53 protein-coding genes (1 of these 53 cut by a window edge) are annotated in these 55,540 nt (G+C 62.9%); 31 read left to right on the forward strand and 22 right to left on the reverse strand.

Annotation, left to right across the window (positions count from 1 at the left end):
* Positions 1-318: 318 nt before the first annotated feature.
* From pfkA to I6L48_RS13470, 3 genes are all read right to left on the reverse strand, one after another.
* Positions 319-1,290 carry a 6-phosphofructokinase gene (pfkA, locus tag I6L48_RS13460; protein WP_010674852.1) on the reverse strand — a complete coding sequence of 324 codons (972 nt, stop codon included), beginning with the start codon at positions 1,288-1,290 and terminating at the stop codon, positions 319-321.
* Positions 1,291-1,433: 143 nt separating this feature from the next.
* Entirely contained in the window at positions 1,434-2,189 is a 756-nt protein-coding gene (gene tpiA, locus I6L48_RS13465; protein WP_029314576.1) for a triose-phosphate isomerase, read from the reverse strand.
* Between the two features lie 135 nt (positions 2,190-2,324).
* Positions 2,325-3,059 (reverse strand): ElyC/SanA/YdcF family protein, encoded by a 735-nt coding sequence (locus I6L48_RS13470; RefSeq protein ID WP_042017174.1) that lies wholly within the window; start codon positions 3,057-3,059, stop codon positions 2,325-2,327.
* A 179-nt stretch (positions 3,060-3,238) separates the two neighbouring features.
* Between I6L48_RS13470 and cmoM the strand changes: the two genes are divergently transcribed.
* The 8 genes from cmoM (at position 3,239) to I6L48_RS13510 (ending at position 13,016) form a co-directional block, all read left to right on the forward strand.
* On the forward strand, positions 3,239-4,015 hold the full coding sequence (cmoM, locus tag I6L48_RS13475) for a tRNA uridine 5-oxyacetic acid(34) methyltransferase CmoM (RefSeq protein WP_113070210.1): 777 nt from the start codon (positions 3,239-3,241) through the stop codon (positions 4,013-4,015).
* Positions 4,016-4,129: 114 nt separating this feature from the next.
* Positions 4,130-5,449: a chromosome partition protein MukF gene (mukF, locus tag I6L48_RS13480; RefSeq protein ID WP_042863922.1), complete on the forward strand. Its 1,320-nt coding sequence runs from the start codon at positions 4,130-4,132 to the stop codon at positions 5,447-5,449.
* Positions 5,430-6,167, forward strand: coding sequence for a chromosome partition protein MukE (mukE, locus tag I6L48_RS13485; RefSeq protein WP_029314572.1), 738 nt, complete (start codon positions 5,430-5,432; stop codon positions 6,165-6,167). Before mukF ends, mukE begins: the two co-directional genes overlap by 20 nt.
* A 45-nt stretch (positions 6,168-6,212) precedes the next feature.
* Positions 6,213-10,640, forward strand: coding sequence for a chromosome partition protein MukB (gene mukB / locus I6L48_RS13490; protein ID WP_216987331.1), 4,428 nt, complete (start codon positions 6,213-6,215; stop codon positions 10,638-10,640).
* Positions 10,641-10,789: 149 nt separating this feature from the next.
* Positions 10,790-11,176 carry a septal ring lytic transglycosylase RlpA family protein gene (locus tag I6L48_RS13495; RefSeq protein WP_042017161.1) on the forward strand — a complete coding sequence of 129 codons (387 nt, stop codon included), beginning with the start codon at positions 10,790-10,792 and terminating at the stop codon, positions 11,174-11,176.
* 287 nt (positions 11,177-11,463) lie between these two features.
* A complete protein-coding gene (locus I6L48_RS13500) occupies positions 11,464-11,937 on the forward strand; it encodes a cupin domain-containing protein (protein ID WP_113070212.1) in 474 nt (157 codons plus the stop codon).
* Positions 11,938-11,955: 18 nt separating this feature from the next.
* On the forward strand, positions 11,956-12,441 hold the full coding sequence (locus I6L48_RS13505) for a GNAT family N-acetyltransferase (protein ID WP_113070213.1): 486 nt from the start codon (positions 11,956-11,958) through the stop codon (positions 12,439-12,441).
* 266 nt (positions 12,442-12,707) lie between these two features.
* Positions 12,708-13,016, forward strand: a complete 309-nt coding sequence (locus I6L48_RS13510) for a putative quinol monooxygenase (protein ID WP_103857923.1) — start codon at positions 12,708-12,710, stop codon at positions 13,014-13,016.
* Positions 13,017-13,061: 45 nt separating this feature from the next.
* Here I6L48_RS13510 and I6L48_RS13515 read toward each other — a convergent pair whose 3' ends face one another.
* On the reverse strand, positions 13,062-14,000 hold the full coding sequence (locus I6L48_RS13515; RefSeq protein ID WP_113070214.1) for a LysR family transcriptional regulator: 939 nt from the start codon (positions 13,998-14,000) through the stop codon (positions 13,062-13,064).
* Between the two features lie 308 nt (positions 14,001-14,308).
* Between I6L48_RS13515 and xapA the strand changes: the two genes are divergently transcribed.
* The 5 genes from xapA to I6L48_RS13540 all read left to right on the forward strand — a co-directional run bounded on the left by xapA (position 14,309) and on the right by I6L48_RS13540 (position 18,782).
* Positions 14,309-15,136, forward strand: coding sequence for a xanthosine phosphorylase (gene xapA, locus I6L48_RS13520; protein WP_113070215.1), 828 nt, complete (start codon positions 14,309-14,311; stop codon positions 15,134-15,136).
* A gap of 25 nt (positions 15,137-15,161) precedes the next feature.
* Complete coding sequence (locus tag I6L48_RS13525) at positions 15,162-16,421, forward strand: NupC/NupG family nucleoside CNT transporter (protein ID WP_113070216.1); 1,260 nt, start codon at positions 15,162-15,164, stop codon at positions 16,419-16,421.
* 62 nt (positions 16,422-16,483) lie between these two features.
* The gene (gene deoC, locus I6L48_RS13530) at positions 16,484-17,290 is read left to right on the forward strand and encodes a deoxyribose-phosphate aldolase (protein ID WP_113070217.1); all 807 of its coding nucleotides are present in this window, start codon (positions 16,484-16,486) and stop codon (positions 17,288-17,290) included.
* A 47-nt stretch (positions 17,291-17,337) separates the two neighbouring features.
* Complete coding sequence (locus tag I6L48_RS13535) at positions 17,338-18,252, forward strand: DMT family transporter (protein ID WP_048207779.1); 915 nt, start codon at positions 17,338-17,340, stop codon at positions 18,250-18,252.
* A 38-nt stretch (positions 18,253-18,290) separates the two neighbouring features.
* Complete coding sequence (locus tag I6L48_RS13540) at positions 18,291-18,782, forward strand: histidine phosphatase family protein (protein ID WP_216987332.1); 492 nt, start codon at positions 18,291-18,293, stop codon at positions 18,780-18,782.
* A 73-nt stretch (positions 18,783-18,855) separates the two neighbouring features.
* Here I6L48_RS13540 and I6L48_RS13545 read toward each other — a convergent pair whose 3' ends face one another.
* From I6L48_RS13545 to I6L48_RS13555, 3 genes are all read right to left on the reverse strand, one after another.
* Positions 18,856-19,446, reverse strand: a complete 591-nt coding sequence (locus tag I6L48_RS13545; protein WP_042879276.1) for a hypothetical protein — start codon at positions 19,444-19,446, stop codon at positions 18,856-18,858.
* Positions 19,447-19,567: 121 nt separating this feature from the next.
* Entirely contained in the window at positions 19,568-19,771 is a 204-nt protein-coding gene (locus I6L48_RS13550) for a hypothetical protein (RefSeq protein WP_039040737.1), read from the reverse strand.
* Positions 19,772-19,894: 123 nt separating this feature from the next.
* The gene (locus I6L48_RS13555; protein WP_113070219.1) at positions 19,895-20,530 is read right to left on the reverse strand and encodes a LysE family translocator; all 636 of its coding nucleotides are present in this window, start codon (positions 20,528-20,530) and stop codon (positions 19,895-19,897) included.
* A 421-nt stretch (positions 20,531-20,951) separates the two neighbouring features.
* On the opposite strand from I6L48_RS13555, the gene I6L48_RS13560 reads away from it, so the two are divergent.
* Positions 20,952-21,977 (forward strand): Wadjet anti-phage system protein JetD domain-containing protein, encoded by a 1,026-nt coding sequence (locus tag I6L48_RS13560; protein ID WP_113070220.1) that lies wholly within the window; start codon positions 20,952-20,954, stop codon positions 21,975-21,977.
* Positions 21,978-22,321: 344 nt separating this feature from the next.
* Here the strand turns inward: I6L48_RS13560 and I6L48_RS13565 are convergent, their stop codons facing one another.
* Entirely contained in the window at positions 22,322-22,900 is a 579-nt protein-coding gene (locus tag I6L48_RS13565) for an alkylphosphonate utilization protein (RefSeq protein WP_113070221.1), read from the reverse strand.
* Positions 22,901-23,079: 179 nt separating this feature from the next.
* Between I6L48_RS13565 and I6L48_RS13570 the strand changes: the two genes are divergently transcribed.
* From I6L48_RS13570 to I6L48_RS13595, 6 genes are all read left to right on the forward strand, one after another.
* On the forward strand, positions 23,080-24,273 hold the full coding sequence (locus tag I6L48_RS13570; protein ID WP_113070222.1) for a methyltransferase: 1,194 nt from the start codon (positions 23,080-23,082) through the stop codon (positions 24,271-24,273).
* Between the two features lie 188 nt (positions 24,274-24,461).
* The gene (locus I6L48_RS13575; RefSeq protein ID WP_113070223.1) at positions 24,462-25,907 is read left to right on the forward strand and encodes a chitinase; all 1,446 of its coding nucleotides are present in this window, start codon (positions 24,462-24,464) and stop codon (positions 25,905-25,907) included.
* Between the two features lie 122 nt (positions 25,908-26,029).
* Positions 26,030-26,395, forward strand: a complete 366-nt coding sequence (locus I6L48_RS13580) for a VOC family protein (RefSeq protein WP_113070224.1) — start codon at positions 26,030-26,032, stop codon at positions 26,393-26,395.
* A 207-nt stretch (positions 26,396-26,602) separates the two neighbouring features.
* Positions 26,603-27,001, forward strand: a complete 399-nt coding sequence (locus I6L48_RS13585; RefSeq protein WP_113070225.1) for a GFA family protein — start codon at positions 26,603-26,605, stop codon at positions 26,999-27,001.
* Between the two features lie 29 nt (positions 27,002-27,030).
* Positions 27,031-27,258 carry a DUF4287 domain-containing protein gene (locus I6L48_RS13590; protein ID WP_042863908.1) on the forward strand — a complete coding sequence of 76 codons (228 nt, stop codon included), beginning with the start codon at positions 27,031-27,033 and terminating at the stop codon, positions 27,256-27,258.
* Positions 27,259-27,304: 46 nt separating this feature from the next.
* A complete protein-coding gene (locus tag I6L48_RS13595) occupies positions 27,305-27,715 on the forward strand; it encodes an SRPBCC domain-containing protein (protein WP_042017133.1) in 411 nt (136 codons plus the stop codon).
* Positions 27,716-27,804: 89 nt separating this feature from the next.
* On the opposite strand, the gene smrB is transcribed toward I6L48_RS13595, so the two are convergent.
* The gene (smrB, locus tag I6L48_RS13600) at positions 27,805-28,329 is read right to left on the reverse strand and encodes an endonuclease SmrB (RefSeq protein ID WP_113070226.1); all 525 of its coding nucleotides are present in this window, start codon (positions 28,327-28,329) and stop codon (positions 27,805-27,807) included.
* A gap of 65 nt (positions 28,330-28,394) precedes the next feature.
* Between smrB and prmB the strand changes: the two genes are divergently transcribed.
* Together prmB and aroC are read left to right on the forward strand one after the other, a co-directional pair.
* Positions 28,395-29,330 carry a 50S ribosomal protein L3 N(5)-glutamine methyltransferase gene (prmB, locus tag I6L48_RS13605; protein WP_039040745.1) on the forward strand — a complete coding sequence of 312 codons (936 nt, stop codon included), beginning with the start codon at positions 28,395-28,397 and terminating at the stop codon, positions 29,328-29,330.
* 16 nt (positions 29,331-29,346) lie between these two features.
* Positions 29,347-30,435, forward strand: coding sequence for a chorismate synthase (gene aroC, locus I6L48_RS13610; RefSeq protein WP_113070227.1), 1,089 nt, complete (start codon positions 29,347-29,349; stop codon positions 30,433-30,435).
* 87 nt (positions 30,436-30,522) lie between these two features.
* Here aroC and I6L48_RS13615 read toward each other — a convergent pair whose 3' ends face one another.
* Entirely contained in the window at positions 30,523-31,308 is a 786-nt protein-coding gene (locus tag I6L48_RS13615) for an ABC transporter substrate-binding protein (protein WP_180321027.1), read from the reverse strand.
* A 338-nt stretch (positions 31,309-31,646) separates the two neighbouring features.
* Here I6L48_RS13615 and I6L48_RS13620 point away from each other — a divergent pair, with 338 nt between their 5' ends.
* Positions 31,647-33,047, forward strand: coding sequence for a DEAD/DEAH box helicase (locus tag I6L48_RS13620; RefSeq protein ID WP_113070229.1), 1,401 nt, complete (start codon positions 31,647-31,649; stop codon positions 33,045-33,047).
* Between the two features lie 106 nt (positions 33,048-33,153).
* Here the strand turns inward: I6L48_RS13620 and I6L48_RS13625 are convergent, their stop codons facing one another.
* The 4 genes from I6L48_RS13625 to cra form a co-directional block, all read right to left on the reverse strand.
* Positions 33,154-33,843 (reverse strand): RES family NAD+ phosphorylase, encoded by a 690-nt coding sequence (locus I6L48_RS13625; RefSeq protein WP_113070230.1) that lies wholly within the window; start codon positions 33,841-33,843, stop codon positions 33,154-33,156.
* Entirely contained in the window at positions 33,843-34,247 is a 405-nt protein-coding gene (locus I6L48_RS13630) for an antitoxin Xre-like helix-turn-helix domain-containing protein (RefSeq protein WP_113070231.1), read from the reverse strand. Before I6L48_RS13630 ends, I6L48_RS13625 begins: the two co-directional genes overlap by 1 nt.
* A gap of 259 nt (positions 34,248-34,506) precedes the next feature.
* A complete protein-coding gene (locus I6L48_RS13635; RefSeq protein ID WP_216987333.1) occupies positions 34,507-35,700 on the reverse strand; it encodes an aromatic amino acid transport family protein in 1,194 nt (397 codons plus the stop codon).
* Between the two features lie 602 nt (positions 35,701-36,302).
* Positions 36,303-37,289 (reverse strand): catabolite repressor/activator, encoded by a 987-nt coding sequence (gene cra / locus I6L48_RS13640; protein ID WP_216987334.1) that lies wholly within the window; start codon positions 37,287-37,289, stop codon positions 36,303-36,305.
* Between the two features lie 307 nt (positions 37,290-37,596).
* On the opposite strand from cra, the gene fruB reads away from it, so the two are divergent.
* Genes fruB through fruA form a run of 3 tightly spaced genes read left to right on the forward strand, consistent with a single transcriptional unit; the run spans position 37,597 to position 41,407 of the window.
* On the forward strand, positions 37,597-38,697 hold the full coding sequence (gene fruB / locus I6L48_RS13645; protein WP_010674822.1) for a fused PTS fructose transporter subunit IIA/HPr protein: 1,101 nt from the start codon (positions 37,597-37,599) through the stop codon (positions 38,695-38,697).
* Positions 38,697-39,686, forward strand: a complete 990-nt coding sequence (pfkB, locus tag I6L48_RS13650) for a 1-phosphofructokinase (protein WP_216987335.1) — start codon at positions 38,697-38,699, stop codon at positions 39,684-39,686. Before fruB ends, pfkB begins: the two co-directional genes overlap by 1 nt.
* Entirely contained in the window at positions 39,683-41,407 is a 1,725-nt protein-coding gene (gene fruA, locus I6L48_RS13655) for a PTS fructose transporter subunit IIBC (protein WP_048207769.1), read from the forward strand. Before pfkB ends, fruA begins: the two co-directional genes overlap by 4 nt.
* Positions 41,408-41,489: 82 nt before the next feature.
* On the opposite strand, the gene I6L48_RS13660 is transcribed toward fruA, so the two are convergent.
* Positions 41,490-41,741 carry a DUF1289 domain-containing protein gene (locus tag I6L48_RS13660; protein ID WP_104454219.1) on the reverse strand — a complete coding sequence of 84 codons (252 nt, stop codon included), beginning with the start codon at positions 41,739-41,741 and terminating at the stop codon, positions 41,490-41,492.
* Between the two features lie 150 nt (positions 41,742-41,891).
* Here I6L48_RS13660 and mltA point away from each other — a divergent pair, with 150 nt between their 5' ends.
* Positions 41,892-43,043, forward strand: a complete 1,152-nt coding sequence (gene mltA, locus I6L48_RS13665; RefSeq protein ID WP_216987336.1) for a murein transglycosylase A — start codon at positions 41,892-41,894, stop codon at positions 43,041-43,043.
* Between the two features lie 133 nt (positions 43,044-43,176).
* Here mltA and yfaE read toward each other — a convergent pair whose 3' ends face one another.
* The 5 genes from yfaE to ubiG all read right to left on the reverse strand — a co-directional run bounded on the left by yfaE (position 43,177) and on the right by ubiG (position 49,016).
* Entirely contained in the window at positions 43,177-43,476 is a 300-nt protein-coding gene (yfaE, locus tag I6L48_RS13670; protein ID WP_272867141.1) for a class I ribonucleotide reductase maintenance protein YfaE, read from the reverse strand.
* 69 nt (positions 43,477-43,545) lie between these two features.
* The gene (gene nrdB, locus I6L48_RS13675) at positions 43,546-44,679 is read right to left on the reverse strand and encodes a class Ia ribonucleoside-diphosphate reductase subunit beta (RefSeq protein WP_010674816.1); all 1,134 of its coding nucleotides are present in this window, start codon (positions 44,677-44,679) and stop codon (positions 43,546-43,548) included.
* A 79-nt stretch (positions 44,680-44,758) separates the two neighbouring features.
* Positions 44,759-47,026 (reverse strand): class 1a ribonucleoside-diphosphate reductase subunit alpha, encoded by a 2,268-nt coding sequence (gene nrdA, locus I6L48_RS13680; RefSeq protein WP_010674815.1) that lies wholly within the window; start codon positions 47,024-47,026, stop codon positions 44,759-44,761.
* 587 nt (positions 47,027-47,613) lie between these two features.
* Positions 47,614-48,300: an HAD family hydrolase gene (locus I6L48_RS13685; protein ID WP_029314563.1), complete on the reverse strand. Its 687-nt coding sequence runs from the start codon at positions 48,298-48,300 to the stop codon at positions 47,614-47,616.
* Positions 48,300-49,016: a bifunctional 2-polyprenyl-6-hydroxyphenol methylase/3-demethylubiquinol 3-O-methyltransferase UbiG gene (ubiG, locus tag I6L48_RS13690; protein ID WP_216987337.1), complete on the reverse strand. Its 717-nt coding sequence runs from the start codon at positions 49,014-49,016 to the stop codon at positions 48,300-48,302. The genes I6L48_RS13685 and ubiG overlap by 1 nt, the downstream gene beginning before the upstream one ends.
* A gap of 199 nt (positions 49,017-49,215) precedes the next feature.
* On the opposite strand from ubiG, the gene gyrA reads away from it, so the two are divergent.
* Positions 49,216-51,963, forward strand: a complete 2,748-nt coding sequence (gene gyrA / locus I6L48_RS13695; RefSeq protein WP_039040760.1) for a DNA topoisomerase (ATP-hydrolyzing) subunit A — start codon at positions 49,216-49,218, stop codon at positions 51,961-51,963.
* Between the two features lie 305 nt (positions 51,964-52,268).
* Entirely contained in the window at positions 52,269-52,442 is a 174-nt protein-coding gene (locus I6L48_RS13700; protein WP_164882096.1) for a hypothetical protein, read from the forward strand.
* Positions 52,443-52,448: 6 nt separating this feature from the next.
* On the opposite strand, the gene I6L48_RS13705 is transcribed toward I6L48_RS13700, so the two are convergent.
* Entirely contained in the window at positions 52,449-53,504 is a 1,056-nt protein-coding gene (locus I6L48_RS13705; protein ID WP_113070233.1) for a PA0069 family radical SAM protein, read from the reverse strand.
* 174 nt (positions 53,505-53,678) lie between these two features.
* Here I6L48_RS13705 and I6L48_RS13710 point away from each other — a divergent pair, with 174 nt between their 5' ends.
* Positions 53,679-54,269: a tetratricopeptide repeat protein gene (locus I6L48_RS13710; protein ID WP_162726196.1), complete on the forward strand. Its 591-nt coding sequence runs from the start codon at positions 53,679-53,681 to the stop codon at positions 54,267-54,269.
* Between the two features lie 3 nt (positions 54,270-54,272).
* Here the strand turns inward: I6L48_RS13710 and I6L48_RS13715 are convergent, their stop codons facing one another.
* Entirely contained in the window at positions 54,273-54,485 is a 213-nt protein-coding gene (locus I6L48_RS13715) for a hypothetical protein (protein ID WP_010674802.1), read from the reverse strand.
* A 325-nt stretch (positions 54,486-54,810) separates the two neighbouring features.
* Here I6L48_RS13715 and thrS point away from each other — a divergent pair, with 325 nt between their 5' ends.
* Positions 54,811-55,540: the beginning of a threonine--tRNA ligase gene (thrS, locus tag I6L48_RS13720; RefSeq protein ID WP_010674801.1), read on the forward strand. The gene runs 1,199 nt beyond the window's last position; only the first 730 of its 1,929 coding nucleotides appear in the window; its start codon is at positions 54,811-54,813; its stop codon lies beyond the right edge, outside the window.

Genomic DNA, 55,540 nt, shown 5'->3' on the forward strand with positions numbered 1-55,540 from the left:
GATATCGTCGGCCCACCCGGGTGGCTATATGGCGCCAGTGTGATGGGATGAAGGGCGGGGGAGGCCTGGCGCAGGGCCGTGGCTCTGCGGTACCAAGGCCTTTATCCAGACCCGTCGCGAACAAGGTGAGCAAGCAGAAAAGCGGGGGAAAGAAGTAAAGGAGAAGGTCGTGGGGTCAGAGGCTCAGGGCCGCCGGGCAAGGGGTAAGACATGGCGACAGTGGCCGGTGGATAGTCGGGCCCCCGCAGGGGGAGGAGGGGGTGAGGAGCCCGCATAAAAAAACCCTCCAGAGGAGGGTTTTTTGTCAGACCACAGCCCTTAGAACAGGGTGGTGGAGAGATCGTACAGCTCCTGGTTGAACGGGCGCTTCAGGTTCTCGATGCAGTCGATGATGTCGTGGTGCACCATCTCGTTGCCCTGAATGCCGACGCAGCGGCCACCCTGGCCCGCCAGCAGTTGCTCGACGGCGAAGGCACCCATGCGGCTGGACATGATACGGTCACGGGCAGTGGGAGAACCGCCACGCTGGATGTGACCCAGGATGGTGGCGCGGGTTTCGCGGCCGGTCATGGCCTCGATGTCTTTCGCCAGGGCGTTGACGTCGGTGACGTGCTCGCAGATGGTGATGATGGCGTGCTTCTTGCCCTTGGCTTCCCCTTCCTTGATCTGTTGCAGCAGCTTCTCCTTGTCGAAGGCCACTTCCGGCACGATCACGTACTCGGCACCACCGGCAACGGCGGCAGACATGGCCAGATCGCCGCAGTGGCGGCCCATGATCTCGACCACGGAGATGCGGTGGTGGGAGCTGCAGGTATCGCGCAGGCGGTCGATGGCGTCCACGACCACGTTCAGGGCGGTGTCAAAGCCGATGGTGAAGTCGGTACCGGCGATGTCGTTGTCGATGGTGCCCGGCAGGCCGATGCAGGGGAAGCCCTCTTCGGTCAGCTTCTTGGCACCCATGTAGGAGCCGTCACCGCCGATGACCACCAGGGCGTCGATGCCGTGTTTCTTCAGGTTTTCGACCGCTTCGGCACGGACTTTCGGATCCTTGAAGGCGGGGAAACGGGCGGAGCCCAGGAAAGTACCGCCACGGTTCACGACGTCGGAGACGCTGTGACGCTCGAGCTTGACGATACGGTCCTGGTGCAGACCGAGGTAGCCATCATAGATGCCGTAAACTTCCAGGCCATGATGCAGACCGGCGCGCACCACGGCGCGGATGGCTGCGTTCATACCCGGTGCGTCACCACCACTGGTCAAAACACCAATACGTTTGATTTGTTTGGTCATGAGTGCCTCTGGATCTGAGTTGTCGAAAATCAAGATTCTGAAAAATTCGGCTGGCCGCTTTTACTATATCGGCTTTCCTATGGCGAGAGGGTCCATAGGAAAGCGATATGCAAAGAGGGGCGGGGCCCCTCTTTGCTTGGCGCTTACTTGGCGGCGCCAGCGATGATCTGGGAGAAGTCGTCCACTTTCAGGGACGCGCCACCCACCAGGCCACCGTCGATGTCCGGCTGGCCGAACAGGTCGGCAGCGGTGGCGCCAGTCACGGAGCCGCCGTACAGGATCTGTACCTTGGCAGCCACGGCTGCATCAAAACCGGCCAGGTATTGACGGATGTGAGCATGCACGGATTGTGCGATCTCCGGGGTGGCGGTCTTGCCGGTACCGATGGCCCATACCGGCTCGTAAGCGATGACGGCGTTCTCGAAGGAGGCGATGCCGCAGCGATCGATCACGGCCTTGAGCTGGGTCTCGACCACCTGGTTGGTGGTACCGGCTTCGAACTGGGCCAGGGTTTCACCGATGCACAGCACGGGGATCAGGCCGCCCTTCTGGATGGCTTCGTACTTGGCAGCCACCACGTCGTCGGTCTCTGCGTGCAGGGTACGACGCTCGCTGTGGCCGACCAGGGAGTAGGTGCAGCCGAAGGCTTTGAGCATGGAGGGGGCGTTTTCGCCGGTGAAGGCGCCGGACTCGTGAACGTCGGCGTTCTGGGCACCGTAGGCGATCTTGCTGCCAGCGGTCAGCTGTTCAACCAGACCCAAAAAGATAACCGGCGGGCAGACGGCCACTTGCACGGAAGGATGAGCGGCAGCGGCCGGGGTCAGTCCTTTGATCAGGGCTTCTACAGAAGCCTTGGTGCCGTTCAGTTTCCAGTTACCCATTACCAGGTGCTGTCTCATCTTCTATATCTCCTAGGCATTTGATTGCGCAACATTATATGAATTGAACCGAGCCCAAGATAGCTGACCCGGCGGCAAATGACGTAATTTTTTTTCGCTTTCCTGATCCAAATCAGGAATGCAAGGCGCGATTGCTCACTCGGTGACCTGCCCACGCAAACGGGCCCACCATACCCCAATCCACTCGTGAATGGCAGCCTCGGAATACATCAGATAACGCCCTTTGGGGAGGTAGCTGTAGAGGGGTTGCGGCTCCTGACTCTGCTTGGCGGTGTAATCGGTGGGAGCCGGCACCGCATCGAGTCCCTGACTGCGATAGAGGGCCATGGCCCGGGGCAGGTGGGTGGCCGAACTCACCAGCGCCACCCGCTTGCCGTTGAGGTGGGCGGCGATGCTGACCGCCTCGTCATGGGTGTCTTTGTTGTTTTCAAACAACGTCATGCGCGCACGCGGGATGCCAAGGCTTGCCGCCATGCGGGCGTTGACCTCGGCGTTCGACAGGGGATCCCCGGCCACGGCACCGGAGAAGACCAGCTCGGCCTCTGGATAGGCCAGGGCCAGGCGAACCCCTTCCAGGGTGCGCGCCAGGGAGATGTTGTTTTGCCAGGCGCGCTCTGGGATGGCCGGATCGCTCACATGACCGTTGCCCAGCACGACGATGGCCTGGATGTCAGGATGCTGGCTCACCTCGAAGGGGGGATAGGTCTGCTCCAGGCTGCGGGCCAGCTCGTAGCTCACCGGCCGCGTCCCCATCAGGGCAATGATCACCAAGGAGAGGGTCGCCAGCAGCCTGCCGCTTTTTTGAAAGCGGGTGAACCAGAGCAGCACGAGCGCCAGCACCAACAAGGAGAGAGAGAAGGGGAGCGGCATCAGCAGATGGCCCAGCCATTTCTTGATGACAAAGAAGTTGAGCTCGAACACGACAGACACGTCCTTGAGTTTTCAGCAAATTCGGGATGTGACAGAATACCCCTCTTTTTTCCTGTGGCCCAATCCTGTGTGGTTCCTCCTGCGGCCCTCATGGCGGGGCGGTCGAAGATGAGTGTGTCTTGAAGCAAGATCAGAGTTTTGACGGGCGCGCGGACAAGTTCGCTCGCAACATTTACGACTCCACCAAGGGGCGCATTCGCACCACCATTGTCTGGAGTGACATCGAAGCCTGCCTGGCGCGTCTGGGCAACCGGCCGCTGCGCATCCTGGATGCCGGCGGCGGCTTTGGCTACTTCGCCCAGAAACTGGCGGCCATGGGCCATCAGGTGGAGCTGTGTGATTTGTCGGCAGAAATGCTGGATCTGGCCCGGGAGCAGATCGCCCAGAAGGGGTTGGAAGACAGAATTCGTCTCATCCATTGCCCCATTCAGGATCTCAAGCACCAGGTGACCGGCACCTTCGATCTGGTGCTCTGTCACGCGGTACTGGAGTGGCTCGCCGAGCCGCGCCAGACCTTGCTGGGTCTGTTCCCTTTCGTCAAGGCTGGGGGCATACTGTCGCTGCTTTTTTACAATCGTCACGGCCTCCTGTTCCAGAGCCTGGTGGTGGGTAATTTCGACTATGTGCGCCTGGGCCTTCGCAAGAAACGCCAGACAGCCCTGACTCCCACCAACCCTCAGTTGCCGGAGCAGGTCTATGACTGGATAGGCCGGGGGGGATTGCGGATCATCGGCAAGACCGGGGTGCGCGTCATCCACGACTACATGCGCCACAAGCAGGATCAGGTCGAGAAGTTCGAGGACCTGCTGGCCATGGAGCAGCAATATTGCCGCCTGGAGCCCTTTGTTTCCCTGGGGCGCTACATCCATGTGATGGCCCAGAAACCGGCCGGTTGAGACACACCGGCGTGAATACGATGCGGGATCCAGCCGCCGGGGCGCCACCGACCCCGGCCTATATCACCACGGCGGGCGAAGACCTGCCGACTATAACAACGAGATGATAACGTCATGATGAGTACATCCCGTACCCTGCCAGAGACGGTGGGATGGGTCAGACAGGAGGGGTTGGCGCTGAACCTCCCCACCGACAGGCTGGCCTTTCTGATAGCGATCAAGACGCTCTCCGAGGACGAGTCTGATCTCTCGGAGGCCGCGCTGCACGATGCCTTTGGCTATGTCAGCAGTGCCTTCGGCCAGATGGACGAGACCCTCACCGGTCGCGCCAACAACGCCATCAACGATCTCATTCGCCAGCAACTGCTGTCGCGTTTCACCACCGACATGGTGGCGGGGGAGAGCCTCTACCGCCTGTCGCGCCTTGGCATGAGCATCGTCGATTTCTTCATGGATCAGCGCCAGGTGGACTCCATCAAGCTCTCCATCCTGCTCGAGCACCTGGCGGCCGAGCTCGACACCGCCCGCAAGGCGGCGCTCGAGACCAACACCCGGGAGCAGTGGGACGCCGAGGTGCTGCCGCGCCTCTCCTTCTCCCTGGAAGAGACGCTCGGGCGCATCGATCTCACCCAGCGCGCCATGGACGAGCAGCAAAACCAGGTCAAGAGCGAGATCGCGGCCCTGCTGACCCAGAACTGGGTCGATGCCATCCACAGCTGCGAGAAGCTCCTGCACGAGACCGGCCAGACCCTGCGCGAGTTGCAGGACACCCTGGACGCCGCCGGCCACCGCCTGCAGGCGGGGCTGCTCAACATTCAGGAAGCGGCCCAGGGGCGTGAGGATCTGTTCCACGTCGAGGAGCTGACCCACGCCCTGCAAGGGCGTCTGGACGTCATCACCGCCTGGGGCCAGCAGTGCATCGAGCTCTGGTCCCGTTATGACAGGCACGTCCACAAGTTCATCCGCAACGCCATCGACATGGACAAGAACCGCGCCTTCAGCCAGCGGCTGCGGGAATCCATCCGCAACTTCGAGCAGCACAGCTGGTTGTTGCGGGTGGCCGAAGAGCCCCGTTTGCTGGAGCTGCGGGATGAAACCATCGCCATCCACGACGAGGAGGTGACCGGCGAGGTGCCCCTCGAGATGGAGTATGTGGAGATGGTGGACATCAACCAGGAGCTGGCGGAGCGCATCGAGCGCTACCTGGCCCGCTACCCGGAGCAGGGAGATCGGCTGGATCTTGCCGACGTGCTGCGGGAATACCTGCTGGACTACCCGGCCCATGCCCACTTCGACGTGGCGCGCCTCCTGATCGATCAGGCCGTGCGTCTCGGCCATGCCAGCGGTGAGCGCGAGCACCACCGCCAACCCGCATGGAAACCCATCAACCAAGCTGGATCCAAGGTTCAGGCCTATGTCATCGATCAATACTGAATTCCCCTTGCCCCTGCGTCTCGCAGAGGCCATCGCCAACCCCTTGTTTCCGCGCATCGACACCGCCCTGCGCTCCGGTCGCCACATCAGTGCCGACGAATTCGAGCAGCACTCGGCCCTGGTGGAGTACCACCAGGAGCTGGAGATCTTCTACGGTCGCTATCAGGTGGAACTCATCAAGGCGCCGGAAGGCTTCTTCTACCTGCGTCCGCGCCCGAGCGCCGACATCGGTACAACAGTGTTATCTGAGCTCGACATGCTGGTGGGCAAGGTGCTCTGCTACCTGTTCCTGAGCCCGGACAGGCTCGCCTCTGAAGGGGTGTTCGCCATGGGCGAGCTGCAAGAAGAGGTGCTGAGTCTGGCGGACGAGAAGCAACTGCTGCGCATGGTCAATAGCCGCTCCGGCGGCACGGATCTGGACAAGAAGAAACTCCTCGAGAAGATCCGCACCTCCATGCGTCGCCTCAAGCGCCTCGGGATGATCACCCCCCTTGGCAACAGCGACAAATTCCGGGTCAACGAATCCGTGTTCCGTTTCGCCGCCGATGTGCGCTCCGACGAAGATCCCCGCGCGGTGCAACTGCGGATGATCCAGGAAGGGGAGGCCATTTTCCACGACGACGAGATGCCGAGCAGCGATTCCCTGTTCGAGGATATCGAAGAGGATCTGGACGAGGAGCAGCTGGAGCTGGAGGTGGAAGATGATCTGCAACGTTAATGTGCCGGCACTGATGGTGTCTGCCGGTTTGATGGAGAGTGTGGCGTGAGAGGCAAATTCAAATCCCTGACCATGGTCAACTGGAACGGCTTCTTCGCCCGCACCTTCGATCTCGACCAGCTGGTCACGACCCTGTCCGGCGGCAACGGCGCGGGCAAGTCCACCACCATGGCGGCCTTTATCGCGGCCCTCATTCCCGACCAGTCACTGCTTCACTTCCGTAATACCACGGAAGCGGGTTCCTCCAGCGCGTCCCGCGACAAGGGGCTCTACGGCAAGCTGCAGCGCGGCCACTGCTATTCGCTGCTGGAAGTGATGAACAGCCGCGAGCAGCGGATCTGGGTTGGCGTCCACCTCGAACAGGTGGCCAACCGTGACAACAAGGTCAACATCACCCCGTTCGCCCTGGTGGATGTGCCCGAGCACCTGGCGCCCACGGATCTGCTGCTGGAGAAGCTCGACGACGGCAAGGGCCGGGTACGTGCCTTCGCCGATCTGAAGGGGGCGGCCGCGGAGCTGGGGGCGCTCAAGGTCGTCAAGTTCAATACGGTGACCGATTATCACAACTTCATGTTCGAGTTCGGCATCACCCCTAAGAAGCTGCGTGATCAAAAGGATCGCGGCAAATTCTATCGCCTGATCGAAGCCTCCCTCTACGGCGGTATCTCGTCTTCCATCAGCCGCTCCTTGCGTGAATACCTGCTGCCGGAGAACTCCGGGGTACGCAAGGCGTTCCAGGACATGGAGGCGGCCATCTACGAGAACCGCCGCACCCTGGAAGCCATCAAGGAGACCCAGGGTCAGCGGGATCTCTTCAAGAACCTCATCACCGAGACCACCCACTATGTGGCCGCGGAGTATGTGCGGGGCGCCGCCGAGAAGAGCCGCCTCTCCGAGCTGGCCCTCAAGGCACGCTCTGAGCTCGCCGGCAAACGCCGCCTGCTGGCCGAGGAGAAGCAGCGCGCCATCTATCTGGCGGATGAGGTGGATCAGCTCACCAACCGCGAGAAGCTCCTGACCGACGAGCTGGAGTCCGCCGCCGAGCACCTGGCCAAGGTGATGGCGGCCGTGGCCCTGCAAAAGAAGATTGCCCTCTATCGCGCCGATCTGGCGGAGCTCAACGACAAGCTGGAGCAGCAGCAGGCGGTGGTGGAAGAGATCCACGGCCAGTTGCTGGAAGTGGAAGAGCGCAAGGAGCTGGCCCAGGCAGAGGTAGACAGCCTCAAGACCCAGCTCGCCGACTACCAGCAGGCGCTCGATATCCAGCAGACCCGCGCCATCCAGTACCGTCAGGCGGTGCAGGCCCTCGATGCTGCCCGCGAGCAGTGCGAGCTGCCGGGGCTCGAGCCTGCGCAGGCGAGCGACACCCTGCACCAGTTCCGCGCAGCCGAGCAGAGCCTCACCAGCCGGGTGCTGGGGGCCGAGCAGCAGTTGGCGCTGGCCAAGGCGGCGGTGGCCGAACACGAAGCGGCGCTGGCGCTGCTGCTCAGCATCGCCCCCGAGACAGTGCGCGAGGCCGCCTGGCCCACCGCGCAGGGGCTGCTCAAGCGCCACATCGAGGACAAGGCCCGCATTGCCCAGGGCCAGGGTCTGCGCGCCGCCCTGGCTCGCCTCGAGAAAGAGAGCGAGAGCCAGAAGACCCTCTTGCGGCTGCGAGACGAGCTGGCCCAGGCGTCTGGTCAGCACATTGCCAGCCAGGACGAGTTGGAGATCTTCCTCGAAGCCCAGCGCACCCGCCAGGAGGAGCTCTCCGAGCAGCAGGCAGAGGCCAATCAGCGCCGCGCCAGCCTCGAGCATCAGGGCACTCAGCTGGGCCGCGATATCGCGGAACTGACCAAGCTGGCGCCGCGCTGGCTCAAATCCTTTGAAAAACTCGAGCAACTGCGCGAGCAGAGTGGCTTGGCCTTGGCCACCGCCGAAGAACTCTCTTCCGGCATGCAGAGCGTGCTCGACAAGGAGCGGGAGTTCGAGCAGGAGAGCAACCGCATTCAGGGCCAGAAACAGGCGCTGGAGCTGCAAATTCGCAACCTGCAGCTGGGTGCCGGCGAGGCGGATCCCCGTCTTGCCCGCATCGCCGAGCAGGTGGGGGGCGTGCTGCTCTCGGACGTCTATGACGACATCTCCATCGATGATGCCCCTTACTACTCCGCGCTCTACGGCCCGGCTCGCAGCGCCCTGGTGGTGCTCGACCTCGAAGGCGCCATCGAGCGGCTGAAAAAGCTGGAAGATTGCCCGGAAGATATCTACCTCATTCAGGGCAACCCCGACTCCTTTGACGAGGATCTGGTGGAAGCGGACGAGCTGGGGGACGCCGTGCTGGTGCGCACCAGCAAGCGTCAGGTGCGCTTCTCCCGCTACCCCGAGCTGCCGCTCTTTGGCCGCGCCGCCCGGGAAAAACGGATCGAGCAGCTCGATCTTGAGCGGGAAAACCTCATCGAGGGCTACGCCAAGGCCGCCTTCGAGCAGCAGAAGTACCACCGCCTCTACGGTCACTTCCGCGACTTTATCGGTCAGCATCTGGATATCGCCTTCCGCCCGGACCCCGAAGCGGAAGTGCAGGCCAAGCAGCACGAGCAGCGCAAGCTGCAAGAAACCATCGCCGAGTGCGACAAGCAGCTGAGTGATGCCAAAGCAGCCGCCGCCCAGCTGACCCGCCATATCCAGCTGGTGCAGGGGATGCTGCCCTTTGCCCACCTGTTTGCCGAGGCAGACCTGGCGGCCCGCCTTGAGGCGGCTCACGCCGACGTGGAGGCGCTTAAAACAGCCGAAGCCTTTATCGCCAAACACGGCAAGGCGTTGGAAAAGCTGGAAACCATGGTGCAAGTGCTGCGCCAGGATCCCCAGGATCTGGCTGCCCTGCAGGCGGCCTTTGACGAGGTGAGTGACCTGCTGGCCGAGCAGAAGCGCCGCTGCTACGCCCTCGATCAGCTGGTGGCCCGTTTGCCGCACTTTGCCTATCAGGATGCGCAAGACCTGCTGGGCAAGGCCTCCGAGATGAGCGAGCGACTCAAAGAGAAGCTCAAGGCGGCGGAGCTTGCCGCCCGCACCGCCGGTGAGCAGCACAAGCAGATCACCCAGCGCCACACCGAGGCGCTGCAACTGCGCACGGCGCTGGATTCCAGCGCCTCGGCCAAGGGGCAGACCCTGGCGGAGTTCGAGCAGGAGCTGGCGGCCATGGGCCTGACCCTGTCGGATGACATGGAAGAGAAGGCCCGTGCCCACAAGAAAGAGATTGAAGAGCTGCTTATCCGCACCCGGACCCGCCGCACCAGCGCCGAGGCCCAGTTGCAGGTGTGCAAGCGCGAAATCGAATCCCTTGGCGGTCGTCTCAAGCTCGAAGGCAAGGATTACTACAGCGCCCGCAAATCCCTGGTGGGTCACAAGGCGAGCTGGTCGCGGGTGGTGCGTCTGGCACGGGAGACCGACGTCGAGAAGCGTCTGAACAAGCGCGAGCTGGCTTATCTTGACAGCGACGAGCTGCGCTCCATGTCGGACAAGGCCCTCGGCGCCCTGCGGGTGGCGGTGGCCCACGACGAGGCCCTGCGCGATGCGCTGCGTCTGTCGGAAGGCAACCGCAGCACCGAGCAGAAGGTCGCCTTCTACGTGCAGGTCTACCGTTACCTCAAGGATCGCATCCGCAACGACATCATCCGCTCGGACGATCCGGTGGAAGCCATCGAGGAGATGGAGATCGAGCTGGCGCGCCTCGCCGACGAGCTCAAGCAGCGGGAAACCCACCTGTCCCTCTCCTCCCACGAGGTGGCGGCCAAGATCACCAACATCATCCGCCGGGAGCAGAACCGCATCCGGGTATTGAACCAGGGCCTGCAGAACATCGCCTTCGGTCTGGTGCGCGGGGTGCGTCTCAACGTCAATATCCGCGAGGCCCACACTCGCCTCCTGACCGCGCTCGCCGATCAGAGCGCCATGCACAACGATCTCTTCGCCGACAAGGAGCTCAGCTTCTCCGAGGCCATGGCCAAGCTCTTCCAGCGTCTCAACCCGCAGGTGGAGCAGGGGGAGCGCAACTATCAGGTGATGGGGGACGTGCTGCTGGATTATCGCAACTACCTGGAGCTGGAGATCGAGGTGCAGCGCGGGGCCGACGGCTGGCTGCGGGCCGAGAGCGGCGCCCTCTCCACCGGCGAGGCGATCGGCACCGGTCAGGCCATCCTCTTGATGGTGCTGATCAGCTGGGAGGAGGAGTCCCGCCGTCTGCGCGGCAAGGACATCGCCCCCTGCCGCCTCTTGTTCCTGGACGAAGCGGCCCGTCTGGATGGCAAATCCATCGCCACCCTGTTCGAGCTGTGCGAGCGCCAGGACATGCAGCTGCTTATCGCTGCGCCGGAGAACATCAGCCCCGAGAAGGGCACCACCTACAAGCTCATCCGCAAGGTGCAGGGCAAGCACGAACATGTGCATGTGGTGGGGCTGCGCGGCTTTGGCTTTGCCGACGACAAGCTCATCGCCTGACATCTTCCCCTGACAGGGGCTGACGGGTGAACACACAAACGGGAGGCCTGGGCCTCCCGTTTTCCATGGGAAATGTGAGAGAGTAGGCCCCTGTTAACGGAAGCCTGACTGGCGATGCTGGTCGTTCTGTCCCATCGAGGAAGCAACGCATGACGACGCGACAAAAAGGGCTGCTGGCCTCCCTGTGCCTGCTGCTGGCAGCCTGCAGCAGCCAGCCTGATGCAGGCAGTGCGGGCAACTGGCGAGGCTATACCCAGACGGGGCTTGCCTCCTATTACGCCGATCGCTACCACAACAAGCGCACCGCCAGCGGGGAGCCTTACCAGCGCCACGCCAACACCGCCGCCCACATGACACTGCCCTTCGGCGCCCTGGTGAGGGTCACCAACCTCGCCAACGACAAGAGCGTGGTGGTGCGGGTCAACGACAGGGGTAACTTCCCCCGCGGGCGCATCATCGATCTCTCCAGGGCGGCGTTCAGCGCCATCGGCAATCCCCGATCCGGGCTTATCAAGGTCAGGATTGAGGTGCTCTAGTCGCCGGTTCTGCATGTGCCCGAGCCCCTCCATACCCGGGCCGCTGGAAGAGGATGCTTCCCAGTGATCGCGGGCCATCTTCTTTGTTCCATTGGTGAGGTTGCCAACGCGGCTTCCCATTTTCCGGTGTGCCATTAAGATAGCCAAACGAAAAACAGGGCGTCTTTGCCATCTGGCGGCAACCGGGCATGACATGGTGTGTGAGACACCCCTTCAACCCCTGCCCATGTTTCGCCGCTAAGGAACAGGCTATAAAGTGAGACGTCATTCACAGGGAGGATCAGAACATGACTGACAAACGCGCCATTCAGGCAACGGCCATCCCCGAGCACAAGGCAAAGTCCCTCTATCCGGAGCCCTTTGCCTCCCTGGTCAAGCACCGCACCCGGCGCAGGCTGGGGGATCATTTCGGCCTCGCCAATTTCGGGGTCAATCTGACGACCCTGGCACCGGGGGCCATCTCGGCGCTCAAGCACCATCACGGCCTGCAGGACGAGTTCGTTTATGTGCTCTCGGGCAATCCCACCCTGCGCCACGGGGAGGAGGAGTACCGGATGTCGCCGGGGGAGTGCATCGGCTTCAAGGGGGGCAGCGGCCTGGCCCACCAGTTGCTCAACCACGGTGAGGTGGACGCTGTCTATCTCGAGGTGGGGGACAGGCTGCCAGGGGATACCGTCGACTATCCCGACGACGATCTGGCCCTGGTACAGGGGGCCGATGGCACCTGGTCAGCCAGACACAAGGATGGCACCCCCTATTAGGGGGGGCCTCTTCGGGCAATGAGAGAGACCTCCATGGTGTTCAGCCACTTTTCTGCTGTCAGGGCAGAGGATTTTCTGCCGCTGCTCAACGACGAGACGCTGCGAAAGCACCTGATCCCTCACCCGCTTTTCGATGTGGCCGGGGTGCACGACTGGATGGCGTACAAGCTGGGGGTCGACGCCCGGCCAGGTTGTCGCGTGCGCGCCATCTTCCTCGACGGCACCCTGGCGGGGTGGTGCGGCATCCAGCCCGATGACGAGGGGGTGGAGCTTGCCATCGTGCTCGCCAGGGCCGGCTGGGGAAGCGGCGTGGCGATTTTCAACGAGATGATGGGGTGGGCGAGGGAGCTTGGCCATCGGACGATCCTCTTTCACCTGCTGGATACCCGCCCGCCTTATCGATCCCTCGCCAGACGGGCCATCTGGGTGAGGAAAACGCGCCTGGGCGAACACCCTTTCACCACCTATTGCCTTGACGTTGAACGCTGGTCTGCAGGCCCTTAGCCTGGACCAGGGGTCAGCGAGCCGTGCCGCCCCCTGGCGGGTCCCGTTGCCACTCTTGGCGCATGATCCCTCCCGCTTGTTGCCTGCACCTCTGTGCCCGGCGTGGTATCCGTTCCGTTGAACACAGTGTTCATTCTGCCCCCCTATATGGCCCCCACCGTCCTGCCTACACTGGGCAACGTCTGATGGAGGCGCATCCGACAGTATAAATAGCTGTCCAGGTTGCACTCTCTGGCGTGTTGACGATGTACAACGGAGAAAACTGGATGAAAAAAGAGACAGACAAACTGGTATCGATCGCGGTGCTCAAGGCCCGTGACGGCATGGGAGAGCGCCTTCGCGATGCCCTGCTTGCCTTGATTGGCCCCACTCGCCAGGAACCGGGCAACCTCGATTACGTGCTGTTCGAGTTGAAGGATGAACCCGGCACCTTCTACATGCGGGAAGCCTTCGTGAGTCAGGCCGCCCTGAATGCCCACTGTGAGACCGCGTATTTCCAGGCTTTCGCCCGCCAGGCGGACGAGCTGCTGGCCGAACCCCTTCGGCTTGTCTTCATGGAAGAAGTGAGCCCCTGATCCTTGCCGCAGAGCCCGATGATCCCCTCATCGGGCTTTTTGCCTTCAGCCTCGCTCCGGCAGGTTCATCTGCTCGCTCATGGTGTCGATGAAGTGGCGGATGGCGGTGGTCGTCGGCTGCCCGGCCAGGGGCGGAGCATGGAGCACGCAGAGATCGGCGGGGATCCCCTGCTCGAGGCGGATGAAGCGCACGTGGGGCCACTTCTGGCGGGCGTAGCTCGCGGGCACCAGGGCCACCTGCTGGCTGGTGGCCACCACTGCCATCAGGGTATTGGGCTCCACCACCTCCTGACGCAGGCGGGGGTAAAAGCCCTCCACCAGGCAGGCGTTGATGATGAGATCCGTGGAGGCGGAGTTGGCGCGGCTCATCAGCACGAAGGACTCTGCGGCGAGTTCAGGGAGGGAGACCCGCTTGCGATCCCGCAGGGGATGCTCGTCCGATACCACCAGCACCATGGACTCCCGATAGACAGTCTCGGCCTGCAGCGGGTGGATGTTGAGGGTGTCGGCGAAGCGGGCGAGGCCGATGTCTATCTCCTTGCTGGCCAGCGCCTGCTTCTGGCGCTCGGGGGAGAGCTCGGTGAAGGAGATCTCGCACTCGGGGTGGCGCTGGTGACACTGGCGGATCACCTCGCCAAAGCCGGCCCAGAAGATGGAGCTGACCAGCCCGATGCGGATCTGGTTGCGCTCCATGCGCCCTGCCTGCACCACCCGGTTGAGGCCGCTCTCCAGCACGTCGAACAGGCGATCGCATTCGGCCTGCAACAGGCGCCCTGTGGGGGTCAGGTTCACCTGGCGGGTGTGGCGCTCAAACAGGGTCACCCCCAGCAGGGATTCGAGTTCCTTTATCTGGGCGCTGAGCGGCGATTTGGAGACATTGAGCCGCAGGGCTGCTCGGCTGAAGTGGCCCTGGCTGGCCACTTCATGGAAGTAACGCAACATCTTGAGGGTGACGCGATCGCGCCATTGGGTGTCCGGGAACATGGTCTCTCCAGGCTTGAGGTGTGAGATCGCCGTCAAAGTTTGGGCATGGGAATGGCGGGGCAGGGAGGCGGGTCCCTCCTGACAGCGCGATCCGCATCACTCCGGTTTTCGCCCTCCGGCGACCCGTTTGACGGAGAAATGGCATGAAGCAGCGGTTTTTGGGCCATTTCGGGTGCGTCATTACCCCACTACGCCGGTCATTGTGTTGTATATCGGGATAATCAGGCCGATTTTAGCGATTTTTGTCGTCCAATACCTCCCCTAGAGTGAGCGTCATGTCTCATTCACAGCCTCAAGAGGTACAACTCATGCAACACGATCCCGTACTCAACGCCGTCGCCACCATTCTTGCCCGCAAGCCGGGGTTTGCCCCCCGCGCCGCCATGATCCTGGGCTCCGGCCTCGGCGTGCTGGCCGATGCGCTGGAAGAGAAGGTCACCATTCCCTACGAGGAGCTGGATGGCTTCCCGGTCAGCACGGTGGCCGGTCACAATGGCGAGCTGGTGCTCGGCAAGCTGCACGGGGTGGACGTGGTCTGCATGAAGGGGCGCGGCCACTACTACGAACACGAAACCATGAAGGTGATGACTACCCCGGTGCGCACCTTCAAGCGCCTGGGCTGCGAGCTGCTGCTGGTAACCAATGCGGCCGGCTCGCTGCGCCCGGAGCGCATCGGGGTCGGCTCCCTGGTCATCTTCAACGATCACATCAACACCATGCCGGGCACCCCCATGACGGGTGCCAATGACGAGGCCTACGGCCCGCGCTTCTTCAGCCTGGCCAATGCCTATGACAAGGGGTTGCGCAGCGAGGCGCTGGCGCTGGCCGAGCGGGAGGGGATCGCCGTCAATCAGGGGGTGTTCGTCTCCTACAGCGGCCCCTGTTTCGAGACCGCCGCCGAGATCCGCATGATGCAGATCATCGGGGGCGACGTGGTGGGGATGTCGGTGGTGCCCGAGGTGGTCAGCGCCGCCCACTGCTCGCTGCCGGTGCTGGCCATCTGCGCCATCACCAACATGGCGGAGGGGCTCGGTGACGTGCAGCTCTCCCACGAGCAGACTCTCAAATGCGCCAAGCTGGCGGAAGCGGACTTCATCCGCCTCATCAACGCCTTCATCCAGCACCACTTCCAGTAAGCAGGGAACGACCAGGAGGTCAGATATGTTTGCAGCAGGATTTCTCGGTATGGCGGCGCTGATCCTCATCGCCGTGTTCGCATCGACCAACCGCAGGGCCATTCGCCTGCGCACCGTGGGGCTGGCGCTGGCCTTGCAGGTCGCCATCGGCGCTCTGGTGCTCTATGCCCCGCTGGGACGCCGGGCGCTGGAGGGGATGGCCCACGGGGTCGAGGCGGTGCTGGCAAGCGGCAAGGCGGGGATCCACTTCCTGTTTGGCAACCTGGTCAACTTCTCGGTGGACGGCATCGGCTTCGTGTTTGCCCTCAACGTGCTGCCCCTGGTGGTGTTCTTCTCGGCGCTCATCGCCGTGCTCTACTACCTCGGCATCATGCAGGTGGTGATCCGCATCATCGGTGGCGCCATGGCGCGGCTGCTTGGCACCTCCCAGACCGAATCCATGTCGGCGGTGGCCAACGTCTTCGTCGGCCAGAGCGAGGCTCCGCTGGTGGTCAAACCCTACATGCCCAGGATGAGCGATTCGGAGTTCTTCGCCGTCATGTGCGGCGGCATGGCCTCGGTCTCCGGCACCGTGCTGGCGGGCTACGCCATGATGGGAGTGGACATGCAGTACTTGCTGGCGGCCTCCTTCATGGCGGCGCCGGGCGGGATCCTGTTTGCCAAGCTGATCATCCCCGAAACCAGCCAGCCGGATTACGTCTTTGACAACAGCATCCAGTTTGATGGCAAGAAACCGGAGAACGTGCTGGCAGCGGCAGGCGAGGGGGCCAGCAGCGGCCTCAAGCTGGCGGCGGCCATCGGCGCCATGCTGATCGCCATGATTGGTCTGGTGACCTTGGTCAACACCCTGCTGGGTGGGGTGGGGGAGATGGTGGGCATGCCGCTCTCCCTCGAGCTCATCCTGGGCTGGATCTTCTCGCCGCTCGCCTTCCTGCTCGGGGTACCGCTGGCGGACATCGGCATCGCTGGCGCCATGATCGGCAAGAAGCTGGTGGTGAACGAGTTCGTGGCCTACAGCGATCTGGCGCCCTACCTGAAAGACGCCAGCACGGTTACCGCTGCCGGTCTGCAGGTGTTGGAGGAGAAGTCCAAGGTGATCATCAGCTTCGCTCTGTGCGGCTTCGCCAACCTGGCCTCCATGGGGATCCTGATCGGTGGCCTCGGCACCCTCTGCCCGTCGCGCACCGACTTCATCGCCCGCTACGGTCTGCGTACCGTGCTGGCGGCCACCTGCTCCAACCTAATGAGCGCCGCCATCGCCGGTGTCTTCTTCTCCCTCGCCTGAGTCTCTCACCCTTTGTTTCGGGGCGCTGCGGCGCCCCTCTCTTATCCCGACAGGAGCTATTTATGAACGACGTGACTGTTTTTGAACCTGCCTGCGCCACCACAGAGGCGGCCATCCGGGCCATCCGCTTGATGGATCTCACCAGCCTCAACGACGATGACCACGACGCGCGCATCATCGCCCTCTGCCATCAGGCCCGGACCCCTGTCGGCACCACCGCTGCGGTGTGCATCTACCCGCGCTTCGTGGGGCTGGCCAGGCTCACCCTGGCGGCGCAGGGCACCCCCGAGGTCAAGGTTGCCACCGTGGTCAACTTCCCCCACGGCGACGATGATCTGGCAACCGTGTTGGCCGAGACCCGCGCCGCCCTCGCGGATGGCGCCGACGAGATCGACCTGGTGATCCCCTGGCGTGCCTTGATGGCCGGGGACGAGGCCCCCGCCCGGGCGCTGGTGCGCGGCTGCAAGGCGTTGTGCGGCGCCCGGGTGCTCAAGGTGATCATCGAATCCGGCGAGCTGCAGGAGCCTGCGCTTATCCGCGCGGCCTCCCTGCTTGCCATTGAAGAGGGGGCCGACTTCATCAAGACTTCCACCGGCAAGGTGGCGGTCAATGCCACCCCGGCGGCGTGCCGCACCATGCTGGCGGCCATCGCCGAATGCGATGCGCAGGATCGGGTGGGGTTCAAGGCGGCGGGCGGGGTGAAAAGCGCCCGGGAGGCGGCGGAGTATCTCGCCATGGCGGCCGCACTCTTTGGCGAGGAGTGGCTGGTGGCCGAGCGGTTTCGTTTCGGTGCTTCCAGCCTGCTTGGCCAGTTGCTGGCAACCCTGGGCGAGGGCAAGCTGTCCCCTGCGACCGACCACGGTTATTGATCTCTTCCGTCGGCGCCTGCGGGCGCCCTTGCTGACAGGTGTATCCCATGTCTTCACGTCCCCATGTTGCAAAGGCCCACGGCAAGGTGTTGCTGTTCACCCTGCTCATCAGCCTCTCGTTTCCCATCGGCAGCGCCCTCACCGCGGTGCTGGACCCGCTGGTGGTCACCTGGGCGCGCTACCTGCTGGCCTCCCTCATTTTCGTCGGGGTGCTGGGGTATCAGGGGGGGCTGGTGCAGCCTTCCCTGCGGGATCTTGGGCGCTACACTCTTATCTCGCTGCCGGCCCTCTGCTACTTCGTCGCCATGTTCGTGGCATTGCAGGAGACCAGCGCCCTCGATGCCAGCGCACTCTACACCACGGTGCCGCTGATCAGCGCCCTGGCCGGCATGGTGATCTTGCGCCGCGCCATCGGCTGGGGAATGGGGCTGGCCCTGCTGGGGGGCATGGTGGCTGCGGCCCTCATCATCTTTCGCGGCGATCTGGGATTGGTGGCGAACCTCAGCCTCACTCCCGGCAATCGCATCTACCTGCTCGGCTGCGTGGCCATGGCCCTCAACCCCATCCTGATCAAGCGCTGCTACCGGGGGGAGTCCTTCCTCCACCTGACCGGCTGGACCCTCATCTGCGCCACTGTGCTGCTCACCCCGGTGGCGCTGCCCGGATTGCTTGAAACCGACTGGAGCCGGGTCTCCCTGCCGGTGGGGCTGGGACTTGGCTATCTGGCTCTCTTTGCCACGGCGCTGAGCTTCTTGTTGTTCCAGCAGGGAAGCGTGGCGCTGCAACCGGAACAGGTGTCAGCCTATACCTACCTCATCCCGGTGATGGTGCTGCTCACCGGCATGCTGACCGGGGAGACAGTACACTGGGAACAGGTAGGCTGGGGGGTAGGGGGTGTGCTGCTGACCATGGTGGTCATGGTGCTGCTGCCCCTTCATGCTGGCAAACGTGGGGCGGTCTGAGGGGCTGCCTGTTGCCCTGATCAACCAGGGAGTGCGTCATGAGAAGAACCCTGATCCTGGTACGCCATGGCAAGTCGAGCTGGGAGGACGCATCTTTGTCTTACCGCGCTCGTCCGCTGGCGGCGCGCGGGCTGCGCGATGCGCCCCTGATGGGGGGTCGCCTGGCACACCTGGGGGTGAAGCCCGATCTCATCCTCTCGAGCCCCGCCTGCCGGGCTCTGACAACCGCCCGGCTGCTTGCCGCAGAGTTGGGTTATTCCCCGAACCACATCGCCATCGACGAGGGCCTCTACGAGAGCGATGCCGGGACCCTTCTCGGGGTGGTGGGGGCGTTTTCAGATGATCTCGCCTGCGTACTGCTGGTGGGCCATGATCCTGCCTTCACCGACCTGGCTCATGGCTTTTCCTCCGGTATCACTCGCATGCCGACCTGCGCCGTCGCCCGCTTCATCTTCGACGCTCCCTCCTGGTCGGCGCTCCCGTCCTGCTCGCCGGTGATGGCCGTGCTGGACTTCCCGAAGAAGGGGTAGAGGGGGCGTGGGTTGCAAGCAGGCAGAAACGACAAGGGGAGCCTCGGCTCCCCTTGTCGTGATGGCGACGGGGTCATTTGGCTGCGATGGGCCCCTTGGTGCCCGCGTCGTTGTCGACCCAGCCATCTTCTCCCTTGAGGCGGCGATCCCCCTGGATGGTGTAGATGACCATGCCCTCCTTGAACACCAGGGCGCCGTCGGATTTCCTGGCACTCACCTGCTTGTCGTTGACCCACACCTGATCCTTGTCATCGATGCGGATGTTCGCGACCGTGGCGCCCGTCTCGGGGAAGGTGGCGACCCAGTTGCCGGTGTAGGGGCTGGCGCTGGCCGCTGCGGGGGCGGCGCCAAATCCGGCGGCGGCGTTCTCGGCCTTGCTCTTGTTGATGTCACAGCCGTTGAGCTCGCTCACCTGGGTACAGCCTGAGCGCTCCAGCTTCTGCTCATAGCTCATGTTCAATCCGCCGTCGGCGGCCGGGGCGGCGGTGCCAAATCCTGCCTTGGCGTTTTCCGCCTTGCTCTTGTGAATATCGCAGCCCTGGGCTTCGGTCACCTGGGTGCAGCCGGAGCGTTCCAGCTGCTCGGCGTATTTGTGGTTGATGGCGTGAACCTGGGCGCTGCCCAACAGGGTGAGGGTCAGGATGAGCGCGGTCTGTCTGAACATGATCAATACCTCTGGCAATGGGTCATTCGGGCTTGCCGCTCCCTGGGCGGCAAGGGGCTTGCGTTGGCGAGCTGCAGCCCTCTCTCACCATAGCAGGAGGGAGCGAAAGACGATGCCTGCGTCAGCTCTGGGGGATGCGGACCCCCTTGTCGAGGTAGAGGCTGCTGTAGTGGGCGCGGTGGGTGACGAACATCACCTGATGGCGACTGCCATCGGAGAGAATGATGAAATCACCGGCCTGTGCCGGGCTTTGCAGGCGGATCTCGTGTTCGGGGGCCGTCAGCTTGTCGGCCTCCTCCCGGAAGGTGAGGGTGTAGGAATACATATGGCGCTCCACCGCAGGCTCATATACAGACACGCCTACAACTCTAGCCCCGGTAGCTGGGATCCGCGGCGCCCAAGCGGCGCCGATGGTGCAGATAATGTCAGCCGCGGTGAGGCGCGGGGCTCAGGGACGACCACTGAGCAGGATGGCGCCGCCCAGGGTGATGAAGAGCCCGCCGGTGATGCGGCCAACGAGGTGCTCGCCGCGACCTGGCTTGAAGTAGCGACCGGCGCGCCTGGCCAGGGCGACATAGCACAGATGCACCAGGCTGACGATGGCGCAGATGGTCAGGTACATGGTGATGAACTGCAGCGTCAGCGGACTCTGGTGATCGAGGAACTGGGGCAGCAGGGCGCAGAGGAAGACGATGGTCTTGGGGTTGCTGGCGGAGACCAGAAAGGCTTCTCGCAGCAAGGAGAGGGTGGTTCTGGTGCGTCCCCGCGCGGTGGAGGGAGAGAGCCCTTGGCCACCGGTATTGGCCGCGCGCAGCGCCTTGTAGCCCAGATACACCAGGTAGCCACCCCCCGCCAGCTTGAGGGCGACAAAGAGGGGAGGCAGGGTTTGCAGCAGGGCTCCCACCCCCATGGCGACCAGACCGATGAGGATGGCCTGGCACCCCAGGTTGCCGAGGATGCTGACAAGGGCGGCGCGCCAGCCGTGTTGCAGACCGTTCTTGACCACCAGCAGCACATTGGGGCCAGGGGTCAGGGTCGCCAGCAGATAGGCCAGCGCAAACAGCATCCAGGTATTGGGGTTCATGAGCACGTCCTTGGCGTCAAAGCTGGCATGATGCCAGCCTCTTCGACGAGTCGTCCAGCAGCGTCTCTCCCGGCCCCGAAGAGGATTCAGGGGAGGGCAATCCGGTGCAGCATGGTCTGCGGCTGGAAATGCAATAGGCAAGGATATGTATAAAAAAATCGCATGAAAGCAGTTTTTATGATGTGTTAAAACCGCAGATAAGCTGTCCTTTTTCTCACCGGCTAACCTATGGCATCGCAGCATACTGATTTCACCGATATCGATGGATCGCCAATCGTAAGCGCTGCTCGTCCTGCCCCGAGCTTGTCGACTTGCAGGGTTCCTTGAAGCGCTCTTTCCTTGGTGCGAGAAAGATCACTGTTGTGGACAGAAAGGTCTCCTCTACTTGGCCATATGGAACCGCAATGAATGAGGGGGGAGGATGTCACTTTTTGATGAGCGTCGAGTGCAGGATCTCTGTGCCCGCTTGCTGGCAGACACTAATAACCAGGGGTATTCACTCGACAGCAAGCATGGCCGCGAGTTGCGAAATCTCTTGCAGGCTGTGGGTGGCGTCAAGCCGGTGGGGCGAGGAGCTCGTCATGTGCTGACTGATGCTGGGAGGGATTATCTCGCAGCGCAGCTGGCACAGATGGCACCAGTCATACCGGACAGGCGTGACACGATACGGGCTCTCGGGGTGGACCTGCCAGCACATCTAAACCAGGCCAGTTTTCATGCCCTCTGGCATGGGGACAGCAAGAGCGGGATAGATCCAGATAATGACGCTATCGACATCACGCTGACACAGGATGAAGTGATTCGACTGCGTACGCTGAGCCCGTTGTCACTCATCGACCAGGACGGACTGCACCACGACATGAGGGCGCAACTGTCGCTATTGGGAGAGCTGGTTTTACCGGAGCGTTGCTTGAGCAAGTTGCATGGTATTGAGTGGCAGGGGCGGCAACTGGTGACGGTGGAGAACAAGGGAGCCTTCGTGGATTACCCGCTGCAAGTTGGGGAGTTGTTGCTCTATGTACCTGGCCGCAATACCAGGTTGGTACGGCAGGTGTTCCCGCTGTTGCCGGCTGCCGTACCCTGGGCCCATCTTGGCGATCTGGATCAGCGCGGATTGGATATCGCCAACGAGTTGGCCCATGCCCTTCGTCGTCCGCTGGCTCTTTGGCTGCCCGACACCTTGATGGCCTATGTTCATCACTATGCCCGCCCTCTGATCCGTCGCCTGGAGGGGCAATCGATCAGCAGAGGCAAGATCCCATGGGAGGAGGTACCCGTGGTGAGTGAGCATGGCAAGCAGTTGGAAGAGATCTTTATATATCTGATCGAAAAGGGATTGTGGTTGGAGCAGGAAGTATTGGTGTTAGCCGGAGGTTGGCAGTCATGGTCACTCGACGTGCCTTGCGGCCCACGCAGTAATAAAAAAACCGCCATCAGGCGGTTTTAATGGTTGTCAGCCCCTATTTCAGGGCTTTTTTCAGCTTTTTGATCTTGCCTTCGTGCTTGGCGATTTTCGCCTGGCGGGCGGCGATCTTCTTCTTGATCTCTTTCTTGCTGGCCATGGGGCGGCTTCTTGGTCTCGTGGGCGCCATGGGGATCAGGGTGCCCGGGGTCTTTCCATGCGTGCCGGGAAGGCCCTCTCCGTTGGCGCACTGGCGGCCAGGGGAGGGGGCATACCGCGGAACTGGTTTGCAGGATAGTCCAGTTTCCCCCGGATGCCACCCGAACGGCAGGAAACAGAGGCAACAAAAAAGCGCCCCTGGGGGCGCTTCTGGCTTGAAGGGGTCGGAATCAGGCCTTCTTCAGGTAGGCGGCCACCAGCACGATCTGCATGCCGTTGACCTTGCCCTCGATGTGCAGCGGGTTGTTGGTCAGGCGAATGCCCTTGACCAGGGTGCCGCGCTTGGCGGTGAAGCCGGCGCCCTTGACGTCCAGATCCTTGATCAGGGTGACGGAGTCCCCTTCCACCAGCACGGCGCCATTGGAGTCGACGGTCGGCACGCTGTCGTCATCGTCGCTGGTCACGCCGGCGTCTGCCCAGGCCTTGACCTCGTCTTCCATGTACATCATGTCCAGCATGTCCTGGGCCCAGAGCTCGCCCCGGGCGACGAGGGCCTTCAACTGGCGCCAGGCCATTACCTGCACCGCCGGCACCTGGCTCCACATGCTGTCACCCAGACAGCGCCAGTGGTTCACCTCCGTGGTGTCCGGCTGCTCCAGCTGGCCGCGGCAGGTGGCGCAGAGGGCCACGCTGTGGTCGTCGTCGTTGGCGGGGGAGTGCGGCACCGGGAAGGCAGTCAGCGCATGTTCTGCGCCACACAGCTCGCATTTGGCGTTTGCACGGGCTTGCAGGATGGCATTGATGGTCATGATTGGGTTCCGTTTATAGGGGTAAAGCGGCTCGCCGTGGCGGGCTGCGCGAATGAGGGGGCGGAATATAGCACAAATCCCTGCTTTTTGTCAGGCTACCAGAGGCGCACAGGCGAGTGCTTTTTGACGGCAGATCGCTAGAATGAGCCTCCCTTTTTGCGCCAAAGGACAGGTTCACCGTGCTGGCCCACCGTTTTCGACAACTGGACTGCTTGCTCACCGCCGAGCGACGCTGGTGGCAATACCAGCCCTATCACCACCTGGGGATCGCCTTTGCCCGCGAGGCGCCAGCCCTTGCGAAGTGCCTGGCAGCCCTGACCCTTGACGAGATAGCGCACCTCGACGGGGACATGGATGCGCTCTGCACCCTGCTCGCCCCCTGGATCCCGGTGGGGGCCGAGTTGCAGGCCCTCGGCGAGCTTGCCCCTTTCGCCCCCGAGCCCGTCCAGTGCGCCAGGGCCATGGCGATGTACATGCCGGGACGCAAGCAGGGGCAGATAGAGGCCTTCACCGGCTGTCTCCCCCCCCACCAAGGTCCCTATCTGGAGTGGTGCGCCGGCAAGGGGCATCTGGGGCGCCTGGTGTCGCTGCACCGTGGCGCCGAGATCCTGAGCCTGGAGTGGCAGGGGGCGCTCTGCGAGGAGGGGCGGCGGCTCGCCGCGCGCGACGGCGCCAACATGCGGTTCGTGGAGGCGGATGCCTTTGCCGCCGAGTCCGGGGCCCTCATCGCCCCGCACCATCACGCCATGGCGCTCCATGCCTGCGGTGATCTGCACACCCATCTGCTGACGCGGGTGGCCGAGGGGCGTGCCCAGGGGGTGACCCTCTCCCCGTGTTGCTACCACCTTATCAGGGGAGAGCACTATGCGCCCCTCTCCCGGGCCGCCAGGGCCAGTGCCCTGCGCCTTGGCAAGAGCGACCTGAAGCTGCCGCTGCAGGAGACGGTGACCGGCGGCGCCCGCATCGCCCGGTTGCGGGAGCGGGAGGTGGTGTGGCGCCTCGCCTTTGACTGCCTGCAGCGCCAGGTGCGCGGGGTGGATGAGTACCTGCCGGTGCCCAACCTGCAAAAGAGCCTGCTGACCGGGGGCTTCGAGGATTTCTGCCACTGGGCCGCCGAGCGCAAGGGGATGGGCTTGCCCGCGGGGCTCGACTACGCCGCCTTGCTGGCACAGGGGGAGCGGCGCTTTGGCGATGTCGCCCGCATGGAGCTGGTGCGCCACCTGTTTCGCCGCCCCCTGGAAATCTGGCTGCTGCTCGATCGCGCCCTCTTCCTCGAGGAGCAGGGCTACCGGGTGGAGGTAGGCACCTTCTGCCCCAAACCCATGACCCCGCGCAATCTGCTGATCCGGGCGGTGCGCGCAGGGGGGATCTGAGCAAGCGTCCGCACAGGTCGGATGGCTGCGCCAACAAGACCAGGGGCTGGATCCCCCTGCAAACGAGCGCCATCTGAGTGCAGGGAGGCATGGCTCACAATTTCGCCAAATTCTTAATTCTTGTCGTGAATTTAGTTGTCAGGATGCCTATGCTCGCCCTGACATTTTCAAGACAAGGATGGTTACCCATGTTCATGCTCACGCGCACCGCCTGCCTGGTTGCCCTCGTCTGGGCGCTGCCCGGCCAGAGCGCCATGACAATCCAGCCCGATCCCCAGAACAGCGGCGGCTATGTGATGGCGGCGGCGGATCTCGCCAGTGCGGCCCAGGCCAAGACCGCCAACCCCATGTACGGGATCTGGTCCCACGCCCTGGCCACCCGGCCCAACACGGTGGTGGAGGCCATCGTAGCCCGCGCCCCCGGCAACCCGGACAACGTCAAGCGGGTCGAGCGGGTCTTCACCGAATCGGACTGGGAGTTCCTGACCCAGATGGCCGCCCCGGAGTACACCTACGAGCGCTTCCTGCGGGCGGTGGGCAAGTTCCCCGCCTTCTGCGGCGACTACACGGACGGGCGCAATGCGGACGCCATCTGCAAGAAGTCCATCATCACCGCCTTCGCCCACTTTGCCCAGGAGACCGGCGGCCACATCGCCAAGGAGAATGTCTCCGACAACCCCCTGGGGCTGGAGGAGTGGCAACAGGCCCTGGTGCACGTGCGGGAGATGGGCTGGTCTGAGGGGCAGACCGGCTACACCACGGGGTGTGGCCAGAGTGACTGGCAGAACCGGCGCTGGCCCTGCAGCACCGGTCAGGGCTATTTCGGTCGCGGCGCCAAGCAGCTCTCCTATCACTTCAACTACGGCGCCTTCTCCGAGGCCATGTTCGACGGCGACGCCTCTGTGCTCCTCAACAACCCCGGGCTGGTGGCGGACTCCTGGCTCAACCTCGCCTCCGCCATCTGGTTCTTCCTGACGCCCCAGGCTCCCAAACCCGCCATGCTGCACGTCATCGATCGGACCTGGGTGCCCTCCCAGCGTGAGCTGGCGGCGGGCATCGGCTACGGCTTTGGCACCACCATCAACATCATCAACGGTGGCATCGAGTGCGGCGAGCAGAACAAGAACAAGGGCCAGCCGGTCAACCGTATCCGCTACTGGGAGGGGCTCGCGGCCCACTACGGGATCCCGCTGCTGGCGGACGAGAAGAACACCTGCTGGCAGCAGACCCCCTATGGCAGTCTCAACCTCAACGGCGCCACTGACGTGCTCTACACCAACTGGGACGGCAACTGGAAATACTACCCGGACAGACCCGGCGGCTACTCCTTCGAGTGCGATCTGGTGGGGTACCAGACCGCCTATTCGGCCCTGGTGCCGGGGGATTACGAGAAGTGTGTGACCAACTTCTACGGCTCCCACGCCAGCTGGCCCAAGGTACGGGTGGTGGCCACGCTGGATCCGGCCCCGGTCGACCCCGGCACGCCGCCGGTGGACGGGGTACCGGCCTGGGAGGCAGGCAAGGTCTACACCGCGGGCAACAAGGTGAGCCACAAGGGGGTCATCTATCAGGCCAAGTGGTGGACCCAGGGCAACGAGCCGGGCAAGGGGGATCCCTGGGCACCGGTGACCTGAGAGTCAGTACAAGAGCAAGCACTCCGGGGAGGCCGCGCGCCTCCCTTGTTGATCGCCGCGCTGGCTTGCTGCGCCTCTTTTGGCACTGATAGAGTGCGGATTCACATCGAGGGAGGATGACCATGAACATCGCCATTCATTTTGAAATTCCGGTACAGGATCTGGAGAGAGCCATCCGCTTCTATGAGGGGGTCTTCGAGACGGTACTGGAGCGGGTGCAGATCGATGGCAACGAGATGGCGCTCTTTCCCCTGGAAAGTGGCACGGCGGGCTGCTCCGGCGCCCTGGCGAAGGGGGAGAGCTATATGCCGAGCCTGGATGGCACCCGGATCTATCTGCGGGTGCCTGACATCGAGGGGACCATGGCCCGGGCGCTGGCATCGGGCGGGGCCTGTCTCTATCCCGTCACCCAGGTCGGGGAGGGCCTCCGGGTGGCGGAGTGTCGGGATTGCGAGGGGAATCGCATCGCCTTGCAGGAGGGAACCTGACCATTATTTATCCGGTGCATGGGATGTGTTGAGTCATTCACACGATGAATAAAGAGGGGGGGGGTCCCGCTCCGGGAGCCTCAGCCCCGCGGTGAGGCCCCGGAATGGTCAGTTGCCGCCCCCCGGATCCCGTGCTACTTCATCTGGTGCGGCAAGAAGGCGAGCACCCGTTCGCCCGGTCTGTCGCCCCAACTCTCAGGAGGCATCATGGAAGGACATTGTCTGTGTGGCGGGATCACCGTGTCGAGCGGCGATCACAAGGTGGTCAACCTGTGTCACTGCGCCATGTGCCGGCGCTGGTCAGGGGGGCCCATGTTCGCGGTGCACGGGGGCAAGGGCGTGCGGTTCACCGGGATGACCCCGGTGGCCTACCGCTCGTCGGAGTGGGCGGAGCGCGGATTCTGCCCCACCTGCGGCACCCATCTTTTCTACCATCTGTTGCCGACGGACGAGTACATCCTCTCTGCCGGCCTGTTTCAGGATCAGGGGTTCGAACTCACCGGGCAGATCTTCATCGACGAGAAGCCCGACTTCTATGCCCTCAAGAACGACACCCCGACCCTGACCGGGCAGCAGGTGTTCGAGCAGTTCGCCCCCAAACCCTGAGCCTGTACTCACCCCGAGGAGAAGCCATCATGGATGAACAACCGAAGGTGAAGGGGCCTGCCTCCTATTTTCCCGCCATCGAGCAGAAATACGGCCAGCCCATCGTCCACTGGCTGACCCTGCTGGCAGGGCGGGAGGAGCGCAAACACATGGCCCTGGTGGCCTGGCTCAAGGACGAACACGCCATGGGTCACGGCCATGCCAATGCCCTGGTGGCCCACTTTTTGGCGCAGCCCGATGCGCCCGGCGTGGCATGACAGTGCCACAGTGCAAAACGTGCAGGACAGCCAGAGGAGCAGAGAGATGAAGATAAGCGTCAGCGTCTGGGTTGCCAGGCCGATTGCCGATGTGTGGCAGGGCTGGAACACCCCCGCCAGCATCATGGCGTGGAACGCCGCCTCCCCGCAGTGGCACTGCCCCCAAAGCCGGGTGGACCTGCGGGTGGGTGGGCGTTTTTGCCACCACATGGCGGCGCGGGATGGCAGCACGGGGTTTGATTTCGAGGGGACCTTCACCGAGGTCACAGCGCCGACGGGGCTCGGCTACGTCATGGACGATGGCCGCGAGGTGAGCGTGCGGTTCGTGGCAGAGCAGGGGGGCACCCGGGTGGAGGAGCGGTTCGATGCCGAGTCCCTGCACAGCGGCGAACAGCAGCGGGCGGGGTGGCAGAGCATCCTGGATAACTTCAAGCGCCATATGGAAGCCGTCGGCTGACCCTGCGGGGCGCCAAGAAAAAACCACCGCAAGCTGGCGGTGGTTTTTTTATGGCGTTCGCCCGGAGCAAGGCGGGGCGGGGAAGGGGGTCACTCCTCGATGTCCAGCAGCACCAGGATGGCGCTCTCGCCCCCCCACTCCCGCGGCGCCTGGTGAAAGGCGCGCACAGCGGGGTGCTGGGCCAGCCAGCTCGGAATGCGCTGCTTGAGGACGTGCTTGCCGATGCCGTGCATCACCGAGGCGACGTGGATGTTCTCTTTTCGGCACAGGGTGAGCAGGGCCGCCAGCTCCTGCTTGGCCTGGTGCTGGTTCATGCCGTGCAGATCCAGATAAATCTCCGGCGGGTAGCTGCCGCGCTTGAGCTTTTTCAGCTCGAATTTTGACACGTCGTCGCGCACGTAACGGGTCGGCCCGTCCGCCTCGAGATGGGGCTGGTACTCGTCGCTGAAAAAGTGGTCAACCCCAAGCTTTTCGCGGCTCTCGCGCACTTCGCGTTTCTGCTTGACCGGGCTTGAGGAGGCCCTTATGGTATCTTGCTTAATTTTCCGGGTACCTTTGACAGCATCACGAAACAGCAGGCTTTCCTCGTCTGTGAGTGAGGGCGTTTTTTTCATCAGGTACTCGTCTTGCTCGCTGTATAAAATTCTCGGGCCGGATATTACTCGACTTGGAGGTGGATTTGGACAAGATATTTATCGATGAGGTGGTTGCCGAAATGCACACCATCCAGGACATGTTGCGCTGGGCCATGAGTCGTTTCAACGACGCCGGGATCTTCTACGGACATGGTACCGACAACGCCTGGGATGAGGCCGTGCAACTGGTGCTGCCCGCGTTACATCTGCCGCCGGACGTGGATCCCGCCATGCGCCACTCCCGCCTGACCACCAGCGAGCGCCACCGCATCGCCGAGCTCATCATCCGCCGCGTGCAGGAGCGCATTCCGGCGCCCTACCTGACCAACAAGGCCTGGTATGCGGGCTGGGAGTTCTATGTGGACGAGCGGGTGCTCATCCCGCGCTCCCCCATCGCCGAGATGGTGGCCAACCGCTTCGCCCCCTTCCTGAAAGACGAACCGACCCGGATCATGGACTTGTGCACCGGCTCCGGCTGCATCGCCATCATCATGGCCCACGAGTTCCCCCATGCGGAAGTGGATGCCATCGACATCAGCGTCGATGCCCTCAACGTGGCCGAGCGCAACATCAACGATCACGGGCTGGAGCAGCAGGTCATCCCCATTCGCTCCGATCTGTTCCGGGATCTGCCGGCCGGTGACAAGTACGATCTCATCGTCTCCAACCCGCCCTATGTGGACTCCGAGGACATGTCGGATCTGCCGGAGGAGTTTCGCCACGAGCCGGAGCTGGCCCTGGCGTCGGGCTCCGACGGCCTCAAGCTCACCAAGCGCCTGCTGGCCAATGCCGCCGACTTCCTGAAAGAGGATGGGGTGCTGGTGGTCGAGGTGGGCAACAGCATGATCCACCTGGAAGCCCAGTTCCCCGAGGTGCCCTTCACCTGGGTCGAGTTCGAGAACGGCGGCCACGGCGTCTTTGTGATGACCCGCGCAGAGCTCGAGCAGTACCAGGCCCATTTCGCCATTTACAAGAACTAAGCAGCAAGGAGCATCCATGGCAGGGAACAGTTTCGGCCAACTCTTTCGGGTCACCACCTTCGGCGAGAGCCACGGTCTGGCGCTGGGCGCCGTGGTCGACGGCTGCCCGCCGGGGCTGGAGATAAGCGAAGACGATTTGCAGGGGGATCTGGACAGGCGCAAGCCCGGCACGTCCCGCTACACCACCCAGCGCCGCGAGGCGGACGAGGTGAAGATCCTCTCCGGGGTGTTCGAGGGCAAGACCACGGGCACCTCCATCGGGCTGCTCATCGAGAACACCGATCAGCGCTCCAAGGACTACTCCGAGATCAAGGATCTGTTCCGTCCGGGTCACGCCGACTACACCTATCACCAGAAGTACGGCCAGCGTGACTACCGTGGCGGCGGCCGCTCCTCGGCCCGCGAGACCGCCATGCGGGTCGCGGCGGGGGCCATCGCCAAGAAGTACCTGAAACAGGTGTACGGCATCGAGATCGTGGGTTTTCTCTCCCAGCTCGGCCCCATCAAGGCGGAAGGGTTCGACGAGAGCCAGATCGAGCAGAACCCCTTCTTCTTCCCCGATGCGGGCAAGCTGGAGGCGCTGGATGAATACATGCGTGCCCTCAAGAAAGAGGGCAACAGCGTGGGCGCCAAGGTGTGTGTCGTGGCGCGCAACGTGCCGGTGGGCCTGGGGGAGCCGGTGTTCGACCGCCTCGACGCCGACATTGCCCACGCCATGATGGGCATCAACGCGGTGAAAGGGGTGGAGATCGGTGACGGCTTCGCGGTGGTGGAGCAAAAAGGCTCCGAGCATCGGGACGAGATGACTCCGGCCGGCTTTGCCAGCAATCATGCGGGGGGCATCCTGGGGGGCATTTCGTCGGGTCAGGAGATCGTGGTGAGCATGGCCCTCAAGCCTACCTCCAGCATCACGGTGCCGGGCAAGACCATCACCACCAGCGGTGAGGCCACCGAGATGATCACCAAGGGTCGTCACGACCCCTGCGTCGGCATCCGTGCGGTGCCCATCGCCGAGGCCATGCTGGCCCTGGTGCTGATGGATCACCTGCTGCGCCACCGCGCCCAGAACCAGGGCGTGCAAACCCAGACCCCGCAGCTGCGCTGATCATGCTGCGGGCAGGGTGAGTGATCACCAGGAACGACAAGGCGACCCCAGGGTCGCCTTTTTCGTGGTTTTTTGCCGGCGCCTGCCTCAGGGGGCCGATGGCGTCGAGAGCGATGGGTGCCGGGTTGCGTCCAGGCGGCAGCGGGGCGGCGCAAAGGCGGGGTCCGGTGAGGGCAGGGTGGCGATGGCGGCATCAATGCGGGCGAGCGCCTCATCGTTCACGGCCTCTTTGGCAAACATCAGGCGCACCGGCTGCTGGTGCAAGAGCACCTGACACTGGATGGCGTCGCTCGCCCCGAGCTGGCCGAGCCGGTAGCGGGCGTACTGCCACTCCATGATGACGCCGTCGAGGCGGCGCGCCAGCAAGAGGGTGAGCAGCCTGTCATCGCTGTTGTATTCACTCGTCTGCCCGAGGGCAGGGCACTCCTCGCTCATCGGCAGGGGGCGGGTGCCCCGCAGCTTGCCAAGGCGCAGCCCCTTGGCTTGGCACAGAGTTGCCAGCTCGGTGAACCCTTGCCAGCCCTCGGGCTCCCCGGCCTGCGGGCGCTGGCTCAGCAGCACGAAGCTGGCGCGCCGATAGGGGGCGGAGAAGCGGGCGAACCGCTCCCGCTCGGGGGTCTTGAGGGCGCCCATGGCCACGTCCAGCTGCTGGCGCTCCATCAGGTAGAGGGCCCGGGCCCAGGGGAGGTTGCGAAAGGCGGGCTCAACGCCTGCCTTGCCCAGGATCTGGCGGGTCAGGGTCACGTCCAGTCCGCTGAGGGTGCCGTCGGCATCGATCTGGCTGAAGGGGGGCCAGTGGCTCCAGGCCACCGACAGGGTCTCCCTGGCGGCGAGGGGCGGGGCGAAGAGCAGGGGCAAGACGAGGCCCAGCATGCGCCGGGCGGTGGGGGTGAACTTCCGTTTCAATCAAAACCTCCTGTTCCGTGTATCGCGCCGTCCCCGGCAGGCTGTGCAGGGGCTTTGATACATACGGCGATTCGGGCCATTTTGTCCTGCCTTCGTCGCTATTTCCAGCCGCGCTGGGAGGTGCATCACATTTTCCTCGTCTAAGTGCGCCAACTCCGTTAGACTGCGCCTCTATTCTTTCCCCTTTGCTCTGCTCCCCGGGGAAATCGTTGTTTTCTCTATAGGCCCGGATCCTGTGAGATGGCATCGGCTCAGCAGAGGAGCCCCACCACGATCTTTGGCGCCCCTATCCCTAGCAGGTAACTATGAGTTTTACTTCCCTCGGTCTGGCCGAACCCTTGTTGCGTGCCGTTGCCGAGCAAGGCTACGACACCCCGTCTCCCATTCAGCAACAAGCGATCCCGGCGGTACTGGCTGGCCGTGATCTGATGGCCGCCGCCCAGACCGGGACCGGCAAGACCGCAGGTTTTACCCTGCCGATGCTGCAGCGTCTGACTGAAAGCAAGCGCAAGGTCTCCCCGAATCGCATCCGTGCCCTGGTGCTGACCCCGACCCGCGAGCTGGCCGCCCAGGTGGGCGAGAGCGTGCGCAACTACGGCAAACACCTGCCGATCCGCAGCCACGTGGTATTTGGCGGCGTGAGCATCAACCCACAGATGATGGCGACCCGCCGTGGTCTGGACGTGCTGGTGGCCTGCCCGGGCCGCCTGATGGATCTCTACAACCAGAACGCCGTCAAGTTCGACGAAGTGGAAATCCTGGTGCTGGACGAAGCGGATCGCATGCTCGACATGGGCTTTATCCGCGACATCCGCCGCATCCTGGCCCTGCTGCCGAAGAAGCGCCAGAACCTGCTCTTCTCCGCCACCTTCGCCGATGAGATCCGTGAGCTGGCCACCGGTCTGCTGGACAACCCGGCGGTGATCGAAGTGACCCCGCGCAACAGCACCGCCGAGCGTATCGAGCAGCTGGTACACCCCTGTGACAAGGCCAACAAAATTGCCCTGCTGAGCCACCTGGTCACCAGCAACAACTGGCAGCAGGTGCTGGTGTTCACCCGTACCAAGCACATGGCCAACCGCGTTGCCGAGACCCTCGACAAGAACGGTGTCAGCGCCGCCGCCATCCACGGCAACAAGAGCCAGGGTGCCCGTACCCGCGCCCTGGCCGGTTTCAAGGATGGCAGCGTCAAGGTGCTGGTGGCGACCGACATCGCCGCCCGTGGCCTGGACATCGACAAATTGCCCCAGGTGGTCAACTTCGAGCTGCCGAACGTGGCGGAAGATTACGTGCACCGCATCGGCCGTACCGGCCGTGCCGGCGCCGCCGGTCATGCCATCTCCCTGGTTGCGGCCGATGAAGGCAAGCTCATCAAGGCCATCGAGCGGCTGACCAAGCAGAGCATCCCCTGCGAGCAGGTGGCCGGTTTTGAAGCCTCCCGCGAGACCCTCGACAACATCGCCCGTGGCATCGGCGCGCCGCTTCGCAAAGAGCCGCGGGATCCGAGCGAGCAGCGCCGTGCGCCGCGTCCGCAAGGTCAGGGCCAGCGTCAGGGTGCCGGTCGTTCTGCCAACGGTGGCAATGGCGGCGGTAACCGCTCCGGCAACGGTGGCAAGCCCAAGCCCCAGGGCGGTCAGCGTCCGGAAGGCGGCGCCGCCAAACCGGCCCAGGCCCGTCGTCCGCGCCGCGCCAGCCACAACCAGTAAGCGGTCAGGGAGCCTGCTCCCTCGCTTGGTTGATGTAAAAAGCCCCGGCACTCTGGCGGGGCTTTTCTATATCCGGGAGTTGGGCGAGTGGGGCGGGCAGTGCCCGTCACTCGCCATAGAGGGTGATTTGCAGCACGTTGGCGATGGCGCTGCCGTTCCAGTGGTACTCCAGATGGCGGGGCTGATGGACGCGGCTGACCAGGCGCGGGCGATAGAGCAGGTAGCAGTCGTGGCCGCTGTGGCGCACCGAGCGGTAACAGATGCCGTCCACATCCAGGGCTTTCTGCTCGCGGGCGAAGGCCTGGGAATACCCGTAGTCGGTAGCATGGTAGAGCGGTGTGGCGAGAAAGGCCTCACCGGTAATGTCGACCAGGCTGGCGCTGAACTCGGCATGGATCACCCGCATCTGCACCTTCTGGGCGGGTTCGCGGGTGTAACCGAAGACGCGCTCCTGGTGGTAGACCGTCTCCTTGATGGCGGTGTCGAGGCTGGGGGCGCAGTAATAACCGCCAAAATCGCCGGTAGTGAAGCGGGCACCTTCCGGATTGAGGTGGGTGAAGGCGGCCATCACATGGCTGCCGCCGGGCAAGCCCACCAGCCAGTCCGCTTTCGGTATCCGCGTCAGCTCGCCGGCCTCTTCCCTCAGCCTGTCGTTGGTCAGCGCCTCGATGGCCCAGACCGCCTCCAGTTCGTCGGCGTTGGCCACATCCTCATAGAGGCAGATGGTGGGGTAGCGGCTCGGGATGATCCGGTAGGCGGACTCGTCCTTGAATGCGCGCTGCGGAGGCGTCTGCATCAGGCCATGCCTCCGCGCCAGGCGTGCAGGCGGGTAGCGACCTCATACAGATCGGCCACGCGGCCACCCTGCATCACCTCCATGGCGCTGCGGCCGGCGAAGAAGGGGTGGCTGTTGGACTTGCGTACCCAGCCATAGATGCTCTCGTCCGCGCTGAACAGTACCCGCAGGCTCTTGTGAATGTTGAGCAGGTAGCTCATTCGCTCCTGCAGATCCGCACTCAGTCTGATCCCGCCGTCGGACTCCTTGTACTTGTTCAAAGTTGAACGCGAAGAGATGCCGAGCAGTCGCAATTGTTCATCTGTGTTGCACTGCCATTTGTCCAGGATGCGAAACACCACTGGCAGCGCCTTGCTGGGATCAACGGCGCCATCTTGCCGTTGAACGTGTGCGGTTGCGACCATGTCAGGCTCCTTGCTGGATTGAGCGTGTGTTCTGTTGCCAAAAAGGCGATCTGCTATCAGTGTACAAGAGTTGTTCACACATATACAGGATGTCGATACATGGTGCATATATGAACGTTTGATGTATCAGGGAGATGATCACCGCGCAGGCGGACCCCTTTATATCGATGGAATATACCGATGGTATGGAAAAAGCCCCGCCAACTGGGTTGGCGGGGCGTGTCTCTTTGCGGCGTTTCTGCTTGTCGGGTCGGGGAGATCAGAGGGCGGGCAGCAGCCCCATGCTGACGCTGACCTGCACCCCGACGATCAGTACCCCCATGGCACCGGCCAGACCCAGGGCCAGCACGCCGCCCGGGACGCGGTAGTGGTCTGCCTCGGCCTGCTTGCGGCTCTGCCACACCAGGGCCACCGGCAGCAGCACCGCCAGCACCGCCAGCGCAATGGCGGCGTAACCGAGCGCCATGATGAAGCCTTGCGGGAAGTAGAGGGCGAACAGCAGGGGCGGCACGAAGGTGATGAGGCCGGTCTGGGTGCGGCCCTGCCAGTTGTCCTTGCGACGGGTCACCTTGGCCATGAAGTCGAACAGTCCCAGGGTCACCCCGAGGAAGGAGGTGGCGAGCGCGAGATCCGCAAACAGATGCATCGCCTGGTTGAAGGCGGGCCAGCTCACCAGGCCGCCGACGTTGGCCAGCAGGCTGTCCAGGGCGCCGCCGGTCTGGATCAGGGATTGCTGGCCCAGCAGCCCCAGGATGGCGACCTGCCACAGCATGTAGAGCACGAGTGGCAAGGCGGAGCCCCACACGAAGACCCGGCGCAACTGCCTGGGGTTGTCTCCGAGGTAGAGCATGACGCTCGGGATGGAGCCGTGGAAGCCGAACGAGGTGAAGATGACCGGCAGGCCCGCCAGCAGCAGGCCTTCCCCGAGGGGCATGGAGAGCAGGTGCTGCCCCTGGGCGCGGGGCAGCAGCAGCGCCAGCACCGCCACCATGATCACCAGCTTCACGGTGAACATCAGGCGGTTGAGGTAATCCACCTGCCTGGTGCCGACGCACACCATGCCGCCAAACAGCAGGGTAAAGACCCAGGCCGCCTGCTCCTGGCCGAGGGGCAGGCCGGCATCGGCCAGTGCCTGGGCCAGCAGGCTGCTGCCGCCGCTGATGTAGGCGGAGGCCAGGGCGTAGAACAGCATCAGGATGCAGAAGGAGGCGATGCCCTTGCCCCAGGGGCCGAGCAGGTGATCCGCCAGCTGGTGCAGGTACCACTTGCCGGTGCTGAGGCTGGCTTCCACCTGCAGCATGGCGGTGAAGGCCATCAGGGCCCAGAGGCCGATCATCAGCATCAGGGTGGCGGGGCCGCCCAGGGACGAGGAGGCCAGCGGCAGGGCCAGCATGCCGGCGCCTATGGTGGTGCCGGCAATCAACAGGGTACAACCCAGGGTCTTGGTATTCATGTCATCCATCCGAAAGTGAGGGGCGCTGTTGCAAACAAGAGAGAGCCAGTTGGCTGTGTCGGGAGACGCCTCCGGGGAAAAGCCGGAGGCTAGCAATATCGGTGTGGATACATCTGTACCTGAAACCTGTCAGTTGTAAAAATTGGTTGCCAAGTTAGCGGATTGAAATGGCGGAAACAACCCCTTAAAAGCGGATTTTGTGCTGTGGCAAGCCGAAGGGTGGCAATAAAAAGTGACACATTGCGCCATGCGCCGAAAAAACGCGCCCCTCAGGGGGAGGCTGCCCGTCAGGCTGCGTTGCGGGTCGACATCGAGAGCGCCCGCGTTGGCTTGCAGAGGGTAACACGGGGCCCTGGTGGTGCGACTGGCCCGATATAAGCAAACATCGGGTCATACTCCCAAAAGCCATCATTTTCACTTATAGCGAGCCGAGGCGCCGATAAACGGGCCCTGGCGCGGGGTTGCCGCCCGGCAGATAACCTCAAAGCCAGAAGGCGAAGGGCAAAAGCTGAGACAACAGGGGAGAACACAAGCAGGTGTGGGGTAGGAGGCTCAGGGGCTGGCACGGCGGGCCGCCCCCGGGGTGGTGCGTCGTGGCCGGGTCAGCGGCGGCGTTTGAGAGTACGGCTCACATAGTGCAGGCCGCTCTGGTAGTCACCATTGACCGCCTTGAGGGCCAGCGTCAGGGCCTGGCTTGCCAGGGCGTCGTGCTGCTGGGGCAGGGAGTTGATGCCAAAGGGGAGGAAATCGAGCAGGCGGTCATCCCCGAAGGTGGCCATGGCGAGCTGGCTCATGTCGGCCTCCTGCTCCAGCAGGTAGTCGAGCACCCCCTCCATCAGGATGTAGGAGGTGGTGATCAGCGCCTCGGGCAGTTGGCCGAGCTGCTGATGGAGCGTCTTGATCAGGCGATACCCTTCGGTACGCGAGAAGTGGGCCCCTTCACACAGGTGGCGGGTTGCACTGTGACTGGCAATGGCCTGCTCGAAGCCCGCTTTTCGCTCCTGGCTGATCGTCAGTTCCGGCAGTGCAGTGATCAAGGCGATATGACCGATGGCCGGGGTGAGCAGGGAGGCGGTGAGGTCCAGGCTCGCCTTCTGGTTTTCACTCGCCACGGTGACGAAGTGCTCGGTGGCCATGGCACGGTCGATGGCGAGGATCTGCACACCCCTGGACTGCTGCTCCAGATAGAAGGGATCCGCCGGGGGGAGGCAGCTTGCCACCAGGAGCGCGTCCACATGGCGGCTCACCAGCATCCGGGCCAGCTCCTTTTCGGTGTTCGGATCGTCCTCCGAGCAGACGATGAGCAACTGATATCCCTGGGTGCGAGCCCCTTGCTCCAGGCGCTTGGCGAGCTTGGCGTAACTGGCGTTTTCGAGGTCGGGCAGGATGAAGCCGAGGGTGCGGGTCTGGCCGCCGCGCAGGGAGGCGGCGCGGCTGTCCGGCTGATAGTTGTGGGCATGGACCACGGCCATCACCTTGTCGCGGGTTGCCTGGCTGATGCGGTATTGATCGGCCTTGCCATTGATCACATAGCTGGCGGTGGTGCGAGAGACACCGGCCAGCGCGGCGATTTCATCCAGTTTCATCATGTTGGCTCTGTTTGAGTTGCAAGGCCCGCGCCGGTTCCTGGTTGGGGCGCCGAAAAGTGTGCGCGGGATCATATCATTGAAACGTACTTTCTGCGGGATCTTGAACAATGCGCTGAAACGATTCAGTCTGAGTGTAAGTGAAACGATTCAGCTTGTCAGTAACGGATGATTATCTGCACTTGGAAATGGGTTCCGGCTCACCAAAGCGAGAGATCACCGTCTATTGTCAGCAGGCAAGTTACCCGAAAATCGAGTTGAGTTGAGCCGGTACGCCGCGAGGTGAAGCCGGACCTGATGGAGAATCTCTATGTTGAAGTTGGCGCGACAGCAAATCCTGCTGGGACAATCGGTGACGACCAAGGCGGACGCCATCGCCCTGCTGGCAAGCAAACTGACCGACGCCGGTCTGGTTGAAGCAGGTTACGTGGACGGCATGCTGGCGCGGGAAGCGCAGCACGCCACCTATCTTGGCAGCGGTATCGCCATTCCCCACGGCACCACGGACACCCGTCATCTGGTGAAGAGCACCGGTGTCATGGTGGCCCAGTTCCCCCACGGCATCGAGTGGGACGAGGGGCAGATTGCCTACGTCGCCATCGGCATCGCCGCCAAGTCCGACGAGCACCTGGGGATCTTGCGCCAGCTCACCCACGTGCTGGGTGACGAGCAGGCCGCAGCCCAGCTCAAGGGGGCGACCGACGAAGAGACCATCATCAATATCCTGACTGGCGCGACTGCCGCCAAAGAGGTGCAATACCTGACCCTGGCGGACTTCCCGGCCGACGACCAGGACCAGTTGCTGCTGGGGGCTGCGGCCCGCGCCAAATCCGCAGGCTGGGGAGACGCCGCCATGGTGAGCGCCCTCCTGGCCAGCCAGCCTGTTCACCTGGGGGAGGGCATCTGGCTGGCCCGTGCGCAAGCGGCCCAGACCGGTTGGGTGCTGGCCACACCGAGCACCCCGCTGAACGTCGGTGAATTGCCGGTCAGCGCCCTGCTGCTGCTGTGTGCCGCAGATAGCGGCCATCTGCCGCAACTCGAGAATCTGGCCAAGCTGGCCGCAGCCGGCCAGCTGGCCACCCTTTCTGGCAGCGATGGTCTTGCCATGTTGCAGGCGGGTCCGGCGAGCGGGCTGTCCGAGACCTTCACCATCATCAACCCCCACGGTCTGCACGCCCGTCCGGGCGCCATGCTGGTCAAGGTGGCCAAGGAGTATGAATCCGACATCCGCGTCGCCAACCTCGATGGCAGCGGTGAAGCCGTCTCTGCCAAGAGCCTGATGAAGGTGATCGGGCTTGGGGTCAAGTGCGGTCATCGTCTGGCGTTTCGCGCCGAAGGAGCGGATGCCGAAGCAGCCCTCAAGGGCATTGGCGAAGCCATTGCCGCCGGCTTGGGCGAGGGGGCGCACTGATGGACATCGTCACCATCACCCTTAATCCCGCGCTCGATCTCACCACCCGTCTGGAGGCCATGCACCCTGGCGAGGTCAATCTGGTGAGCGAGGCCAACTTGCGCGCAGCGGGCAAGGGGATCAACGTCGCCATGGTCTTGAAAGATCTCGGCCGTGACGTAAGCCTGACCGGCTGGCTCGGTGAGGGCAACCAGCAGAGCTTCGTCTCCCTGTTCGAGGAGCGTGCCCTTGCCGATCACTTCGTGCGCGTGGCGGGCGACACCCGGATCAACGTCAAGATCTCCGAACAATCCGGCCGGGTGACCGATCTCAATCTGCCGGGACTCGCCGTGCAGGAAGGCGATGTCAGCGCCCTGGAAGCGGCGCTGGAGCGACTGGCTCCCCAGACCGACTGGTTCGTGCTGGCGGGCAGCCTGCCCAAAGGGGTGGCCCCCGATTACTGCGCGCGCCTCATTCGCCTGCTCAAGGCCAAGGGCAAGCAGGTGATCTTCGATTGCAGCGGCGCGGCGTTGAGCGAAGGGATCAAGGCGGCGCCGACCCTGGTCAAACCCAACCTGGAAGAGCTGAGCCAGTGGGCCGGTCGCCCCGTGAAGACCCTGAGCGAGCAGGCCAAGTGCGCCCGCGCGCTGCAGGCCAGCGGGATCCCCAACGTGGTGATCTCCAATGGCGCCGACGGCCTCATCTGGTTTGCACCGGATGCCACCTGGCAGGCGATTCCGCCGCGCATGGAGGTGGTCAGCACCGTGGGTGCCGGCGACTCCCTGGTGGCGGGCCTGGTCCATGGCATGAGCCTGGACTGGACGCCGGAGCAGACCCTGCGTCTGGCCACCGCCGTCTCGGCACTGGCGGTGAGCCAGGTCGCGGTCGGCTTCAACGATATCAATGTGCTCAAACCGTTACTCGAGCAGGTGCGCGTACAGCGTCTGGATGATCTGGCACCGACTCAACCCCAACCCCATTTGATGGCTAATTCAGGAGATGCCCAATGAAAGCAATTCTGGTTACGGCTTGCCCGGCGGGCATTGCCACCAGCTTTCTCGCTGCAAAACGGATAGAACAGCAGGCCAAACTGGCTGGCTGGGAGCTCACCCTCGACGTCGACTCCAGCGTGCAGCCCCGTCAGGTCCCCTCGAAAGAGCAGATTGCCGCCGCCGACCTGGTGCTGGTCGTTGCCAGCGCACCGGTGGATCTGGCCGCCTATGATGGCAAGTCGCTCTATCGGGGCGACATGGATCTGGCGCTCCAGGATCCCGCTGCCCTGCTGGAAGCCGCGCGCAGCGGTGCCAGCGTCTATCGCCATGAGGCGGCACCTGTCGTTGCCAAACCGGCCAGCGGTGCCAAGCGCATCGTGGCGGTGACGGCCTGCCCGACCGGGGTGGCCCACACCTTCATGTCGGCCGAGGCCCTGGAGACCATGGCCAAGCAGCTGGGTCACCAGATCCGCGTCGAAACCCAGGGCTCGGTCGGTGCCCAGAATGCCTTGACGGCGGACGAGATTGCCGCCGCCGATCTGGTGTTCCTCGCCACTGACATCGAGGTGGACATGGCGCGCTTTGACGGCAAGCCGGTCTATCGCACCAGCACGGGGGCTGCCCTGAAGAAAACCCGGGCCGAGCTCGACAAGGCCTGGACCGAGGCGAAGGTCTATCGCCACAGCGGCGCGGCTGCGGTCAAGAAAGAGGAAAAGGCGGGCCCCTACAAGCACCTGCTGACCGGTGTCTCCTTCATGCTGCCCATGGTGGTAGCGGGGGGCCTTATCATCGCGCTCTCCTTCATCTTCGGCATTGAAGCGTTCAAGGAAGAGGGGACGCTGGCCGCGGCCCTGATGAAGATCGGTGGCGGCTCCGCCTTCGCCCTGATGATCCCGGTGCTGGCAGGCTACATCGCCTACTCCATCGCCGACCGTCCGGGTCTGGCGCCCGGCATGATCGCCGGTATGCTGGCAAGCTCGCTCGGCGCCGGTTTCCTTGGCGGCATCGTCGGCGGCTTCCTCGCCGGTTACAGCGCCAAGTTCCTGAGCGACAAGGTGCGCCTGCCGGTCACACTGGAAGCCCTCAAGCCCATCCTCATCATTCCGCTCTTTGCCAGCCTGTTCACCGGTCTGGTGATGATCTACGTGGTGGGTGGCCCGGTGGCGGGCATCATGAACGCCATGACCGAGTTCCTCAACAACATGGGCTCTGCCAACGCGGTGCTGCTGGGTGTCATCATCGGCGCCATGATGTGCTTCGACATGGGTGGCCCGGTCAACAAGGCGGCTTATGCCTTCGGTGTCGGCCTGCTCGCCTCCAAGACCTATGCCCCCATGGCAGCGGTCATGGCCGCCGGCATGGTGCCTGCACTGGGGATGGGGATCGCGACCTTCCTGGCCAGCAGAAAGTTCATCAAGGCGGAGCAGGAAGCGGGCAAGGCCTCCTTCGTGCTGGGTCTGTGCTTCATCTCCGAGGGGGCCATCCCGTTTGCCGCCAAGGACCCCATGCGCGTTATCCCGGCCTGCATGGCGGGCGGTGCCCTGACCGGTGCGCTCTCCATGCTGTTCGGCTGCGAGCTGGTGGCACCCCACGGTGGTCTGTTCGTGCTCTTCATCCCGAACGCCATCAGCCATGTGATGATGTACATCCTGGCGATCGCCGCCGGTTCTCTGGTGACCGGGGTGGCCTACGCCATGCTCAAGCGTGGCGAGGAGCAGGCCAAGCTGGCGACCGCCTGAGGACGTCACGGCGTGACACACCCTTCATGACAAGGCGGCCCTGGGGCCGCCTTTCTTGTTGAGGGGAGGGGCAAAGGGGGATTTAAAAATCCCAGCCCGGCGGGGGCGGCGGATCGGCCGCCTCTGCGGCCTGCGCCTTGCGGCGAGCGGCCTCGACCCTGGCCTTGCGGTTGCGGCACAGACGCATCACCTCCTGCTGCTGGGCAGGGGTCATGGCAAGCCAGTTGAAACGCTCCTCGCGGCTTCGCAGGCATCCCTTGCAATACCCCTTGTTGTTCAGTTCGCAGACCCCGACACAGGGGCTCTGGAGTGGGAAGATTTCGAGCTGTTCCATCCATGACCTCTCACACCTTGTCACCTTGTTATAACCCAGAAGATCACGGCAGGAGAAATCCGTCGTCAGGGGCGTGAAGGCGTTTGCTTTCCCCGGGCAATTTTGGCATCTTCCCCGCCGTGCAAGACACTCGGTGTTATATGAGGACATATGAATAGACATGCGTACTGGTTGGCCGCCGCTGTGGTGGGGCTGGCCGGTTGTGCGGGCAACCCTGAACCGGTCAAGGTGCCCCAGAAGAAGGCGGAATCCGGATGTTTTCTGAACTGCGAGATCCCTGTGAATCTGGGCAAGCAGTATCTGGATGGTGCCCTGCCGGGGGATCTGGTGCGGGTGGAGCGGGTCAACAGCCGCGCCCGCGCCGATTACAGCATGTTCGGTCCCCAGAGCCGGATGGTGATGGAACGCTCCGGCCGCATGGCGAGCCGCTATGGGGAGCTCTACCGTCAGCTCTCACGCTGGGTCGCCAATGGGGGCAATCCCGCCCATATCACCCAGTACGGCATCAGCCTGGCGCAGCTTGGCGGTGCCGACCGCATGGGCAACGTGCTCTTCACCGGCTACTACTCGCCAGTGCTGGAGGTGCGCCATCGCCCGGACGCCCAGTACAAGTATCCCATCTATGCCATGCCCAACTGCGGCGGTCGCTGCCCGAGCCGGGCCGAGATCCACCGGGGGGCGCTGGCCAACCGGGGGCTGGAGCTGGGCTACAGCAAGTCCCTCATCGACAACTTCCTGATGGACGTGCAGGGTTCCGGCTTCGTTCACTACGGCGATGACGACCGGTTGCAGTACCTTGGTTACAGCGGCAAGAACGGCCACGGCTATGTCAGCATTGGCCGGGTGCTCATCGACCGTGGCGAAGTGCCCAAGGAGCAGATGTCCATGAAGGCCATCAAGGAGTGGGCCAATCGTCAGCCGGAAGAGAGCGTGAAGGAGCTGGTGGAGCAGAACCCCTCCTATGTCTTCTTCGAGCGCCGTCCCACCAATGACGTGGTGGGGGCTGCCGGCATTCCGCTCTTGCCCATGGCGGCGGTGGCTGCCGACAAGACCCTGCTGCCCATGGGCACCCCCATCCTCGCGGAAGTGCCGCTGCTGGACAAAGCAGGCAACTGGACCGGCAAGCACCAGCTGCGCCTGCTGATTGCGCTGGATGTGGGGGGCGCGGTGAAGAAGGGGCACCTCGATCTCTACCACGGCATGGGGGAGAAAGCCGGTGTCGCGGCCGGTCACTACAAGCACTTTGGCCGGGTCTGGAAGCTGGGTCTGCACCACGGGCCGACTGCCGCCCCCTGGTTGTAACGCCCCCGGGTTGTAATGTAAGAGGGGCCATGGCCCCTCATTTCCCTCAAGAGATGGGAGATGCCCATGAAAAAAGCCGCCGGAGCAATCCGGCGGCTTTTTGTTTGCGGGGCAGATCTGGCGATAAGGGCCGTCAGCCCTTTCGGATATCGAGCTTGATGGCGCCCACCGGCTGGCAGCAGCAGGGGAGGCACTCCCCCTGGGAGACAAAGGCGAGCGGGACGGCGGCGTAGTGCACCTTGCCCGCCAGCAGCGGGGTGCGGCAGGCGCCGCAATAGCCGCTGCGGCACTGGAACTCCACGTGATGGCCGTGGCGCTCCAGGGTCTCCAGCACGCTTTCGCCGGGATAGGGGTGCAGCACACCGTCCAGGGTCTGTACCTGGGGGGCTTGTCCCTCCGGCGCCGTGGTGGCGGTATGCAAGGGCGCGTTCAGGGTGGCGGTGGCGTCACTCACGGACGTCGCTCTCCCGCATCATGGGCTGCCAGCAGAGGTCGCCTTGCATCACAGCTCGAAGTCACCCAGATCGTCGGCGTGCACTTCACTGTCGATCTGACCCACCAGATAGGAGCTTACTTCCACTTCCTGGGGCGCCACCTGCACGTTGTCGGAGGAGAGCCAGGTGTTGATCCAGGGGATGGGGTTCTGCTTGGTGCCGGCAAAGGCCGGTTGCAGGCCGACGGCCGCCATGCGCAGGTTGGTGATGTACTCCACGTACTGGCAGAGGATGTCCTTGTTCAAGCCGATCATGGAGCCGTCCTGGAACAGGTACTCGGCCCACTCCTTCTCCTGCAGGGCCGCTTCCTTGAACAGCTCGAAGCAGGCCTGCTCGCACTCGACGGCGATCTCCGCCATGTCGGGGTCGTCGTTGCCGCTGCGCATCAGGTTCAGCATGTGCTGGGTGCCGGTCAGGTGCAGCGCTTCGTCACGGGCGATCATCTTGATGATCTTGGCATTGCCCTCCATCAGCTCGCGCTCGGCGAAGGCGAAGGAGCAGGCGAAGCTCACGTAGAAGCGGATTGCTTCGAGGGCGTTGACGCTCATCAGGCACAGGTAGAGCTTCTTCTTGAGCTCCCGCAGGCTGATGGTGACTTCGCGATCCCCGATCCGGTGGGTCCCCTCACCGTGCAGGTGATAGACGGAGGTGGCCTCGATGAGATCGTCATAGAAGTGGCTGATGGAGCCGGCGCGCTTCAAGATCTGCTCGTTGGTCACGATGTCGTCGAACACCTGGCCCGGGTTGTTGACGATGTTGCGGATGATGTGGGTGTAGGAGCGAGAGTGGATGGTCTCGGAGAAGGCCCAGGTCTCGATCCAGGTCTCCAGCTCCGGGATGGAGACCAGGGGCAGCAGGGCCACGTTGGGGCTGCGGCCCTGAATGGAATCCAGCAGGGTCTGGTACTTCAGGTTGGAGATGAAGATGTGCTGCTCGTGGGGCGGCAGAGCCTGGAAGTCGATGCGGTCGTGGGAGACATCCACCTCTTCCGGGCGCCAGAAGAAGGAGAGCTGCTTCTCGATCAGCCGCTCGAAGATGTCGTGCTTTTGCTGATCATAACGGGCCACGTTGACCGACTGGCCGAAGAACATCGGCTCCTTGAGCTGATCGTTTTGGGTCTGGCAAAAAGTAGAGTAAGCCATGGTTCGAATGCCGTGAAATAGGGAAAACAGGAGGGCGGGAGCTTGATGCTCCCGCCCGGTTTATCAGTGCGTTTCGCGGTTAGATCTTGCAAGCCCCGCCGGCGCAGCCGTCATCTTGCAGATCGGTCTGGGTGTCGTCGGCACCATCACGGGTGTTGTGATAGTAGAGGGTCTTGAGACCGTATTTGTAGGCGGTCAGCAAGTCTTTGAGCAACTGCTTCATCGGCACCTTGTTGCCTTCGAAGCGGGCCGGGTCGTAGTTGGTGTTGGCGGAGATCGCCTGATCCACGAACTTCTGCATGATGCCGACCAGCTGCAGGTAACCGTCGACGCTCGGCTGTTTCCACAGCAGTTCGTACTGATCCTTCAGGCGGTGGTACTCCGGTACCACCTGCTTGAGGATGCCATCCTTGGAGGCTTTCACCGACACCAGGCCGCGGGGCGGCTCGATGCCGTTGGTGGCGTTGGAGATCTGGCTGGAGGTCTCGCTCGGCATCAGGGCGGTCAGGGTGGAGTTGCGCAGACCCACGGTCTTGATCTCTTCGCGCAAGGTTTCCCAGTCCAGGTGCAGGGGTTCATTGCACAGGGTGTCCAGATCCTTTTTATAGGTATCGATGGGCAGGATACCCTGGGCATAGGTGGTCTCGTTGAAGGCCGGGCAGGGGCCGAACTCGCGGGCCAGTTGCACGGAGGCCTTCAGCAGGTAGTACTGGATCGCCTCGAAGGTGCGGTGGGTCAGGGCCAGACCGGAACCATCGGAGTAGCGGGCACCGTTTTTCGCCAGGTAGTAGGCGTAGTTGATGACGCCGATCCCCAGAGTGCGGCGGTTCATGCTGCCCTTCTTGGCTGCCTTGAGCGGGTAGTCCTGATAGTCGAGCAGGGCGTCCAGAGCGCGCACGGCCAGTTCGGCCATCTCTTCCAGATCTTCCAGCTTCTCGATGGCGCCCAGGTTGAAGGCGGAGAGGGTGCACAGGGCAATCTCGCCGTCCTCGTCATCCACGTTGTTGAGCGGCTTGGTGGGCAGCGCAATCTCGAGGCAGAGGTTGGACTGGCGTACCGGCGCCACGCTCGGATCGAACGGGCTGTGGGTGTTGCAGTGATCCACGTTCTGGATGTAGATGCGGCCGGTACCAGCACGCTCCTGCATCATCAGGGAGAACAGATCGACCGCCTTGAGAGTCTTCTTGCGAATGGCCGGATCCTGCTCGTACTTGACGTAGAGCGCTTCAAACTTGTCCTGGTCCGCGAAGAAAGCGTCATAGAGGCCGGGTGCATCGGACGGGGAGAACAAGGTGATGTCGCCGCCCTTGATGAGGCGCTGGTACATCAGCTTGTTGATCTGCACGCCGTAGTCCATGTGACGGACCCGGTTCTCTTCCACGCCGCGGTTGTTCTTCAGTACCAGCAGGCTCTCCACCTCGGTGTGCCACAGCGGGTAGAACAGGGTGGCCGCACCGCCGCGCACGCCGCCCTGGGAGCAGCACTTCACCGCAGTCTGGAAGTATTTGTAGAAGGGGATGCAGCCGGTGTGGAAGGCTTCGCCGCCACGGATGGGGCTGCCCAGACCACGGATGCGACCAGCGTTGATGCCGATGCCGGCGCGCTGGGAAACGTAACGCACGATGGCGCTGGCGGTGGCATTGATGGAATCCAGGCTGTCGTCACACTCGATCAGCACGCAGGAGCTGAACTGGCGGGTCGGGGTGCGCACGCCGCTCATGATCGGGGTCGGCAGGGAGATCTTGAAGGTCGAGACCGCATCATAGAAGCGCTTGATGTAGTCCAGACGGGTATCTTTCGGATACTTGGAGAAGAGGCAGGCCGCTACCAGGATGTAGAGGAACTGCGGGCTCTCGTAGATCTCGCCGGTGACGCGGTTCTGTACCAGGTACTTGCCTTCGAGCTGCTTGACCGCCGCGTAGGAGAAGTCCATGTCGCGCCAGTGATCGAGGTAGCCGTTCAGCTCCTCAAATTCCGCCTGGGTGTAGTCTTCCAGCAGGTGCTTGTCGTACTTGCCCATGTCCACCAGTCTGGCGACGTGCTGATACAGGTGGGGCGGCTCGAACTGGCCGTAGGCCTTCTTGCGCAGGTGGAAGATGGCCAGACGGGCAGCCATGTACTGGTAGTCCGGGCTTTGCTCGGAGATGAGGTCAGCAGCAGCCTTGATGATGGTCTCGTGGATGTCGGCGGTACGGATACCGTCATAGAACTGGATGTGGGACTTGAGCTCCACCTGGGAGACCGACACGTTGTCGAGCTTCTCGGCAGCCCAGTCGAGCACACGGTGAATTTTATCCAGATCGATGGGTTCTTTGTGTCCGTTACGCTTCGTCACAAACAAGTTCATTGGCTGATGACCCCTTTCATTGATACCTGCCGGTATCGGTTGATTCCCGAAAAGCCATCGCACAATGGCGCAACCCGGCTCCGTCTGTCGAGGGAAACTGGGCAGGGATTGTGCGATGAATCACAAGATGTAGTGTTATTTTTAATGCGAACTACAAGATAGTGAGGTCGATGCGGTAATGCAATCTGTGGATAACGCATTAGCTGTGGATAAATTGTGGGTGTCGGGACGGGAGTTAGTGGACGCTCACAGCGAACGGGTTTTCATCCGTCCGATCCGTCAAATGCAAGTCCGGCGATCGAAGATGGAAAATTAAAATAACTTTTTTTGCTTGCGAAAGCAGGGTGTTTTTACTAGCAAATCCGGCCTGCTCATCCCTTGTGCAGTCAGGGTCAAAAGGTGTCCTGTTACGCCGTTCGGGGGGTTGCCAAGCCTGTAAAAAGAGGGATCGTCCGGGATCCCTCTGGTGTGCTGCGGGGGAGCTGCGCGCCGGGGCAGATGCCCACATGGCCATCGGGACAACATCAAAGTTGCCCCGCAGATCCACCTCTATCCGGATGCCTTGTCGGTCATGGGCAATGAACGTGTCAGCTCAGCTCGTAACGCAGCCAGTGGTGCAGGGCCTGCACGGTATCAAAGTGAAGATCGGCGCCCCAGAGGGCGGGATCCTCGTCATCATTGAGATAACCCCAGCCAGCCACCGCGGTACGCATGCCGGCATTGCGGCCAGCCTCGATGTCTCGCACGTGATCCCCTACATAGAGACACTGGCTCGCCGCGATGCCGAGCCGCTCGCAGGCAAAGAACATGGGGGCGGGGTCGGGCTTGCGCACCGGCAGGGTGTCGGCGCTGACCGTCACGCCGCAGCTGGCAAGCTCTGGCAGGGCTGCCAAGAGCGGTTCGGTGAGAAAACCCGGCTTGTTGGTGACAATGCCCCAGGGCAGCTTTTTCTCGTCGAGCCACTCGATAAGATCCACCATGCCTTCATAGGGGCGGGTGCCGACGCAGAGGTTGGCGGCGTAGTAGTCGAGCAGGGCGGTGCGAAGGCGGGTGGCCCCCAGCTCCTCGAGCAGCTCGTCCCCAAGACCGGCCCTGAGCAGCCCGAGGGCCCCGTGGGAGGTGGTCTGACGGATGATGTCGTCAGAGAGCGGGGCAAAGCCTTCGCTTATCAGCACGTGGTTGACGGCGGCGCCAAGGTCTGGCGCGGTGTCGAGCAGGGTGCCGTCCAGATCGAACAGCACGCAGCCAAGGGGCATCGGGTGAGGTGTGCTCATCAGCCTTGCTCCGGGCGCTCGAACGCCACCATGTAGTTGACGTCGACATTCTTGCCGAGCTTGAAGCTGTTGGAGAGCGGGGCGTAGTGAACGCCGCTCATGTCCCGCACCAAGAGGCCCGCCGCTTCCCCCATGCGACAGAGTTCGGCGGGGGTGATGAACTTCTTGTGATCGTGAGTGCCCTTGGGGACCATCTTCAACAGGTACTCGGCCCCGAGGATCATCATCAGATAGGCTTTCGGGTTGCGGTTGATGGTGGAGACGAACACCTTGCCCCCCGGCCGTACCAGGGTGGCGATGGCGCGCAGCACCGAGGCCGGGTCCGGCACGTGCTCCAGCATCTCCATGCAGGTGACCACGTCATACTGGCCCGGCACTTCATCGGCGTGGGCTTCGGCGGTGATCTGGCGGTACTCGAGCTCCACCCCTGCTTCCAGCGCGTGGAGGCGGGCGACGCCGAGGGGTTCCTTGCCCATGTCGATGCCGGTGACCCGGGCCCCCCGGCGGGCCATGCTCTCGGAGAGGATGCCGCCACCGCAGCCGATGTCGAGCACGCGCTTGCCAAACAGGCCGCCGCTCTTGTCGGTGATCCAGTCAAGGCGCACCGGGTTGATTTGATGCAGCGGCTTGAATTCGCCCTCCATGTCCCACCAGCGGGAGGCGATGGCTTCAAATTTGGCGATTTCTGTCAGATCGACATTGGCATCACTATTCATGTTTTGATGATCCTGTGGCAAGGCGCGCAGCGGGCTGGGCGCGCGCAATCTATTGTCCTGGCGCGCATTATAACGGACCGACCTCGTCGCACCAGCCCGATGTGCTCATCGGATTTGTGGCTTAATGTATTTGGCTCAGTGTGTTACCATGTCGCGCTGTTTAAGCCAAAGAACAACTAATTAGGGATTAAGGCTTTCTATGAGCGATCTGGCCAGAGAGATCACGCCGGTCAACATCGAAGAAGAGCTCAAGAGTTCCTATCTGGATTACGCCATGAGCGTGATCGTAGGACGAGCTCTGCCGGATGTGCGTGATGGCTTGAAACCGGTTCACCGCCGCGTTCTGTATGCAATGAACGAGCTGGGGAACGACTGGAACAAGCCCTATAAAAAATCGGCCCGTGTGGTCGGTGACGTAATCGGTAAATATCACCCGCATGGCGACAGCGCCGTGTATGACACCATCGTCCGGATGGCGCAGGATTTCTCCATGCGCTACATGCTGGTCGACGGTCAGGGCAACTTCGGTTCGGTGGACGGCGACAACGCCGCGGCCATGCGTTACACCGAAGTGCGGATGGCGCGCATCTCCCACGAGCTGCTGGCCGATCTGGACAAAGAGACCGTGGACTGGGTGCCGAACTACGACGGCACCGAGATGATCCCGGCTGTCATGCCCACCAAGGTCCCCACCTTGCTGGTCAACGGCTCCTCCGGTATCGCGGTGGGCATGGCGACCAACATCCCGCCTCACAACCTCACCGAGATTGTCAACGGTTGCCTGGCGCTGATCGAAAACGGCGACCTCACCATTGACGAGCTGATGACCCATGTCACCGGCCCGGATTTCCCCACCGGCGGCATCATCAACGGCCGTTCCGGCATCGTGCAGGCGTACCGTACCGGTCGCGGCTCCGTCTATGTGCGGGCCAAGGCTGAAGTGGAGGTGGACGAGAAGACCAGTCGCGAGACCATCATCGTCCACGAGATCCCCTATCAGGTGAACAAGGCTCGCCTGATCGAGAAGATCGCCGAGCTGGTCAAAGAGAAGAAAATCGAGGGCATCAGCGCCCTGCGCGATGAGTCCGACAAGGACGGCATGCGCATCGTCATCGAGATCAAGCGCGGCGAGTCCGGCGAGATTGTGCTGAACAATCTCTACAAGCACACCCAGATGCAGACCACGTTCGGCATCAACATGGTGGCGCTGGACAACAACCAGCCCAAGGTGATGAACCTCAAAGAGATCCTGGATGCCTTCCTGCTGCACCGCCGTGAAGTGGTGACCCGCCGGACCGTGTTCGAGCTGCGCAAGGCGCGGGATCGGGCGCACATCCTGGAAGGGTTGGCGGTGGCATTGGCCAACATCGACCCCATCATCGAGCTCATTCGCCACAGTGCGACCCCGGCGGATGCGAAAGCCGCCCTGGTAGCCAAGGGCTGGGAGCTCGGCAACGTGGCCGCCATGCTGGAAAAAGCGGGCGACGACGCGGCTCGCCCCGAGTGGCTGGAGCCTGAGTTCGGCATCCGTGAAGGGCAGTACTTCCTGACCGAGATCCAGGCCCAGGCCATCCTTGACCTGCGTCTGCACAAGCTGACCGGCCTCGAGCACGAGAAGATCCTGGAAGAGTACCAATCTCTGCTGGATCTCATCGCCGAGCTGCTGCACATCCTGGCAAGCCCGGAACGCCTGATGGAAGTGATCCGTGACGAACTGCTGGCCGTGCGCGAGCAGTACGGCGACGAGCGTCGCACCGAGATCAGCATGTCCAGTGCCGAGATCAACATCGAAGATCTGATCACCCCGGAAGACGTGGTCGTTACCTTGTCTCACCAGGGATATGTGAAGTATCAGCCGCTCTCCGACTACGAGGCCCAACGCCGCGGTGGTCGTGGCAAGTCGGCCACCCGGATCAAGGAAGAGGACTTTGTGGAGCGTCTGCTGGTGGCCAACACCCACGACACCATTCTGTGCTTCTCCACCCGTGGCAAGGTCTACTGGCTCAAGGTGTATCAGCTGCCGGAAGCGTCCCGTGGCGCCCGCGGTCGTCCGATCATCAACCTGCTGCCGCTGGATGAGGGTGAGCGCATCACCGCCATCCTGCCGGTGAAAGAATATGACGCCGACAAGTATGTGTTCTTCGCCACCGCCAACGGCACCGTGAAGAAGACCAGCCTGTCCGACTTCAGCCGTCCGCTCTCCTCCGGTATCCGTGCCATCAACCTCAAAGAGGGTGATGAGCTGATCGGGGTGGACATCACCGATGGCAGCAACGAGATCATGCTCTTCTCCGATGCGGGCAAGGTGGTTCGCTTCGCGGAAGGCAGCGGTCGCGCCGATGCCGATGCCACTGACGAAGTCGACACCGACGACGACGCCGGCAACGATGATGATGGCAGTGACAACGGCGAAGGCACCGAAAGCAAGGGTACCTTCAAGGGCGTACGTCCCATGGGTCGTACCGCTGCCGGTGTGCGCGGCATTAAGCTCGGCGCCGGTGACAAGGTGGTCTCCCTCATCGTGCCCCGTGGTGATGGTGCCATCCTCACCGCCACCGAGAACGGTTACGGCAAGCGCACCGCGCTGGACGAGTACCCGACCAAGAGCCGTGGTACCCAGGGCGTCATCTCCATCAAGGTGGATGAGCGCAACGGCAAGGTGATCGATGCGATCCAGGTCGAAGATACCGACCAGATCATGCTGATCACCAACGGCGGTACCCTGGTTCGTACCCGGGTGTCCGAGGTGAGCGTCATCGGCCGCAACACCGGCGGTGTGCGTCTGATCCGTACCGGTGAAGACGAGACCGTGGTCGGCCTGCAGCGCGTTGCCGAGAGCGACGAAGAGGAAACCGAGGCCCTGGCTGTTGAAGGGGAGGTGTCTGAAGGCACCGACACCGCAGCGGACGCTGGCGCCGTCGATACCGGGGAGGCGGGCGACGAGTAATCGTCCCCCCTTTGTCCGATGCGAAAGAGCGACCTTGATGGTCGCTCTTTTTTTGTCCGCCTCACCGCAGGCTCTCCCCGTCCTTGTGCTTGCCCAGCAGCTCTCTTCTCTGCTGCCCGGCTCCGTCTGCCGTGCATGCAGCCCTGCCTGCCACGGCGTCATCTTCCTGATATGCAGGGCTGGCCTCATCGCATCAACACGATTCCTTCACTCGGCTGTCATGGCCCTGTCATGACGGCCAGCCATGCTGCCTGCGTTGAATGAGGCCACCACAGAGGCAGGCATCGCTTGCCAGGAGCACTGTTATGACGAGCTGGGTAATGTGGGAGATCTGGTGGAGCCGGATGTGGGGAGGGCAGGAGAAGGCGCGCCTTAGGGTGGATGAGGAGGAGGTGGCGCACGAGCCATCACGCCTGCCTGCGGAGCTGATTGCACAGCGCCACCCAGCGGGGAGCTGCCCGCCGAGACCACGGGGCTGACGGCGCTCAGAACAGACGCAACTGCTCGCCCGGGCGGATGAAGGCGGCCGTATTGAGTGCTATATGGCGCTTGCCCAGTTGCAGCCGCCTGCTGATCAGGTGAAAGCGCTGGGCGAGCAGGTCGGCAAACAGTCCTTCACCTCGCATGCGGCTGCCAAAGGTGGCGCTGTTGAGTGAGCCACCCCGGCTTGCCCGCAGCTGGTTGAGGATCGCCTCTTTCTGGCCGGGATAGTGCGTATCGAGCCAGTCGCAAAAGAGGGTGGTGAGCTCGTGGGGCAATCGCAGCAAGATGTAATCCGCACAGCCCGCCCCGGCGTCGACGGCGGCCTTGATGATCTGTTCCAGTTCAGGCTCGTTGAGCCTGGGGATCATGGGGGCCGCCAGCACGCCGACCGGCACACCGGCCTTGGCCAGTCGTTCGATCACCTTGATCCGCCCAACCCCCGTGCTGGCCCTGGGCTCCAGCTGTCGCCTCAGCGTGTCATTGAGGGTGGTGACCGACACCATCACCTGGCATAACCCTTCCCGGGCCAGCTCGGTCAGCAGATCGAGGTCGCGCAGGATCATGGCGCTCTTGGTGATGAGCCCTACCGGATGGCAATGAGCCAGCATCACCGTCAGGAGTTCGCGAGTCAGGCGATAGTGGTGCTCGATGGGTTGATAGGGATCGGTATTGGCCCCCAGCACGATGGTTTGTGGCTGATAGGCTGGCTTGGCAAACTCCCGTCGCAGCAACTCGACAGCATTGATTTTGGCAAACAGCTTGCTCTCGAAATCCAGCCCGGGAGAGAGCTCAAGGTAGGCGTGGCTGGGTCTGGCATAGCAGTAGATGCAGCCATGCTCGCACCCCTGATAGGGATTGATGGAGCGACCGAAGGGAAGATCCGGCGAATCGTTGTAGCTGATGATGCTGCGGGCGCTGATCTCCGTCACCTCGGTGCGGGGAGCGCTGGCGGCAAATGCCGCGTCCCAGTCGCTCTGACTCCAGCCGTCGTCAACGGTTTCGATTTGCGGGCCGCTGAAGCGGTGCTCGACATTGTGGTTCGCGCCTCGTCCTGCCATCACATCACCAATTCACTGTTTATATATACAGTTATTTTGCTGTGTAGCCCGTCAAACTGCAAGTTCGCAAAGAGCGACCCCATGAAAGAGGGTGAACCCGGGTGATCTCCTGCTTGATCTGTTGCTACATTTCGTTTACATAGACGAAATGCGAACCAGATCACGGAAAATGTCATGCAACCTACTACCGCCCGCTGGCTCTTCATCGCCCTCATTGCGCTGGTCATCTGGCGTCTGATCCCGCTCTCCACCGAGCAGGAGCTGGCGGCGGCCAACCGCGCCTGGCGGACAGGGCACTTTGATGAGGCGACCCGGATCTGGTCGCCGCTGGCGGATCAGGGCCAGCCACGGGCACAGGCACTGATGGGTTGGAGCCATGAAGTGGGGCAGGGGAGCGAGCAGGATATGGATCGCGCCATCCGACTCTATCGTCAGGCTGCGCAGGCGGGGGACGCTTTCGGCCAGTATCGGCTGGGAGAGGTCTATCTGCGCGGGGCCGGGGTGAAGCGGGATCTGCACGAGGCGTTTCGCTGGATGCAGCTGGCAGCCAGGAACGGTGATGTGCCCGCCATGCTGAAGGTGGGCATCCTGCATCTGATGGGGGTCAACGGGCGGGTTGAACTGGCCGAGGCGAAGCAGTGGCTCTATCAGGCCTCGCAAAAGGGCAACAAGATGGCACTCCAGGTGTTGCAGGAGATGGCGCTGGCTGAGGAGGGGCGCAGCGCCTTCGATTTCAATGGCCACTCTTTTCTGAACGCCGGTTAGGGATCAACGGCTGGCGGTGACTTTGCCGGGCGTCACGTCGGTGACATAGAGGGTACTGCGCTCGGCACTGTGGACGATGCTGCATACCTCCCGCTTGCTGCCATCGCCCAGGATCACCAGCTCACCGATATGGACGGGACAGTGAGTCGTGAGAAGGTGATCCGGATGAACCAGCTTTTCTGCATGCTCCGGAAATGAAATGTCGTAGGTGTACATCATGCTCTCCTTGCTTTGGCTGACGCCTCAATCTGGTACAGGGTATGGCAGCAGAAGGGCGCCCTCGCAAGTACGACAGATTGACACCCGCGCTTAGGCGGTATGCAAAATCGCCAAGACAGCTTGTCTGGGTTGTCGCGTCTGATACAATCCCCCGCTGTACCTCTCAATGGATGGCCTTGCACACGCCATATGGTGTGCCACTGCCGTGTACCAACCGTATTGTGAACGGTGAAACTCGGGAGTGAACAGCTGGACATGAAAGGGTTTCTCCAACCTGCATGTGGCCTTTGGTAGGGGTCACCACTGTATAAGGAAACACCTAATGCCAATCATTACTCTGCCTGACGGCAGCCAACGTCAATTTGCCCACGCCGTTTCCGTCATGGATGTGGCCGCGGACATCGGTCCCGGTCTCGCCAAGGCGTGCATTGCCGGTCGGGTAAACGGTGAACTGGTGGATGCCTGCGAGCTGATCGAAGCCGATGCCTCCCTGGCCATCATCACCGCCAAAGACGAAGAAGGTCTGGACATTCTGCGCCACTCCTGTGCTCACCTGCTGGGTCATGCCATCAAGCAACTTTGGCCCCAGACCAAGATGGCCATCGGTCCCGTCATCGACAACGGTTTCTACTACGACATCGATCTTGACCGCACCCTGACCGACGAAGACCTGGCTGCCCTGGAAGAGCGCATGCTGGCGCTGGCCGCCAAGGATTACGACGTCATCAAGAAGAAGGTCTCCTGGCAGGAAGCGCGCGACGTGTTCGAAGCCCGTGGCGAGACCTACAAGGTCGAGATCCTGGATCAGAACATTGCCCGTGATGACCAGCCCGGTCTCTATCATCACGAAGAGTACATCGACATGTGTCGCGGCCCGCACGTGCCCAACATGCGTCATTGCCACCACTTCAAGTTGCAGAAGATGTCCGGCGCCTACTGGCGCGGCGACTCCAACAACAAGATGCTGCAGCGCATCTACGGCACCGCCTGGGCCGACAAGAAGCAGCTCAAGGCCTATTTGCAGCGTCTGGAAGAGGCCGCCAAGCGCGACC

The sequence above is a fragment of the Aeromonas sp. FDAARGOS 1418 genome, assembly GCF_019048585.1.
Lineage (GTDB): Bacteria > Pseudomonadota > Gammaproteobacteria > Enterobacterales > Aeromonadaceae > Aeromonas > Aeromonas caviae.

What these genes read in the sequence shown, in the direction of transcription:
- fruA (WP_048207769.1), top strand. Translation starts at nt 39,683, where the DNA reads ATGAAAGCAATTCTGGTTACGGCTTGCCCGGCGGGCATTGCCACCAGC.
- cra (WP_216987334.1), bottom strand. Translation starts at nt 37,289, where the DNA reads ATGATGAAACTGGATGAAATCGCCGCGCTGGCCGGTGTCTCTCGCACC.
- I6L48_RS13510 (WP_103857923.1), top strand. Translation starts at nt 12,708, where the DNA reads ATGAAAAAAGAGACAGACAAACTGGTATCGATCGCGGTGCTCAAGGCC.
- I6L48_RS13550 (WP_039040737.1), bottom strand. Translation starts at nt 19,771, where the DNA reads ATGTATTCCTACACCCTCACCTTCCGGGAGGAGGCCGACAAGCTGACG.
- I6L48_RS13660 (WP_104454219.1), bottom strand. Translation starts at nt 41,741, where the DNA reads ATGGAACAGCTCGAAATCTTCCCACTCCAGAGCCCCTGTGTCGGGGTC.
- gyrA (WP_039040760.1), top strand. Translation starts at nt 49,216, where the DNA reads ATGAGCGATCTGGCCAGAGAGATCACGCCGGTCAACATCGAAGAAGAG.
- I6L48_RS13700 (WP_164882096.1), top strand. Translation starts at nt 52,269, where the DNA reads ATGACGAGCTGGGTAATGTGGGAGATCTGGTGGAGCCGGATGTGGGGA.
- xapA (WP_113070215.1), top strand. Translation starts at nt 14,309, where the DNA reads ATGCAACACGATCCCGTACTCAACGCCGTCGCCACCATTCTTGCCCGC.
- mltA (WP_216987336.1), top strand. Translation starts at nt 41,892, where the DNA reads ATGAATAGACATGCGTACTGGTTGGCCGCCGCTGTGGTGGGGCTGGCC.
- I6L48_RS13470 (WP_042017174.1), bottom strand. Translation starts at nt 3,059, where the DNA reads ATGCCGCTCCCCTTCTCTCTCTCCTTGTTGGTGCTGGCGCTCGTGCTG.
- I6L48_RS13545 (WP_042879276.1), bottom strand. Translation starts at nt 19,446, where the DNA reads ATGTTCAGACAGACCGCGCTCATCCTGACCCTCACCCTGTTGGGCAGC.
- I6L48_RS13620 (WP_113070229.1), top strand. Translation starts at nt 31,647, where the DNA reads ATGAGTTTTACTTCCCTCGGTCTGGCCGAACCCTTGTTGCGTGCCGTT.
- I6L48_RS13630 (WP_113070231.1), bottom strand. Translation starts at nt 34,247, where the DNA reads ATGGTCGCAACCGCACACGTTCAACGGCAAGATGGCGCCGTTGATCCC.
- deoC (WP_113070217.1), top strand. Translation starts at nt 16,484, where the DNA reads ATGAACGACGTGACTGTTTTTGAACCTGCCTGCGCCACCACAGAGGCG.
- I6L48_RS13580 (WP_113070224.1), top strand. Translation starts at nt 26,030, where the DNA reads ATGAACATCGCCATTCATTTTGAAATTCCGGTACAGGATCTGGAGAGA.
- I6L48_RS13595 (WP_042017133.1), top strand. Translation starts at nt 27,305, where the DNA reads ATGAAGATAAGCGTCAGCGTCTGGGTTGCCAGGCCGATTGCCGATGTG.
- I6L48_RS13705 (WP_113070233.1), bottom strand. Translation starts at nt 53,504, where the DNA reads ATGGCAGGACGAGGCGCGAACCACAATGTCGAGCACCGCTTCAGCGGC.
- I6L48_RS13515 (WP_113070214.1), bottom strand. Translation starts at nt 14,000, where the DNA reads ATGTTCCCGGACACCCAATGGCGCGATCGCGTCACCCTCAAGATGTTG.
- I6L48_RS13575 (WP_113070223.1), top strand. Translation starts at nt 24,462, where the DNA reads ATGTTCATGCTCACGCGCACCGCCTGCCTGGTTGCCCTCGTCTGGGCG.
- I6L48_RS13500 (WP_113070212.1), top strand. Translation starts at nt 11,464, where the DNA reads ATGACTGACAAACGCGCCATTCAGGCAACGGCCATCCCCGAGCACAAG.
- I6L48_RS13585 (WP_113070225.1), top strand. Translation starts at nt 26,603, where the DNA reads ATGGAAGGACATTGTCTGTGTGGCGGGATCACCGTGTCGAGCGGCGAT.
- I6L48_RS13590 (WP_042863908.1), top strand. Translation starts at nt 27,031, where the DNA reads ATGGATGAACAACCGAAGGTGAAGGGGCCTGCCTCCTATTTTCCCGCC.
- pfkA (WP_010674852.1), bottom strand. Translation starts at nt 1,290, where the DNA reads ATGACCAAACAAATCAAACGTATTGGTGTTTTGACCAGTGGTGGTGAC.
- pfkB (WP_216987335.1), top strand. Translation starts at nt 38,697, where the DNA reads ATGGACATCGTCACCATCACCCTTAATCCCGCGCTCGATCTCACCACC.
- mukE (WP_029314572.1), top strand. Translation starts at nt 5,430, where the DNA reads ATGTCATCGATCAATACTGAATTCCCCTTGCCCCTGCGTCTCGCAGAG.
- mukF (WP_042863922.1), top strand. Translation starts at nt 4,130, where the DNA reads ATGATGAGTACATCCCGTACCCTGCCAGAGACGGTGGGATGGGTCAGA.
- I6L48_RS13495 (WP_042017161.1), top strand. Translation starts at nt 10,790, where the DNA reads ATGACGACGCGACAAAAAGGGCTGCTGGCCTCCCTGTGCCTGCTGCTG.
- aroC (WP_113070227.1), top strand. Translation starts at nt 29,347, where the DNA reads ATGGCAGGGAACAGTTTCGGCCAACTCTTTCGGGTCACCACCTTCGGC.
- I6L48_RS13685 (WP_029314563.1), bottom strand. Translation starts at nt 48,300, where the DNA reads ATGAGCACACCTCACCCGATGCCCCTTGGCTGCGTGCTGTTCGATCTG.
- I6L48_RS13625 (WP_113070230.1), bottom strand. Translation starts at nt 33,843, where the DNA reads ATGCAGACGCCTCCGCAGCGCGCATTCAAGGACGAGTCCGCCTACCGG.
- I6L48_RS13525 (WP_113070216.1), top strand. Translation starts at nt 15,162, where the DNA reads ATGTTTGCAGCAGGATTTCTCGGTATGGCGGCGCTGATCCTCATCGCC.
- I6L48_RS13540 (WP_216987332.1), top strand. Translation starts at nt 18,291, where the DNA reads ATGAGAAGAACCCTGATCCTGGTACGCCATGGCAAGTCGAGCTGGGAG.
- I6L48_RS13560 (WP_113070220.1), top strand. Translation starts at nt 20,952, where the DNA reads ATGTCACTTTTTGATGAGCGTCGAGTGCAGGATCTCTGTGCCCGCTTG.
- nrdB (WP_010674816.1), bottom strand. Translation starts at nt 44,679, where the DNA reads ATGGCTTACTCTACTTTTTGCCAGACCCAAAACGATCAGCTCAAGGAG.
- I6L48_RS13535 (WP_048207779.1), top strand. Translation starts at nt 17,338, where the DNA reads ATGTCTTCACGTCCCCATGTTGCAAAGGCCCACGGCAAGGTGTTGCTG.
- smrB (WP_113070226.1), bottom strand. Translation starts at nt 28,329, where the DNA reads ATGAAAAAAACGCCCTCACTCACAGACGAGGAAAGCCTGCTGTTTCGT.
- nrdA (WP_010674815.1), bottom strand. Translation starts at nt 47,026, where the DNA reads ATGAACTTGTTTGTGACGAAGCGTAACGGACACAAAGAACCCATCGAT.
- I6L48_RS13715 (WP_010674802.1), bottom strand. Translation starts at nt 54,485, where the DNA reads ATGTACACCTACGACATTTCATTTCCGGAGCATGCAGAAAAGCTGGTT.
- I6L48_RS13710 (WP_162726196.1), top strand. Translation starts at nt 53,679, where the DNA reads ATGCAACCTACTACCGCCCGCTGGCTCTTCATCGCCCTCATTGCGCTG.
- ubiG (WP_216987337.1), bottom strand. Translation starts at nt 49,016, where the DNA reads ATGAATAGTGATGCCAATGTCGATCTGACAGAAATCGCCAAATTTGAA.
- tpiA (WP_029314576.1), bottom strand. Translation starts at nt 2,189, where the DNA reads ATGAGACAGCACCTGGTAATGGGTAACTGGAAACTGAACGGCACCAAG.
- fruB (WP_010674822.1), top strand. Translation starts at nt 37,597, where the DNA reads ATGTTGAAGTTGGCGCGACAGCAAATCCTGCTGGGACAATCGGTGACG.
- I6L48_RS13565 (WP_113070221.1), bottom strand. Translation starts at nt 22,900, where the DNA reads ATGACCATCAATGCCATCCTGCAAGCCCGTGCAAACGCCAAATGCGAG.
- I6L48_RS13615 (WP_180321027.1), bottom strand. Translation starts at nt 31,308, where the DNA reads ATGCTGGGCCTCGTCTTGCCCCTGCTCTTCGCCCCGCCCCTCGCCGCC.
- I6L48_RS13635 (WP_216987333.1), bottom strand. Translation starts at nt 35,700, where the DNA reads ATGAATACCAAGACCCTGGGTTGTACCCTGTTGATTGCCGGCACCACC.
- I6L48_RS13505 (WP_113070213.1), top strand. Translation starts at nt 11,956, where the DNA reads ATGAGAGAGACCTCCATGGTGTTCAGCCACTTTTCTGCTGTCAGGGCA.
- I6L48_RS13555 (WP_113070219.1), bottom strand. Translation starts at nt 20,530, where the DNA reads ATGAACCCCAATACCTGGATGCTGTTTGCGCTGGCCTATCTGCTGGCG.